Source organism: Sulfitobacter sediminis, from assembly GCF_040811725.1.
GTDB classification, from domain to species: domain Bacteria; phylum Pseudomonadota; class Alphaproteobacteria; order Rhodobacterales; family Rhodobacteraceae; genus Sulfitobacter; species Sulfitobacter sediminis.
The window spans coordinates 1-56,395 of record NZ_JBFNXX010000018.1; the positions used below are offsets into that span (position 1 = coordinate 1).

General features: G+C 64.2%; 51 protein-coding genes and 1 tRNA gene (1 of these 52 cut by a window edge). 22 read left to right on the forward strand and 30 right to left on the reverse strand.

What is annotated here, in order from left to right; all coding sequences use genetic code 11:
* Nucleotides 1-200 (forward strand): hypothetical protein (locus AB2B41_RS18555; RefSeq protein WP_367879318.1); only part of this gene is annotated, 200 nt, incomplete at its 5' end.
* A gap of 177 nt (nt 201-377) precedes the next feature.
* Here the strand turns inward: AB2B41_RS18555 and lepA are convergent.
* Nucleotides 378-2,177 carry a translation elongation factor 4 gene (gene lepA / locus AB2B41_RS18560; protein ID WP_367879319.1) on the reverse strand — a complete coding sequence of 600 codons (1,800 nt, stop codon included), beginning with the start codon at nt 2,175-2,177 and terminating at the stop codon, nt 378-380.
* 68 nt (nt 2,178-2,245) lie between these two features.
* Between lepA and AB2B41_RS18565 the strand changes: the two genes are divergently transcribed.
* The 3 genes from AB2B41_RS18565 (at nt 2,246) to AB2B41_RS18575 (ending at nt 6,151) form a co-directional block, all read left to right on the forward strand.
* Nucleotides 2,246-3,706 (forward strand): hypothetical protein, encoded by a 1,461-nt coding sequence (locus AB2B41_RS18565; RefSeq protein ID WP_367879320.1) that lies wholly within the window; start codon nt 2,246-2,248, stop codon nt 3,704-3,706.
* A 145-nt stretch (nt 3,707-3,851) separates the two neighbouring features.
* Nucleotides 3,852-5,657 carry a hypothetical protein gene (locus AB2B41_RS18570; protein WP_367879321.1) on the forward strand — a complete coding sequence of 602 codons (1,806 nt, stop codon included), beginning with the start codon at nt 3,852-3,854 and terminating at the stop codon, nt 5,655-5,657.
* A 131-nt stretch (nt 5,658-5,788) separates the two neighbouring features.
* A complete protein-coding gene (locus tag AB2B41_RS18575) occupies nt 5,789-6,151 on the forward strand; it encodes a hypothetical protein (RefSeq protein WP_367879322.1) in 363 nt (120 codons plus the stop codon).
* Between the two features lie 61 nt (nt 6,152-6,212).
* Here the strand turns inward: AB2B41_RS18575 and AB2B41_RS18580 are convergent, their stop codons facing one another.
* The 9 genes from AB2B41_RS18580 to AB2B41_RS18620 form a co-directional block, all read right to left on the reverse strand.
* The gene (locus AB2B41_RS18580; RefSeq protein ID WP_367879323.1) at nt 6,213-6,800 is read right to left on the reverse strand and encodes a GNAT family N-acetyltransferase; all 588 of its coding nucleotides are present in this window, start codon (nt 6,798-6,800) and stop codon (nt 6,213-6,215) included.
* 69 nt (nt 6,801-6,869) lie between these two features.
* A complete protein-coding gene (locus AB2B41_RS18585; RefSeq protein ID WP_367879324.1) occupies nt 6,870-7,262 on the reverse strand; it encodes a ketosteroid isomerase-related protein in 393 nt (130 codons plus the stop codon).
* Nucleotides 7,259-7,726, reverse strand: a complete 468-nt coding sequence (locus AB2B41_RS18590; protein ID WP_367879325.1) for an arsenate-mycothiol transferase ArsC — start codon at nt 7,724-7,726, stop codon at nt 7,259-7,261. The genes AB2B41_RS18585 and AB2B41_RS18590 overlap by 4 nt, the downstream gene beginning before the upstream one ends.
* A complete protein-coding gene (locus AB2B41_RS18595; protein WP_367879380.1) occupies nt 7,727-8,335 on the reverse strand; it encodes a UPF0262 family protein in 609 nt (202 codons plus the stop codon).
* Nucleotides 8,313-8,819, reverse strand: coding sequence for a P-loop nucleotide/nucleoside kinase family protein (locus tag AB2B41_RS18600; RefSeq protein WP_367879326.1), 507 nt, complete (start codon nt 8,817-8,819; stop codon nt 8,313-8,315). The genes AB2B41_RS18595 and AB2B41_RS18600 overlap by 23 nt, the downstream gene beginning before the upstream one ends.
* A gap of 9 nt (nt 8,820-8,828) precedes the next feature.
* Nucleotides 8,829-10,130 carry a histidinol dehydrogenase gene (gene hisD / locus AB2B41_RS18605; RefSeq protein ID WP_367879327.1) on the reverse strand — a complete coding sequence of 434 codons (1,302 nt, stop codon included), beginning with the start codon at nt 10,128-10,130 and terminating at the stop codon, nt 8,829-8,831.
* Between the two features lie 233 nt (nt 10,131-10,363).
* A complete protein-coding gene (locus AB2B41_RS18610; RefSeq protein WP_367879328.1) occupies nt 10,364-10,834 on the reverse strand; it encodes a DUF2948 family protein in 471 nt (156 codons plus the stop codon).
* Nucleotides 10,831-12,102: a UDP-N-acetylglucosamine 1-carboxyvinyltransferase gene (gene murA, locus AB2B41_RS18615; RefSeq protein WP_367879329.1), complete on the reverse strand. Its 1,272-nt coding sequence runs from the start codon at nt 12,100-12,102 to the stop codon at nt 10,831-10,833. Before murA ends, AB2B41_RS18610 begins: the two co-directional genes overlap by 4 nt.
* Before the next feature lies 1 nt (nt 12,103).
* The gene (locus AB2B41_RS18620) at nt 12,104-12,277 is read right to left on the reverse strand and encodes a hypothetical protein (RefSeq protein WP_367879330.1); all 174 of its coding nucleotides are present in this window, start codon (nt 12,275-12,277) and stop codon (nt 12,104-12,106) included.
* 86 nt (nt 12,278-12,363) lie between these two features.
* Between AB2B41_RS18620 and AB2B41_RS18625 the strand changes: the two genes are divergently transcribed.
* Together AB2B41_RS18625 and AB2B41_RS18630 are read left to right on the forward strand one after the other, a co-directional pair.
* Nucleotides 12,364-12,438, forward strand: a tRNA-Thr gene (locus tag AB2B41_RS18625).
* 259 nt (nt 12,439-12,697) lie between these two features.
* Nucleotides 12,698-13,762, forward strand: a complete 1,065-nt coding sequence (locus tag AB2B41_RS18630) for a sulfotransferase (protein ID WP_367879331.1) — start codon at nt 12,698-12,700, stop codon at nt 13,760-13,762.
* A gap of 6 nt (nt 13,763-13,768) precedes the next feature.
* Here AB2B41_RS18630 and AB2B41_RS18635 read toward each other — a convergent pair whose 3' ends face one another.
* The 6 genes from AB2B41_RS18635 to AB2B41_RS18660 form a co-directional block, all read right to left on the reverse strand.
* The gene (locus AB2B41_RS18635) at nt 13,769-14,968 is read right to left on the reverse strand and encodes a CaiB/BaiF CoA transferase family protein (protein ID WP_367879332.1); all 1,200 of its coding nucleotides are present in this window, start codon (nt 14,966-14,968) and stop codon (nt 13,769-13,771) included.
* Between the two features lie 2 nt (nt 14,969-14,970).
* On the reverse strand, nt 14,971-15,756 hold the full coding sequence (locus tag AB2B41_RS18640) for an enoyl-CoA hydratase/isomerase family protein (protein ID WP_367879333.1): 786 nt from the start codon (nt 15,754-15,756) through the stop codon (nt 14,971-14,973).
* On the reverse strand, nt 15,753-17,033 hold the full coding sequence (locus AB2B41_RS18645) for a TRAP transporter large permease (protein ID WP_367879334.1): 1,281 nt from the start codon (nt 17,031-17,033) through the stop codon (nt 15,753-15,755). The genes AB2B41_RS18640 and AB2B41_RS18645 overlap by 4 nt, the downstream gene beginning before the upstream one ends.
* Entirely contained in the window at nt 17,033-17,599 is a 567-nt protein-coding gene (locus AB2B41_RS18650; protein WP_367879335.1) for a TRAP transporter small permease, read from the reverse strand. Before AB2B41_RS18650 ends, AB2B41_RS18645 begins: the two co-directional genes overlap by 1 nt.
* Before the next feature lie 113 nt (nt 17,600-17,712).
* Nucleotides 17,713-18,693, reverse strand: a complete 981-nt coding sequence (locus AB2B41_RS18655; RefSeq protein ID WP_367879336.1) for a TRAP transporter substrate-binding protein — start codon at nt 18,691-18,693, stop codon at nt 17,713-17,715.
* Nucleotides 18,694-18,735: 42 nt separating this feature from the next.
* Nucleotides 18,736-19,923 (reverse strand): pyridoxal-phosphate-dependent aminotransferase family protein, encoded by a 1,188-nt coding sequence (locus AB2B41_RS18660; protein ID WP_367879337.1) that lies wholly within the window; start codon nt 19,921-19,923, stop codon nt 18,736-18,738.
* Between the two features lie 147 nt (nt 19,924-20,070).
* Between AB2B41_RS18660 and AB2B41_RS18665 the strand changes: the two genes are divergently transcribed.
* The 6 genes from AB2B41_RS18665 to AB2B41_RS18690 all read left to right on the forward strand — a co-directional run bounded on the left by AB2B41_RS18665 (nt 20,071) and on the right by AB2B41_RS18690 (nt 29,714).
* Nucleotides 20,071-22,965 carry an FAD-binding and (Fe-S)-binding domain-containing protein gene (locus tag AB2B41_RS18665; protein WP_367879338.1) on the forward strand — a complete coding sequence of 965 codons (2,895 nt, stop codon included), beginning with the start codon at nt 20,071-20,073 and terminating at the stop codon, nt 22,963-22,965.
* A gap of 30 nt (nt 22,966-22,995) precedes the next feature.
* Nucleotides 22,996-23,667, forward strand: a complete 672-nt coding sequence (locus AB2B41_RS18670; RefSeq protein ID WP_367879339.1) for a GntR family transcriptional regulator — start codon at nt 22,996-22,998, stop codon at nt 23,665-23,667.
* Nucleotides 23,668-23,771: 104 nt separating this feature from the next.
* On the forward strand, nt 23,772-24,479 hold the full coding sequence (locus tag AB2B41_RS18675; protein WP_367879340.1) for an ABC transporter ATP-binding protein: 708 nt from the start codon (nt 23,772-23,774) through the stop codon (nt 24,477-24,479).
* A gap of 6 nt (nt 24,480-24,485) precedes the next feature.
* On the forward strand, nt 24,486-26,849 hold the full coding sequence (locus tag AB2B41_RS18680) for an ABC transporter permease (protein ID WP_367879341.1): 2,364 nt from the start codon (nt 24,486-24,488) through the stop codon (nt 26,847-26,849).
* A gap of 4 nt (nt 26,850-26,853) precedes the next feature.
* Nucleotides 26,854-28,065 (forward strand): efflux RND transporter periplasmic adaptor subunit, encoded by a 1,212-nt coding sequence (locus AB2B41_RS18685; protein ID WP_367879342.1) that lies wholly within the window; start codon nt 26,854-26,856, stop codon nt 28,063-28,065.
* On the forward strand, nt 28,062-29,714 hold the full coding sequence (locus tag AB2B41_RS18690; RefSeq protein WP_367879343.1) for a PHA/PHB synthase family protein: 1,653 nt from the start codon (nt 28,062-28,064) through the stop codon (nt 29,712-29,714). Before AB2B41_RS18685 ends, AB2B41_RS18690 begins: the two co-directional genes overlap by 4 nt.
* A 15-nt stretch (nt 29,715-29,729) precedes the next feature.
* Here the strand turns inward: AB2B41_RS18690 and AB2B41_RS18695 are convergent, their stop codons facing one another.
* Complete coding sequence (locus AB2B41_RS18695; protein WP_367879344.1) at nt 29,730-30,068, reverse strand: phasin family protein; 339 nt, start codon at nt 30,066-30,068, stop codon at nt 29,730-29,732.
* 129 nt (nt 30,069-30,197) lie between these two features.
* Between AB2B41_RS18695 and AB2B41_RS18700 the strand changes: the two genes are divergently transcribed.
* Complete coding sequence (locus AB2B41_RS18700; protein WP_367879345.1) at nt 30,198-32,774, forward strand: cation-translocating P-type ATPase; 2,577 nt, start codon at nt 30,198-30,200, stop codon at nt 32,772-32,774.
* Here AB2B41_RS18700 and AB2B41_RS18705 read toward each other — a convergent pair.
* Nucleotides 32,762-33,799, reverse strand: a complete 1,038-nt coding sequence (locus AB2B41_RS18705; protein ID WP_367879346.1) for a sodium:calcium antiporter — start codon at nt 33,797-33,799, stop codon at nt 32,762-32,764. The genes AB2B41_RS18700 and AB2B41_RS18705 overlap by 13 nt on opposite strands.
* Before the next feature lie 80 nt (nt 33,800-33,879).
* Here AB2B41_RS18705 and AB2B41_RS18710 point away from each other — a divergent pair, with 80 nt between their 5' ends.
* Nucleotides 33,880-34,596, forward strand: a complete 717-nt coding sequence (locus tag AB2B41_RS18710; protein WP_367879347.1) for a VIT1/CCC1 transporter family protein — start codon at nt 33,880-33,882, stop codon at nt 34,594-34,596.
* Here AB2B41_RS18710 and AB2B41_RS18715 read toward each other — a convergent pair.
* From AB2B41_RS18715 to AB2B41_RS18755, 9 genes are all read right to left on the reverse strand, one after another.
* Nucleotides 34,546-35,046: a universal stress protein gene (locus AB2B41_RS18715; RefSeq protein ID WP_367879348.1), complete on the reverse strand. Its 501-nt coding sequence runs from the start codon at nt 35,044-35,046 to the stop codon at nt 34,546-34,548. The genes AB2B41_RS18710 and AB2B41_RS18715 overlap by 51 nt on opposite strands.
* 36 nt (nt 35,047-35,082) lie before the next feature.
* Complete coding sequence (locus AB2B41_RS18720) at nt 35,083-35,520, reverse strand: host attachment protein (protein ID WP_367879349.1); 438 nt, start codon at nt 35,518-35,520, stop codon at nt 35,083-35,085.
* Nucleotides 35,521-35,605: 85 nt separating this feature from the next.
* The gene (locus AB2B41_RS18725) at nt 35,606-36,337 is read right to left on the reverse strand and encodes a DUF5765 domain-containing protein (RefSeq protein ID WP_367879350.1); all 732 of its coding nucleotides are present in this window, start codon (nt 36,335-36,337) and stop codon (nt 35,606-35,608) included.
* A gap of 4 nt (nt 36,338-36,341) precedes the next feature.
* Nucleotides 36,342-38,153 (reverse strand): SulP family inorganic anion transporter, encoded by a 1,812-nt coding sequence (locus AB2B41_RS18730; protein ID WP_367879351.1) that lies wholly within the window; start codon nt 38,151-38,153, stop codon nt 36,342-36,344.
* Nucleotides 38,150-38,578: a protein tyrosine phosphatase family protein gene (locus AB2B41_RS18735; protein ID WP_367879352.1), complete on the reverse strand. Its 429-nt coding sequence runs from the start codon at nt 38,576-38,578 to the stop codon at nt 38,150-38,152. The genes AB2B41_RS18730 and AB2B41_RS18735 overlap by 4 nt, the downstream gene beginning before the upstream one ends.
* Before the next feature lie 12 nt (nt 38,579-38,590).
* Entirely contained in the window at nt 38,591-39,484 is an 894-nt protein-coding gene (locus tag AB2B41_RS18740; RefSeq protein WP_367879353.1) for an MBL fold metallo-hydrolase, read from the reverse strand.
* 124 nt (nt 39,485-39,608) lie between these two features.
* Nucleotides 39,609-40,760, reverse strand: coding sequence for a lytic murein transglycosylase (locus tag AB2B41_RS18745; RefSeq protein WP_367879354.1), 1,152 nt, complete (start codon nt 40,758-40,760; stop codon nt 39,609-39,611).
* 94 nt (nt 40,761-40,854) lie between these two features.
* A complete protein-coding gene (locus AB2B41_RS18750) occupies nt 40,855-41,499 on the reverse strand; it encodes an HAD family hydrolase (protein ID WP_367879355.1) in 645 nt (214 codons plus the stop codon).
* Between the two features lie 41 nt (nt 41,500-41,540).
* The gene (locus AB2B41_RS18755; RefSeq protein ID WP_367879356.1) at nt 41,541-42,005 is read right to left on the reverse strand and encodes a CreA family protein; all 465 of its coding nucleotides are present in this window, start codon (nt 42,003-42,005) and stop codon (nt 41,541-41,543) included.
* A gap of 109 nt (nt 42,006-42,114) precedes the next feature.
* Between AB2B41_RS18755 and AB2B41_RS18760 the strand changes: the two genes are divergently transcribed.
* The 4 genes from AB2B41_RS18760 to AB2B41_RS18775 all read left to right on the forward strand — a co-directional run bounded on the left by AB2B41_RS18760 (nt 42,115) and on the right by AB2B41_RS18775 (nt 47,107).
* Nucleotides 42,115-43,350 carry a putative DNA modification/repair radical SAM protein gene (locus tag AB2B41_RS18760; protein ID WP_367879357.1) on the forward strand — a complete coding sequence of 412 codons (1,236 nt, stop codon included), beginning with the start codon at nt 42,115-42,117 and terminating at the stop codon, nt 43,348-43,350.
* Nucleotides 43,350-44,813, forward strand: a complete 1,464-nt coding sequence (locus tag AB2B41_RS18765) for a UdgX family uracil-DNA binding protein (protein ID WP_367879358.1) — start codon at nt 43,350-43,352, stop codon at nt 44,811-44,813. The genes AB2B41_RS18760 and AB2B41_RS18765 overlap by 1 nt, the downstream gene beginning before the upstream one ends.
* Nucleotides 44,814-45,034: 221 nt before the next feature.
* The gene (locus AB2B41_RS18770; RefSeq protein WP_367879359.1) at nt 45,035-46,435 is read left to right on the forward strand and encodes a selenium-binding protein SBP56-related protein; all 1,401 of its coding nucleotides are present in this window, start codon (nt 45,035-45,037) and stop codon (nt 46,433-46,435) included.
* Between the two features lie 12 nt (nt 46,436-46,447).
* Complete coding sequence (locus AB2B41_RS18775) at nt 46,448-47,107, forward strand: hypothetical protein (RefSeq protein ID WP_420014312.1); 660 nt, start codon at nt 46,448-46,450, stop codon at nt 47,105-47,107.
* Between the two features lie 3 nt (nt 47,108-47,110).
* On the opposite strand, the gene AB2B41_RS18780 is transcribed toward AB2B41_RS18775, so the two are convergent.
* Nucleotides 47,111-48,724 carry a hydantoinase B/oxoprolinase family protein gene (locus tag AB2B41_RS18780; RefSeq protein ID WP_367879361.1) on the reverse strand — a complete coding sequence of 538 codons (1,614 nt, stop codon included), beginning with the start codon at nt 48,722-48,724 and terminating at the stop codon, nt 47,111-47,113.
* A gap of 3 nt (nt 48,725-48,727) precedes the next feature.
* A complete protein-coding gene (locus AB2B41_RS18785) occupies nt 48,728-50,806 on the reverse strand; it encodes a hydantoinase/oxoprolinase family protein (RefSeq protein ID WP_367879362.1) in 2,079 nt (692 codons plus the stop codon).
* A 288-nt stretch (nt 50,807-51,094) separates the two neighbouring features.
* On the opposite strand from AB2B41_RS18785, the gene AB2B41_RS18790 reads away from it, so the two are divergent.
* Genes AB2B41_RS18790 through AB2B41_RS18805 form a run of 4 tightly spaced genes read left to right on the forward strand, consistent with a single transcriptional unit; the run spans nt 51,095 to nt 56,017 of the window.
* The gene (locus tag AB2B41_RS18790; protein ID WP_367879363.1) at nt 51,095-52,669 is read left to right on the forward strand and encodes a class I adenylate-forming enzyme family protein; all 1,575 of its coding nucleotides are present in this window, start codon (nt 51,095-51,097) and stop codon (nt 52,667-52,669) included.
* Nucleotides 52,670-52,680: 11 nt separating this feature from the next.
* Nucleotides 52,681-54,225, forward strand: a complete 1,545-nt coding sequence (locus tag AB2B41_RS18795) for an acetolactate synthase large subunit (RefSeq protein ID WP_420014313.1) — start codon at nt 52,681-52,683, stop codon at nt 54,223-54,225.
* A gap of 2 nt (nt 54,226-54,227) precedes the next feature.
* Entirely contained in the window at nt 54,228-55,193 is a 966-nt protein-coding gene (locus AB2B41_RS18800; RefSeq protein WP_367879365.1) for a Gfo/Idh/MocA family protein, read from the forward strand.
* Between the two features lie 53 nt (nt 55,194-55,246).
* Nucleotides 55,247-56,017: an SDR family oxidoreductase gene (locus AB2B41_RS18805; RefSeq protein WP_367879366.1), complete on the forward strand. Its 771-nt coding sequence runs from the start codon at nt 55,247-55,249 to the stop codon at nt 56,015-56,017.
* A gap of 47 nt (nt 56,018-56,064) precedes the next feature.
* Here AB2B41_RS18805 and AB2B41_RS18810 read toward each other — a convergent pair whose 3' ends face one another.
* On the reverse strand, nt 56,065-56,395 hold the 3' portion of the coding sequence (locus AB2B41_RS18810) for a UGSC family (seleno)protein (RefSeq protein WP_367879367.1). It continues 191 nt past the right edge of the window; only the last 331 of its 522 coding nucleotides appear in the window; its start codon lies beyond the right edge, outside the window — the gene reads right to left on this strand; the stop codon is at nt 56,065-56,067.

The window sequence follows — 56,395 nt, forward strand, 5'->3', positions numbered from 1 at the left end:
CGTCCTCCTTTGTGGATCATCGCAGACCCACCTTGGCACATAGATGCCGTCGGGGGGCGGTCACATCATCAAAGCCGGTCCGAACGCCAAAAGCAGATACAAATTATCAAAAATTGATATTGCGCTTATCAAAAGAGTTCAAGAAGCAGAACCTTGTTGAGCCAAGACAGTGTAATCGCATCAAAGAAATTACCGTCTAGATCACCTATCCATCTTCATGGCCTTAGGCACTTCATTCTGCACCGGGGTGGGTCCGCGCGCCGCTGCGCGGCACTCTCACTCAACTGTCATTCAAGATGGCTACCCCCGGGGCTCCGCCCGTTCGCGCCACAAAAGGTCCACTGGACCTTGTGCCGGGCCAAGGCCCGGACAGGCGCTCACCCATCCATCTTCAGCGCCGAAATAAACGCCTCCTGCGGGATATCCACCTTCCCGAACTGGCGCATCTTCTTCTTGCCCGCCTTCTGCTTCTCCAGCAGCTTCTTTTTCCGCGTGGCATCCCCGCCGTAGCACTTGGCCGTCACGTCCTTGCGCATCGCGGACAAAGTCTCCCGGGCGATGACCTTGCCGCCGATGGCCGCCTGGATCGGGATTTTGAACATGTGGCGGGGGATGAGGTCTTTCAGCTTCTCCACCATGGCGCGGCCGCGGGTTTCGGCGCGGTCGCGATGGACCATGGTGGAGAGTGCATCGACGGGTTCGTCGTTGACGAGGATCTGCATCTTGACGAGGTTGTCCTGCCGGTAGCCGATCATCTGGTAGTCGAAGCTGGCGTAGCCCTTGGTCACCGATTTCAGGCGGTCGTAGAAGTCGAAGACGACCTCGTTTAGCGGCAGGTCGTAGACGACCATGGCGCGGCTCCCCGCATAGGTGAGGTCTTGCTGGATACCGCGGCGGTCCTGGCAGAGTTTCAGCACGTCGCCGAGGTAGTCGTCGGGCACGAGGATCGTGGCCTTGATGCGCGGCTCTTCGAGGTGGTCGACATGGGTCAGGTCGGGCATGTCGGCGGGGTTGTGAAGCTCCCGCATGGTGCCGTCCTTCATGTGGATGTGGTAGATGACCGAGGGCGCGGTGGTGATGAGGTCGATGTCATACTCGCGCACGATCCGGTCGCGGATGACCTCGAGGTGGAGCAGGCCCAGGAAGCCGCAGCGGAAGCCGAAGCCGAGGGCGGCGGAGGTTTCCATTTCGAAGGAGAAGGAGGCGTCGTTGAGGGCGAGTTTCTCGATGGCGTCGCGGAGGTCTTCGAATTCGGCGGAGTCCACCGGGAAGAGGCCGCAGAAGACCACGGGCTGGGAGGGTTTGAAGCCGGGGAGCGCCTTGTCGCAGACCTTTTTCTCGTGGGTGATGGTGTCGCCGACGCGGGTGTCGCGGACCTGTTTGATGGAGGCGGTGAGGAAGCCGATTTCGCCGGGGCCGAGGGCGTCGATTTCCACCATGCCGGGGCGGAAGACGCCGATGCGGTCGACGTGGTGGACCGAGCCGTTCTGCATCATGCGGATGCGGTCGCCCTTTTTCAGCACGCCGTCCATGATGCGGACGAGGACGATGACGCCGAGGTAGCTATCGTACCATGAATCGACGAGCATCGCCTTGAGCGGCGCATCCAGCGTGCCCTTGGGGGCGGGGAGGCGGTGGACGATGGCCTCAAGCGTGTCCTCGATGCCGACGCCGGTCTTGGCAGAGACGCGGATCGCCTCGGAGGCGTCGATGCCGATGACGTCCTCGATCTGTTCGGCCACGCGGTCGCAGTCGGCCGCCGGAAGGTCGATCTTGTTGAGGACGGGGACGATCTCGTGATCGGCCTCGATGGCGTGGTAGACGTTGGCGAGCGTCTGGGCCTCGACCCCCTGGGTGGAGTCCACGACCAGCAGGGAGCCCTCGACGGCGCGCATGGAGCGGGAGACCTCGTAGGCGAAGTCCACGTGGCCGGGGGTGTCGATGAGGTTGAGGACGTAGTCCTCGCCGTTCCGCGCCGTGTAGTTGATCCGCACGGTCTGGGCCTTGATGGTGATCCCGCGTTCTCGCTCGATGTCCATGCTGTCGAGCATCTGTTCCTTCATCTCGCGTTCGGAGACGGTGTTCGTCGACTGGATCAGCCGGTCGGCGAGCGTGGATTTCCCGTGGTCGATATGGGCGACGATCGAGAAATTGCGGATATGTGAGAGCGGTGTCATGGTGGTGGATATGAGGCGGAATGCGGGGGTGGTCAAGGTGGGTTCGATGGGGTGCCTGGAGGTGGGTTTTGGAGGATAGTCAGAACGGCACCAAAGGTGAGCTTATCATCGACTACCAGTCTTGGCCGGAAGAAAAGGAATGGCTTGCAAACGCTACACCGGCAATGCGGAGCACGCTGGCTTATCGATGCGCTTTAAGAACCTTGGGTCTAACAGTACGTCTAGAAAAGATCGAACGTGAAACCTACGTCTTAACGTGCTTCAACTCAGTCATCATTGCTGCACTAAGAGGCGAAGATCATGAAACTCCCGCAAGACATTTTGATAAAAAGCTTGAGTATCTGGCGAGAAAATCAAAATCTGCCTCGTCCGCCAGAATGGCTGCGATAGCGGCGCTGCTTTGCTCATCGACATCGATCTCTGATCAGTCATGTTCACTTGGTACTTCAGGGCTGGCCGTATCTGTCTGGCTTCCCGATAGAGGTCTACTATCGGAACGGAACAACACTGATAGGTCAAATCTTGAGTCTAATAAAACCTTGGGCGGACTATGGGGAGAAGTCGTACTCTCAGAAGATTTCCGTGATCGCGAAAGTGACTTCCGCCGTTTCTTGTCTTCCGATGTAGATTGGGCTTTTTTCGAGTCTTGGTATCAGGGCATGTGGGAGGGCACATGGACGGACTGGGACCTTGCGCATGAGGTGGCAAAGATTGATGCTGAGGTTTGGGAGGAAGGGCTGAGCGCGGTCGCGGCGAAGATCAGAGAGACCGAAGCTGAACTGCTGGCGCAACGCGTACCGCAGGCGGAACAAATCAATTTTGACCCTGAGAGTCTGCGTTTCTCGGTTGAACCGATTTCCGTAGCCAAGCCGGACCTGCTCAGCGCGACCCTCCAGCAGGTTGAGGATGCGCTCGAAGATGTACTGGAAAACCCGACTAATGGTCTCAGTGAGCGCTCACGGGAAGTCCGCGTGATCCGCCGAACCTTGATGAAGTACGGCAACAATCCTCAGCAGGTTGAGATGAGTTTTGTCTCTGCCCACGCAGGGATCACACGGCAGTTGGTCAGTGGTGATCTATCCGCAAGCGAAGAAAACATAGGACTTCAATCAGCTTTGGAAGAGGCGGCTATCGGGATTCGAGCCACCCATCGAGAGGTGGCCAATAACCGCAGAATTCTCAACGAGAGAAAGTTTGTCGAACTTTCTGAGGATCAGCGTCAGTTGCTGGAAGAAGCCCTGCCAATGATGGAAGCGATTTCCGACGAGGATCTAGCAGATGACTGGCGGCATGACATTCCAGAGTTGCTCAACACGTCGATGGGACCGCTTCCATCCGGCGCGCCGGCGTTGCCCGGTGCGGATGCTGCGACGAGGGTTTTCAGCCGCGCCGCAAAAATCAGTATCCTGATGCGCACTTCAAACATTGTTCATGCGATTGACGGAAGCGCGGGATACAAGGCCGTGCGAATTGTGACCACTATCGGGGCACTCGTTGGCTTGGGGCTTTCATTACTTGTTCTGATTTGAGAGTTGGAAGGTTTCGACACCGCGGGCTGAAACCCCGCCCTACCCTTCCCCGAACCGTCCCTCCCCTCCCCCATTCCCGCCACAGTTGCACGAATCCCCAAACCTGTTACGCTAGGTCAACACTGACCACCGAAAGCCGCTCATCATGGCTGCGTTCTTTCGCCCGCTGCGCCGGTTTGGCGTCTTCTTCCTGATCCTTCTGACGATCCTGCTGATCGCGCGGCAAGCGCTGGGGTTCCTGGCGAACGGGTCCACGTACCTTGAGACGGAGATCGTCTTTGGGGTGCGGACCATCGACACGGTGCTGTTGATCCTGTCGCTGACGGTGACGGTGGTGGTCAGCCTCTTTCTCTATGCGATGGTGATCTACCTTGTGGCGCTGGCGCTCAGGGCGCTGATGCGGGCGCCCATCGTGGCCGAGACGCAGCCGATCAACAAGCTCTTCGGGCTGGTGGCGGTGGCGCTGTTCTTTGGCAACCTCTTGGAGACGGTGCTGAACAAGGTGCTGGACCTGATCATCGTGCTTTTCGCCAATCTGTCCTTCGACGTGGTGGGCCACTTTCGCAATGCGCTGGGTTGTATCGACAGCAACGCGGGGTTCCGGCCCGAGGGGTTCGATTACACCTGCATCACGGGGATGTTCAGCGATACCGCGCAGACGCTGCGGCGCATGGCCTTTGAGATATTCGGCAGCGGCGGGCTGGGCGGCATCGACCCGGTGGCGCTGGTGGGGGCGGTGGCGGTGTTCTACCTCGTCACGATTGCCACCAGCCGGGTGCGGTCGGACCTTGCCCCGAAGGAGCAGTTCTGGCTGGCCTACGGGGCGGTGGCGTTCTTTGCCACGTATCTGACGCTGAGCGCGATTCTGGCGGTGCCGCTGTTGAGCGAGGAGACCAGTATCGAGCCGCGCCCTGCAGAGGACCTGCGCGTGGTGCTGGAAGAGATGGTGCCCGCGCAGATGAAAGAGGCCGAGGAAGACACGGGCGGGGCGGAAAAGCTGACCGATCTGCTGACCGACGAGCAGCTGAAGCTGACCGAAGAGATCGACCTGGTGCCGGGCGACCGGGAGATCAGGCTGAGCGAGGTGGCCAACACCATCCGGCGCACGGCGCGCGAACTGGACGGGCGTGTCCTGTCGGTGCGGCTGGCCCAGCTGCGGCTGGCCAGCGACGCCAGCCAGACGGTGAATGCGCAGCTCAAGGCGGCGGTGCTGGTCTACGAGGCGGAAGTGGGCGTGCGCCGGGGGCATCGCGAGGCGAACCGGCATTTCGTCGATCTGACCAACTGGTTCCAGCGGGTGCTGACCGATACGTCCCGGATGCTGGGGAGTTGCGAGGCCCTCGCGACACCGATCGAGCGCGGCTACCAGGGAACGCGGGACGGTGTTTTGCAGATCGTGACGCGTGGCCATGACGGCACCCCGGAGGGGGCGCTGGACATGCTGGAGAACGTGAGCGGATTCCTGGAGGACGAGCTTTTCGGGGCGCGGGACCCGCTCAACAACGCGCAGGCGACCTGCGAGAGCCCGTCCACCACGCGGTACACGCCGCCGAACCGGCGGGAGTATGGCTCGTTCCTCGGGGTTGTGGGGCTGGCGGCGAGCTGGCTGTTGAGTACCGAGTCGATGGAGGTGACGCTGATCACCGGGCTGATCGGGTTCGGGCTGTTGGGCGCGCTGGTGGCGCAGTTCGTCAAATCGGGCGGGCGGCAGGAGTTCGACATGGCGCGGATCGCGACGGTGGTGTTTTCGGGCTTCTGCGCGGCGATTGTCGTTTACGTGGGGGCCTATGGCGGGTTGGCGATTGCCTCGACGGACGGGAGCGATCCGAACCCTTACGTGGTTTTCGGGGCCTGTCTGGTGGGGGCTGTGTTCAGCGCGGAGATCTGGGAGCGGGCGAAAAAGTGGTTCCTGGGCGGCGGGAACGGCGATGGTGGCGATGGCGGGGGCTGACCCCTGCCCTGCGACAATCGAACGCCATTCGTGATTTGCCCCTTTTCGGCGATTGCGGCATAGTGCGTGCCAAGGCGGAAACGGGCCAGATAAGGGACAAATCCCACCGGCCCAGAGGCAAGGCAGTTGTCATGGTAAGACCGGGTTTGGTTCTTGTGGCCCTTCTGGGGCTGGCGGCCTGCGGCGGCGGGACGCGGTATTCTTTGTTGAATGCTGGCTTTGGGGCGCCGGCGGTGCTTTATGCCACGGGGCCCATCCAGAAGGCCTGTCTGGCGCAGGGGCGCAAGGCGGCCTCGAGGGCGAGGTGTGGCTGCATTCAGGCGGTGGCGGACATGGAGCTGTCGTCGTCCTACCAGCGGCGGGGGGCTTCCTATTTCCGCAATCCGGCCAAGTTGCAGGAAGTGCGTCAGTCGGATGCGGCCAGCAACGAGCGGTTCTGGACGGCATGGAAGGCCTACGGGGAGCGGGCGGAGCAATTGTGCGCGGCGTCGTGAGCGGGGCGCGATCTTTTTGAAAAGATCGGGCCGGAATTTTTGAAAATTCCGGTGGTGCGGGCTAGAGGTCGCGGAGCCAGAATTGCAGGGGTTTGGCGGTCTGTTTCGCCTCCCCGATGTCTTTCCATCTGAATTCAGCGATCACGCCCTTGAGCAGGGCGTAGCCGCGAGCGCGCCAGAAAGGGTCGAGCGGGCGGTAGCCTGCGGGTCGGGTGGGGTGGTCGCCCGGGCGGATCACGGCGCAGAAGGCGCATTTGGTGAAGCCGAGGCTGCGGGCGTGGGCCTCGCGCGCGTCGAAGAAGGCATGGCCCGCGCCCCGGCCCCGGTAGTCGGGCAGAAGCACGCTTTCGGCGCAGTAGAAGATGTCATCGAGATCGAGGCCGGTGCCTGCGAAGGGGGCGGCGAAGTCGTCCACGTGATCGGAGAGCGGGGTGCCGGTGCTGGCACCGACGAGACGGTCGCCGTGATACGCGCCGACGACGATGGCGCTGTCGCTGTCGCGGTAGGACTGGAGGTAGCGTTCCTCGTAGGCGAGGTCTCCGTCGTAGAGGTAGGGCCAGTCGCGGAAGACGGCGATGCGCAGGGCGGCGACCTTGGGGAGGGCGTCTGCGAGGGCTGTGCCGGTCAGGGGGCGGATGTCGAGGCTCATGATCGGGCGGGTGCGCGGCTGGCGACGGGGGATGAGTTGTAGGGGAAAGATGAAGCGGGGGGTGGTACGTCAGGACACCTGAGCGGTCCAGCCGGAGAGGCTGTAGTAGGTGGTGACGCGGGTGATCTGGCCGTCTGCGATGGAAAAGAAGGAGCCAGCGGGCAGTTTGTAGGTCTGGCCGTGGGCGGGTGGCAGGGTCCCGTCGGTTTCCAGGTAGGTGCCGTTGACGGTGTATTCGGCGGCGGCGCGGGTTCCATCCTCGTTCACGAAGATCACCATGTCGGTGAGCGTCTCGTCGTAGCAGCGGGACATGTGGGCGCAGAATTCGGCGAAGGCCGTGCGGCCGACGCGGATGGTGCCTTCGTTCACGTGGTGTTCGACGTCCGGCGCGAGGCAGGCGAGCATATCTTCCGTGTTATGCGCGTTGAAGGCGTCGAAGTAGCGTTGGATGAGGTCTTTCACGTGGTCTGCTCCTCAAGCGGGGGGCCGAAGCGTTCGATGAGGCGGCTCACGATCTGGTCGCGGGCAGCGCGGAATTGCGTGAGCTTGGCCTCGCGCGTCTCGCCGAGGCCGGTGGGGTCGAGGATGGGCCAGTATTCCACCTCGAGGTGGAAAAAGCGGGTGAGTTCCAGCGCTCGGCGCTGGGAGGCGGGGGAGAGAGCGATGACGAGGTCGAAGGAGCTGAGGTCGTCGCCCCATTGTTCCATTTCGTCAAAGGAGCGGGAACGGTGGCGGGACAATTCCACGTCCATTTCCTTGCAGACGGCGATGGAAAAGCCGTCGATCTCGAGGTCGTTCTTGACGCCGACGGACTGGACGTAGGTGCCGGTGCCGTAGAATTTCTTCATGATCCCCTCGGCCATGGGCGAGCGCACCGCGTTGTGGTCGCAGCAGAAGAGAACGGACTGGGGAAGCTCCTGTCCCATTTAGCCGCCGAAGTGCAGCACGCAGATCAGGGTAAAGAGACGGCGGGCGGTGTCGATGTCGATCTCGGCCTTGCCTTCGAGCCGTTCCTGAAGCACGCGGGAGCCCTCGTTGTGGATGCCGCGGCGGGCCATGTCGATGGTCTCGATCTGGGAGGGAGGCAGTTTCTTGACCGCCTCGAAGTAGCTTTCGCAGATCTGGAAGTAGTCCTTGACCACCTGCCGGAAGGGGCCGAGGGAGAGGTGGAATTCAGCCGCCTTTTCGGCATTTTCGGTTTCCACGTCGAAGACGAGGCGTTTGTCACGGATCGACAGTCCCAGATGGTAGGGACCCGGAGGCACCGGGCGGTCGTCGCGCTGGGGGATGACGAAGGTGTTGTCTTCGAGGAGGTCGAACATGGCCACCTTGCGCTCCTGCTCGATCTCGGGCGTAGGGGGCGGCAGGTTAGCGTCGTCGAGGTTGATCTGGGTGATGCGGGACATGGGCGCATCCTTCTGGTCTTGAGCTACGGCGCATGGATACGCGAGGCCCCGGGGGATGGCAAATGTTTCACCGCGTCCGTCGCGTGGCGCATCGCGCCGGTCGCTCTCAGGTGCCGTGATCCGCGGCATCGGGACCGTAACGGACAATCGTGAACCCTTCGTCGGCGCGGGGCGGGACGAAATAATCGGCGATCTGGTCGAACTCTGCCTCGGAGACGGCGAAGGCGTGGGTGCCTGCGGCGTTGCGGGCGCGCAGGCGGGCCTTGCAGACCGTGTCTGGCACATCGAGATAATGGAGCCGGTGCGCGACACCCGCGGCGTCGATCAGGCCGCGCATCCATGCGCGGCGGGTGGGCGTGTTGGCCTGGAAGTCGAGGACGACGGAAAGGCCCGCGCGCAGGAGAGACAGGATGTGCGGTGCCATCGCCTGTTCGAGCAGGGCGGAGAAGCGGGCGTAATCGCGGAGCGTGGACATCTCCTCGCCGTAGAGGGTGGCGAGCCATTCATCTTCTGCGATGACGACCGTTCGGGGCGCTTTGGCGAGACGCGCGGACAAGGTCGATTTGCCTGAGGCGACCTTGCCACAGAGAAGGTGAAGCGTTGCCGGGGACATGGGTCGGTCCTAGCGGTTGAGCTTGTCGAGACGCGCGGTGACGCTGAGGCCGTGGGCCTCCAGGCTTTCGGAAGCGGCGAGGGTTTCGGCGGCGGGGCCGATGGCGCGGAGCGCTTCGGGCGTCATGCGGGCGAGCGTGGTGCGTTTCATGAAGTCGAGGACCGAGAGGCCCGAGGAGAAACGCGCGGACCGGGCAGTGGGCAGGACGTGGTTGGGGCCGCCGACATAGTCGCCGATGGCCTCGGGCGTCCATTGGCCAAGGAAGATAGCGCCAGCGTGGGTGATCTGTGCGCTCAGCGCCTCGGGGTCGGCGACGCAGAGTTCCAAGTGCTCCGACGCGATGCGGTTGGAGAGTTCGGCAGCGGTGGCAAGGTTGGGGACGGTGATGATCGCGCCGAAGTCGCGCCAGCTGGCCCCGGCAATGGCGCGGCGGGCGAGGGTTTCGAGGCGTTTGTCGACGGCCTTTGACACCGCTTGCCCGAATGCGGGGTCGGTGGTGATGAGGATCGACTGGGCGGATTCGTCGTGCTCGGCCTGGCTGAGCAGGTCGAGGGCGATCCAGTCTGGGTCGTTGTCGCCGTCTGCGATGACGAGAATTTCGGAAGGGCCTGCGATCATGTCGATGCCGACCTTGCCGAAGACGCGGCGTTTGGCGGCGGCGACGAAGGCGTTGCCGGGGCCGGTGATCTTGTCCACGGGTTGGATCGTTTCGGTGCCGTAGGCGAGGGCCGCGACGGCCTGCGCGCCGCCGATGCGGTAGACCTCGTCGACGCCGGAGAGATGCGCCGCGAGCAGCACCAGCGGGTTGAGGACGCCGTCGGGCGTGGGCACGACCATGGCGAGCCGTTCGACGCCCGCCACCTTGGCGGGGATCGCGTTCATCAGGACCGAGGAGGGGTAGCTGGCGAGGCCGCCGGGGACGTAGAGGCCCGCCGCCGAAACCGGGGTCCAGCGCCAGCCGAGGGTCGCGCCCGCCGCGTCGGTCCATTGGGCGTCCTCGGGAAGCTGGCGTGCGTGGTATGCGCGGATGCGCTCTGCCGCCTGCTCCAGCGCTGCGCGCTCTTCGGCAGAGACCTCTCGGGTCGCTTGTGCGATCTCATCGGTGGTGATGCGCAGGGTGGCGGGGGTCAGCGTGACGCGGTCGAATTTCGCGGTGAGCTCGATAAGGGCCGCGTCGCCACGTCTGCGCACGTCGGCAATGATCGCGGCAACCGTGTCATCGACATCGGGGCTGTCCTCGCGCTTGGCAGAAAGCAGCGCAGCGAAGCGGGTTTCGAAGTCGGGGGCTGTGGCGTCGAGGGTCACGGGCATTTGCGGGGTCGCTCCAAAAGAGATGAATGCCTCCGGCGGGGACTTTATCTGGCCAGAAAGAGTTGCAGGGCAGATAGCGGGGATTGACCGGGGTCTCAAGGGTAGGGGCGTGGTCGGATTTTCCTGCCTCCGGCGGGGAATTGATCTGGCAAGAAAGTGGGGGATGCGGAAAGTGCGGAATGGGCAGCCGTGACGCGGCGGTCAGGCGGTCGATACCGGCGCTGCGGATGGGATCATGCGCCGTGGTCGGGGCGTTTGCCGGAGGGTGCGCGGTAGGGTTTGGTTACGTCGCGCAGCGAGACCTCGATGGCCTCGACGCTGAGGCGTATGGCACCGTCGCCCGCAAGGGTCAGGTTGATGTGGCCCGAGGGGGCGTCGGTTTCCTCGAACGAGAGGCTGAGGAGCGACAGGATCGTGTCGGGATCGCCCTTGGGCACGCCCTGGCTGGCCACGGCCTGCACGGTGTCGAAAATCAGCAGGGAGCGAACGCGTTCCGGGGCGTGGCGGTCTTTGCCCCTGTCCTCCCAGCGGACGCGGTTCACGAGGATCGCGAAGCGGCGGGATTTGCGCTGCCATTGCATTTCGGAGGCCGGGAAGACGGCGTCCTGGCAGAGCGAGGAGATTACCTGCAGGTCCTCGGCATCGAGCGCGCCGAGGTTCAGCGGGGCCTCGCGGCCGTCCTCGAAGCGGGCGTCCTCGGTCATGTCTCCTTGATCCGCTCGATATCGGCACCGACGCCGGAGAGCTTGGCCACCACGTGTTCGTAGCCGCGGTCGAGGTGGTAGACGCGGGCGACGCGGGTTTCGCCCTCCGCCGCGAGTCCGGCGAGGATGAGCGAGACCGAGGCGCGCAGGTCGGTGGCCATCACCGGCGCGCCCTTGAGTTTCTTAACCCCGGTGACGGTGGCGGTGCCGCCGTGGACGTCGATGTCGGCCCCCATGCGGATGAGTTCGGGGGCGTGCATGAAGCGGTTCTCGAATATTCTCTCTTCCAGCACCGACGTGCCATCGGCGGTACAGAGGAGCGCCATCATCTGCGCCTGCAGGTCGGTGGGGAACCCGGGGAAGGGTTCGGTCGTCACGTTCACGGCGCGGATGCGGCCGTTCTTGCGCGTGACCTTGAGACCACGGTCGGTTTCCGCGACGCTGACGCCCGCGGCATCCAGCTTTTCGCAGAAGGCGGAGACAAGGTCGATGCGGCCGCCCAGCAGTTCCACCTCGCCGCCGCAGATGGCGGGGGCGAGCATATAGGTGCCGAGTTCGATCCGGTCGGTGACGACGCGGTGTGTGGCCCCGTGCAGGCTGTCGACGCCCTCTATGGTGATGGTGGAGGTGCCGTCGCCCTCGATCTCAGCCCCCATGGCGCGCAGGCAGGTGGCGAGATCGACGATCTCTGGTTCGCGGGCGGCGTTGTTGATGACGGTGGTGCCTTTCGCAAGCGTGGAAGCCATCATGATGTTCTCGGTGGCCCCCACGGAGGCGAAGGGGAAATCGATGACCGCGCCTTTCAGCTTACCACCCTGCGCTCTGGCATGAAGGTAGCCGTCCCTGAGCTCGATCTCGGCGCCCATCTTGGCGAGCCCGTCGGTATGGATGTCCATGGGCCGCGCGCCGATGGCGCAGCCGCCGGGCAGCGAAACCTCGGCGTGGCCCTCGCGCGCGAGGAGCGGCCCGAGAACGAGGTTGGAAGCGCGCATCTTGCGCACGATGTCGTAATCCGCCCGGGTGCTGATCGGCCCGTGGCTGGCCATTGCGAGGACCTTGCCGTCCTGAAGCGATGTGACCTCGGCCCCCAGCGATTGCAGCAGCTGGGTCATGGTGCGGATGTCCGAGAGGCGCGGTGCGCCGGTCAGCGTCAGCGGTTCCTCGCTCAGGAGCGTGGCGGGCATCAGCGTGAGGCAGGCGTTCTTGGCCCCCGCGATCGGGATTTCGCCGTGGAGCGTCTTGCCGCCCCTGACCAGAATCGAATCCATTCTACCTGCTTTCCTCGGTCGGGCCTTCGCTGGCCTTTGTGGTCTTGCTTTCGGCTGCCCTCGCGCGGGCCTGTGCCTTGCGCCGGGCCATGTTGGCCTTGAGCGCGGCCTTAAGCCGTTCCTCGCGCAGTTCCGCCTGAGATTTGGGTGTCGAAGCCCCGCCGCCCTTTGCCATGGCGCCTGTCTAGCGCAGGGTTGCGGAAGGGTCCAGATTGGGGTTGCAGTGATTTTGGTTTGCCGCTAATGACCGCGCTCATCGGCGCTGCTGTAGCTCAGAGGTAGAGCACTCCCTTGGTAAGGGAGAGGTCGAGAGTTCAATTCTCTCCAGCAGCACCATTTGCTTCCCCTCGCCCTCTCAAGAAATCGCGCCGCCTTGGAGGAATCCCTGATTCTCCAACCAGGCTTTCACCTTGATGCCCATTTGATCTCGGCCGCCGGACCGGACGGGACCGAAAGCTTTCGTCGCCGCGTCGGGGACAGGCCGCTTTTGGTGGATTTTCCGGAACCGGCGTGCGCATTCTGCGCGGGAAGCGGTGGGCGATATGCTACGCATTGCGCAACGGGAACCAAGGTACGGGGGAATCTTTTGTCGGAGGTGTTCGTTCTTTCTGCCGGGCGGTCGGGGTCGACGCTGCTGACGCGGATGTTGCAACAGAACGATGCGCTCTGTTCCGTTTCGGAATTCTGGACCTCGTTCCTGATGCAGGGGTTCGGCGATCCCGTGGTAAGCGGTGCGCGGTTTTGGGAGCTGCTGTCGGTCTCGCCGACCTGGTTCGGGAATTTTGTCGCCAAGGCGCGGGCGGCGGAGGCGATGCCGTCGGAAATCATCTATGATGAAGCGCGCGGACGGTACCGGCTGGAGGAGTGTCCGCCGCTTCTGACCATGACCCTGCCCGCGCTGACCGACGATCCGGACAGCCTGTTCGATCTGCTGGCGGACGAGGTGCCGCGCTGGGGCCTTGCCCGGGTCAGTGCCCATGCCGCACGGCTCTTTTCCTTTCTGCGCGGGCATTTTCACAGGCGTCTCTGGGTGGAGCGCTCTGGGCTGAGCTATTGGTACGCGCCAGACATGATCAGCGCCTATCCCGATGCACGCTTTGTACATCTTGTGCGGAACGGGCGAGAGGTGCTGCTGTCGATGATGGGGATGCGGTTCTTTGATCCGATCGTGCGGTTCGACTGGCTGACCGGCAGGCTGGAACATCCGGATAGGCCTGTGCGACGGCGGATATTCTTCAAACACCGCAATGTCGCGCGGGCGCTGATGCTGCGCTTTGCGGATGCGGAGCGTGTCGTGACGGGCCAGCATGGCCGCGCGCGGCCTTACAGTCTGCCGGACCGGCTGGACCACGGGCGGCAGGCACATATCTACGCGCGGTTCTGGGCCGGGTCGGCCGACCTGGCGTTGCAGGCCATGGAGAGCTTGCCGCCGGAGCGGCTGCATGTCCTGAGATACGAGGATATGGTCGATGATCCGCGCGGAACGCTTGGCGATCTGATGGCATTCATGCTGCCGGGCGAGGATCACGTCGACTGGATCGAACGGGTGGCGCATATGCCGCGCGTGCAGAAAGGGCGCTGGGACGACCTTGATCCGGAGGTGGCGCGACAGGTCGACGAGATCATCGCGCCGGTGAACGTGCGGCTAGGGTATGGGTGATCTGCCTTACGGGGCTGCGATGGCGGCGCCGTTCTGGATGAGCGTCTCGATCTGCTGATCGGCATAGCCTGCCTCGCGCAGGATGTCGCGGGTGTGCTGGCCCAGCTGCGGCGCCGCGCGCGTCACCCTGGCGGGGGTGGCGGAGTATTTTACCGGGTGGCCGATGGCCTTGACCGGGCCTGCGGTGGGGTGGTCGACCTCGACGATCATCTCGCGGGCCAGCGCCTGTGGGTCGCGGTGCATTTCGGGGATCGTCAGCACCGGGCCAGCGGGGACCTTGGCGTCTTCCATGCGGGACAGCCAGTTGTCGGTCGTGTCGGTCTTCAGCACCTTTTCGAGGATCGGGACGAGGTCAGGCAGGTTTGCCATGCGGTCGGCGTTGGAGGCGAAACGGGGGTCGTCGTTCAACTCTTCGGCGTGGATCGCCGTCAGGAAGCGCAGCCAGTTGGTCTGGTTCGCGGCGCCGACGTTGATCCAGCCGTCGGCGGTGGCGAAACACTGGTAGGGGGCGTTAAGCGGGTGAGCGGAACCCAGGGGCTGCGGCGTGTCGCCGGTGGCGAAGGCGAAGGCGGATTGCCAGTAGGTCTGGACGATGGCGGCCTCGAAGAGCGATGTATCGACCTTCTGGCCCTGCGCGGTTTTCAGCACATTGCTGTAGGCCGCCGAGATACCCATGGCCGCTAGGATGCCCGCGTTGATGTCCGAGATGGGGGCGGCGACCTTGACCGGCGGGCGGCCCGGGCCTTCGCCGGTGATGGACATGAGGCCCGACATGCCCTGGGCGATGAGGTCAAAGCCGCCGCGTTCGGCGTAGGGGCCGGTCCGGCCAAAGCCGGAGATTTCGCAGTAGATCAGTCTGGGGTTGATCTTGAGCAGGTCATCGAAGCCGAGGCCGAGGCGTTCCATCGTGCCCTTGCGGTAGTTCTCGACCACCACGTCGGCCTCGGCCAGCAGCTTGCGCAGCACCTCAAGTGCGGCGGGGTCCTTGAGGTTGAGGGCGATGCCGCGCTTGTTGCGGTTCATCATCATGTAGGCCGCCGCCTCGCCATTGATCTGAGGCGGGACCATGCGGCGGGTGTCGTCGCCGGTGGGCTTTTCCACCTTGATGACGTCCGCACCCATGTCGGCCAGCATCATGCCGCAGACGGGGCCCGCCATGATATGCGCCAGTTCAATGACCTTGACGCCTGCGAGGGGGCCGGACATGGCTATTTGCCCTTCCACTGGGGTTTCTGCTTGGACAGGAACGCCTCCATGCCGTTGCGGAAATCCTCGCTCATGTAGCAGAGCGTGATGAGGTCGTCGTCGTCGACAGATATGGCTTTCTGGTTGCGGCGCATCGCTTCCTTGGTGGCGCGCAACGTGAGCGGGGCCATCTGGCCGACGGTCGCGGCGAGGTCGGCGGCGCGGGTCATCAGCGCGTCTTCGTCCGGCAGCAGTTCCGAGACGAGGCCCACGGAGAGCGCTTCGTCGGCGAGCATGAGGCGGGCGGTGAAGATCAGCTCGCGCACGCGGCCGGGGCCGATGAGGCCGGAAAGGCGCGCGAGGTTGCCAGCGGCGAGGCAGTTGCCGAGGGTGCGGGCGATGGGAAAGCCGAATTTGAGGCTTTGCGAGGCGATGCGCAGGTCGCAGACGGCGGCGATGGAGGCACCGCCGCCTGTGCAGGCCCCGTTGATCGCGGCGATGGTGGGCAGCGGGCAGCATTCGACCGCCCCCAGCACCGCCTCGATCTGCGCCTCGTAATCAAGCGCATCCTGCGGTGTCTCGAAGGCGCGGAACTGGCTCATGTCGGTGCCTGCGGCAAAGGCCTTGCCCCCTGCCCCCGAGATCACGATGGCCTTGATGCTGCCGTCCGTGGGGACGGTGCGGCAGGTCTCGGCCAGTTCCTTGTACATGCCAAAGGTCAGGGCGTTACGCGCGGCGGGGCGGTTGAAGGTCAGCCAGAGCGTGCCGTCACGCGTTTCCTGCAGGAGTTCGGGGGCAGTGTCGGTCATCTGTAGAAATACTCCACCAGGAACATGGGGACGGCAGGCACATAGGTGCAGAGCATCAGTACGATCAGCAGCACCAGCACGAACCAGATGTTGACCTTGGACACGGACCAGATGTTGGCGCGCGCCACCGAACAGGCGGTGATCAGGACCGAGGCCACGGGTGGTGTCTGTTGCCCGATGGCGAGGTTGAGGGTGACGACAAGGCCGAAGTGCACGGGGTCGATGCCAGCGGCGGTGATCAGCGGGATCACGATGGGGATCACGAGGATGATCGCTGCGGCGGAGTGCAGGAAAAAGCCGATGATCAGGAAGAAGACGTTCAGGATCAGGAGAATCATCCACTGCTGCGTGGTGATCGACAGGATGCTTTCGGCCAATTGCTGCGGAATCTGCGCGCGGGTCAGGAAGCCGCCCATCAGCACCGATGCGGCGACCAGCAGCATCACGACAGCGGTCTGGATGCCGCCGTCAAGCAGCGCGCGGCGCAGGTGCGCCACGTCGAGGTTGCGGTACCAGGCCGAGACCAGCAGGGCCGCCAGCACGGCAAGGCCCGCCGCTTCGGTCGCGGTGACGTAGCCGCCGAAGATGCCGCCGAGGATGATCACCGGCAGGGTGAAAGCGGGCAGCGCGTCGATGAAGGTTTCGCGCAGGTTGCGCATATTGAAGGCTTCCTCGACCGGGAAGTTGTAGCGCTTGGCGAAGATATAGGCGACCAGCATCAGGCCCCCCGCGCCAATGAGCCCCGGCACAATGCCCGCGACGAAAAGCTGTTCAACGGATGTGTTGGCCGAGGCCGCGTAGAGGATCATCGGGATCGAGGGCGGGATGATGATTGCCAGCGACGCCGAGGACGAGGTGACGGCCGCGGAGAATTCCTTGGAATAGCCGCGTTTCTTCATCTGCGGGATCAGGATTGAGCCCATGGCGGCCACGTCCGCCACGGCAGAGCCCGAGATCTCGGCGAAAAACAGCGACACGCCGATGTTCACCATGGCAAGGCCGCCCCGGATAAAGCCGATGATCGCGGTGACGAAGTTGATCAGCCGGTCGGTCACACCGCCCGCGTTCATGATGGCGCCGGCCAGCACGAACATGGGGATCGCAATCAGCGAGAACTTGGTCGACCCGTCGTACATATCGAGCGCGATGGTCACGAGGCTGTCCGCACCTTCGGTCAGGAGAAGGCCCAGCACGCCGCACATGGCGAGGGCCACGGCGATGGGAATGTTGATGCAGATCATGACCAGCATCGCGATGAAAATCGAAGCCATCAGCATCAGACGCGGTCCTTGTTCTTTTCAAGCTCGGTTTCGACCTCTTCCTCGATCTCGGCATGTTCGAGAGAGATGCCCGAGGCCGTGAGACGCCAGTAGTTCGGCAGGCTGAGGACCTGGCAGAGCATGAAGAGGATCGCCCCGATGGGTATGACGGATTGGGTGAACTGCACTGGCACCCAGGTAAGGGAGATCAGGTTGTCGCCCTCAAGCACCTCGAGCACCTGGAAACCGGCGCGGGCCATGAGGAAGAAAAACAGCAGAACAATCGCCTCGCCCACCAGCAGCGCGGCGAGGCGCAGTTTCGGGGGCATGGCCAGCAGCACCGTGTCGAAACCGATGTGGCGACGGTGGAGTGCGGCAAGCGCCGAGCCGTAGTAGGTGATCCACGCGAGCAGGATCGCGGCGACCTCGTCGTACCAGGAAAAACTTTGCCCCGCGAGGCGGGCGATCACCGCGACGGTGACGACGGCGGTGAGGATCACCATCAGAAGGATCGTGATCCACTGCAACACGGCGCTGAGAAAGGCGACGATGCGCGGCAGGACGCCTGTAATGAACTGCTCCATGGGGGGCCTGTCAGGGTTGAGGAATGGGGCTGCCGCGATCTGAGGCGACCACGGCAGGTTGGCATGTCTGCGGGAAAGGCGGGCGGCGGCAGGGCCGCCGCCCAGGGCCGGGATCAGCTGCCGCTGGCGAGACCCAGAACGGCGTCGATCATTTCCTGACCGCCTTCCACTTCGGCGGCGAAGGCCTCGTAGATCGGCTTGGAGGCTTCGACGAAGGCATCCTTGTCGGCCTCGTTCACCTCGACGCCTGCGGCCTTGATCACGTCAAGCAGCTCGGTTTCGAGCCGCGCGGCTTCCTCGTAGGTGAAATCCTGCTGCTTGGCGGCACACTCCCGCAGGCCCGCCTGAACGTCCTCGGGCAGGGCCGAGAAATGCTTTTGCGAGGCAAGGATGTAGGCCGGCGTGTAGACGTGGCCGGTGATCGACAGGTACTTCTGCACTTCCTGGAACTTGGCCGAGGCGATCTGGGCATAGGGGTTTTCCTGCCCGTCCATCACGCCGGTCTGAAGTGCTGTGAACACGTCCGAAAAGGCCATGGGCGTGGGGTTCGCGCCGTATTCCTGGAACATCTTGACGCGCCAGACACCGTTGGGCGTGCGCAGCTTGATACCGTCGAGGTCCGCAGGCACGTTGATCGGGCGCACGTTGTTGGTGATGTGGCGGAAGCCGTTCTCGGCCAGACCGACGATGTGATAACCTTCGGCCTCGGCGGCCGACTGGAACTTGTCCATCATGGCATCCTGCACGCGGCGCATGTGGTCGCGGTCACGGATGATGTAGGGCATCTCGAAAATGCCGAAGATGTCGCTGACCGAGGACATCACCGAGGACGGCAGCGCGAAATCCACCTGGCCAAGCTTGAGCTTTTGCAGAAGCTCCTTGTCCTTGCCCAGCTGGGACGAGCCGAAGGTCTGAACCTCGACCTTGCCGTCCATGGACGTGTTCACGCATTCGGCAAAGTTGTTCACGCTCGCCTCGAAGAGCGAGCCGGGGTTGCCGACGTGACCGAATTTCAGGGTCATGTCCGCCGCATAGGCGGTTCCGGCCATGCCGATGGCGGCCGTGGCCGCGATCAGTTTCGCGAATAGTTTCATTGGTAGTTCCTCCCGTTAAAAGACTGGCCGTTTCGGCCTTGGTTATTCTGCTGCGATATGCATCGCCTGCGTCGTGTCGAGCACCTCCATCGCTGCCGCGACACCGCCAGCATTGTGTGGAACACCGGCCTTTGTCAGACCCATCTCCACGCCTGCAAGCGTCGCGATCAGCATCAGATCGTTGAAATCGCCAAGATGCCCGATGCGAAAGACGCGGTCGGCGACCTTGGAGAGCCCGTTGCCGAGCGAAATGTCGAAATGTTCCAGCGTCGTGGCACGGAACTGGTCCGCGCTGTGGCCCTCGGGCATGAGGACGGCGGTCAACACGCCGCTTTCCTGTCCCTGCGTGGCGCAAAGCACCTCGAGACCCCAGGCACGGACGGCGGCGCGCGCCGCCTTGCCGTGACGGGCGTGGCGGGCAAAGACGTTGTCGAGCCCTTCCTCGTGCAGCATGTCGATGGCCTCGTTCAGGCCGTAAAGCAGATTGGTGCCGGGGGTATAGGGGAAATAGCCGGTCTTGTTCGGCCCCAGCATCTCGGCCCAGTCCCAGTAGGAGCGCTGGAGTGTCGCCGACTTGTGCGCGGCCAGCGCCTTTTCACTGATCGCGTTGAAGGACAGGCCCGGCGGCAGCATCAGGCCCTTTTGCGAGCCGGAGACGGTGACATCGACGCCCCATTCGTCGTGGCGATAGTCGAGCGAGGCAAGGCCCGAGATCGTGTCGACCATGAAGAGCGCCGGGTGGCCCGCCGCGTCGATGGCCTTGCGAATGGCCGCGATGGGCGAGACGGAGCCGGTGGAGGTTTCGTTATGGACAACGCAGACCGCCTTGATCTCGTGCCCCTTGTCGGCGGCGAGATGCGCCTCGATGGCGTCAGGATCGGCCCCGCCGCGCCAGTCGCCTTCGATGAACTCGGGCTTGAGCCCCAGCTTGTCGGCGATCTTTTTCCAGAGCGTCGCGAAATGCCCCGTCTCGAACATCAGCACGCGGTCGCCGGGCGAGAGCGTGTTCACCAGCGCCGCCTCCCATCCGCCGGTGCCGGAGGACGGGTAGATGATGACCGGCTGTTCGGTCTTGAAGATGGTCTTGATGCCGCTCAGCGCGCGCTGGCCCACCTTGGCGAACTCCGGGCCGCGATGGTCGATGGTCTGGCGCGAGATCGCGTGAAGGATGCGTTCGGGGACGGCACTGGGTCCCGGTATCTGCAAGAAGTGACGGCCGGCACGGCGCATGGATGGTCTTCCTCCCCTTGGAGCCGACACTGCCGCCTTTTGACTGGCGGTTGGGTTCGGGCATTTCCAGTTGTGCATAATAAATTTTGAATTCATAATTGAGTCAACAGGTATCTGACCCCCGGCCAAGGGGGACTGGGAGGAACTTTGCTGGATCTTGCAGAGCGGCTGTCCGCGCGGGTGGAAGGTGACGTGATGCTCGACGCGTTTTCGCGCGGGCGCTATGCGACGGATGCCTCTTTCTACCAGATGATGCCCTTGGGCGTGCTCTGCCCCAAGTCCGAAGATGATATCCTTGCTGCGATCGACATCGCGCGCGAGCAGCGCATCCCGATCCTGCCGCGCGGGGGTGGCACCTCGCAATGCGGGCAGACGGTGAACGAGGCGCTGGTGCTGGATAACACCCAGTACTTCAACGATATTCTTGAACTGGACGTCGAGAATATGCGCTGCGTGGTGCGTCCGGGCATCGTTCTGGACGAGTTGAACCGCGCGCTGGCACCGCACGGGCTGTGGTTCCCCGTCGATGTCTCGACCGCCTCGCGGGCGACCATCGGGGGGATGACGGGCAACAATTCCTGCGGTGGCAAGTCGATCCACTTCGGGATGATGCGGGATAACGTGCTGAGCATCGAAGCGATCCTGGCCGATGGCAGCAAGCATCACTTCGGCGTCGGGCGGAACGACCAGAACGCGGCCTATGCGGGCTTGCAGGACGACCTGTTGCGCCTTGGCGCGCGCGAGGCGGACGAGATCGCCGCGCGGTTCCCGAACGTGATGCGCCGCGTGGGCGGGTACAACATCGACGCGCTGGTGCCCGGGGTGGCACCGCAGAACCTCGCGCATCTGCTGGTGGGTTCCGAAGGGACGCTGGCCTATTCCACGGCGATCGAGCTGAAGCTCTGGCCGCTCATTTCCGGCAAGGCGCTGGGGGTTTGCCATTTCCCGACGTTCTACCAGGCGATGGATGCGGCCCAGCATCTGGTCAAGCTGAAGCCGCAGGGGGTGGAACTGGTCGACGACACGATGATCGCGCTGGCGCGCGACATCCCGCAGTTCCGCAAGACGGTGGAGGAATTCGTCACGGGGGCGCCGGAGGCGCTGCTGCTGGTGGAGTTCATCGAAGGGGATGCGGCCGCGAATGCCGCGAAGCTGCGTCGGCTTGAAGAAATGATGGGCGATCTGGGGTTCTCGTGGAAGGGCACCGGCAAGAAATGGGGCGGTGTGACGCCGGTCACGGATGCGGGGCTGCAGGGCCGGATTGCGGAGCTGCGCAAGTCGGGGCTGAACATCATGATGTCGATGAAGGACGAGGGGAAACCTGTCTCCTTTGTCGAGGACTGCGCGGTGGAGCTGCCCGATCTGGCGGAATACACCGCCGGGCTGACCGAGATATTCGAGCGGCACGGGACCAAGGGGACGTGGTACGCGCATGCCTCGGTCGGGTGTCTGCACGTGCGTCCGGTGCTGAACCTCAAGCTGGATCAGGACGTCAGGACGATGCGCGAGATCGCGGAGCAGTGTTTCGATCTGGTTGCCCGCTACAAGGGATCGCATTCGGGCGAACACGGCGACGGGATCGTGCGGTCGGAGTTTCACGAAAAGATGTTCGGGCCGCGGATGGTCGCCAACTTTGAAGAGGTAAAGCGGCGGCTGGACCCGGATGGGCTCTTCAATCCCGGCAAGATCACAAATCCGCCGAAGATGGATGACCGGAGCCTGTTTCGCTATACGCCCACGTATGGCGTCAAGGACTTCGAGACCGCGCTTGACTGGTCCGCCTTTCCCGGCAGTGCAGGCGGGTTCCAGGGTGCCGTGGAGATGTGCAACAACAATGGGGCCTGCCGCAAGCTGAAGGGCGGGGTCATGTGCCCTTCGTTCCGGGTGACGCGCCGGGAACAGGACCTGACGCGGGGGCGGGCGAATACGTTGCGGCTTGCGATCTCGGGGCAGTTGGGGCCGGATGCCTTTACCTCGGACGAGATGGCGGAGACGATGAAGCTCTGTGTCTCGTGCAAGGGCTGCAAGCACGAGTGCCCCACCGGCGTCGACATGGCGCGGATGAAGATCGAGGTGCAGGCGGCGCGGGCGAAAAAGCACGGGATCAGCGTGCATGACCGGCTGGTGGGCTACCTGCCGCGCTATGCGGTCTGGGCGTCGAAGGTGCCGTTCCTGATGAACCTGCGCAACCGGGTGCCGCTGCTGGCCCGACTGATGGAGCGGCCCACGGGATTCACCGCCAAACGCGCCCTGCCCCGCTGGCATGCGCGACCCTTCCGCGATGACGAGGTGAAGGCCAGGGGCGACGTGCGGGCGGTGCTTTTTGCCGACAGTTTCAACCGGTATTTCGAGCCGGAGAACCTGCGCGCGGCGGTGCGGGTGTTGCAGGCGGCGGGCGTGTCGGTAGAGGTGGTTAAGCCTTTGCGAGGGGTGCGGCCGCTGTGTTGCGGGCGGACCTTCCTGTCGGCGGGGCTGGTCGATGAGGCGCGGGCCGAAGCCGAACGGCTGGTCGAGGCGCTGACGCCTTACGCCGAGAAGGGCATCCCGATCATCGGGCTGGAGCCGAGTTGCCTGCTGACGCTGCGCGACGAGATCCCGGCGCTCTTGCCGGGGGCTGCGACGGCCAAGGTCGCGGAGCATGCGCTGATGTTCGAGGAGTACATCGCGCGGCAAAAGGACAACCCGGCCTTCAAGCTGAAGCTGAAATCGCCTGCGCCCAAGGTTCTTTTGCACGGGCATTGCCACCAGAAGGCGATGCAGGTGATGTCGGCGGTGGAACAGACGCTGGCGATGCTGTCCGACACAAAGATCGAGAAGATCGAAAGCTCCTGTTGCGGAATGGCGGGGGCCTTTGGCTATGGCGTGGACACCCACGAGATTTCGCTGAAGATGGGAGAGATGGGCGTGCTGCCCGCCGCGCGGGCGGCGGATGCTGATACGATCATCGTGGCGGATGGCACCTCGTGCCGTCACCAGATCGAAGAGAATACGCCCCGCGCGCCGATCCATGTGGCGCGGCTTTTGGAAATGGCTTTGGAGTAGAGCGTCATGTTGGGATCACCGGAATCGGCCATGATCGAGCGACGCTCGCTGCACCTTGAGATCGTGGAGCGCGTGCGCCCGCTGATCGTGGAAAGCGAGCTGGTGCCGGGGTCGAAGGTGCCGGAAAAGGCGCTGTGCGAGCAGTTCAACGTATCGCGCACGCCGATGCGGGAGGCGCTGAAGGTGCTGGCCGCCGAGGGGCTGGTGCGGTTGGAGCCGAACCGGGGGGCCTGGGTCACGTCCGTGACGGTGGATGAGGTGAACGAGGTGTTTCCGGTGCTGACGGTGCTTGAGGCGCTGTCGGGGGAGCTTGCCTGTGCGCATATCACGGACGGGGAAATCCGGGCTGTGCGCAAGCTGCATGACCGGATGATGAAGAGTTATGCGGACCGGGACCTGGCGCTTTACTTCAAGATCAACCAGCAAATCCATCACGCGATCCTGCTGGCCGCGCGGAACGATACGCTGACGAAGTCCTCCGAGGCGCTGTCGGCGCGGATGCAGCGGGCGCGTTATGCCGCGAACATGTCAGAGGATCGCTGGGCCGAGGCGGTGCGCGAGCATGAGCAGATCATAGCCCATCTCGAAGCGCGGGACGCAAAGCGGCTGGGTACGGTGCTGGCGGATCACATGCGCAACAAGCAGGCCTCGGTGCTGCGCTGGCTGCATGCGGATGAGGCTGAGGACAGCGCGACAGGCTGAAGACCCCATGGCGCGCGCGGGAGCGGGAATGTGCCGGAATTGAGGTCGATCAATGCCGCGCCTGCAGCATTGCCTAGAGTTGCGCCGAACGGGAGTGCGCGCGTATGGGCGAGGTTATCTTCAGAACCGAGGGAATCACCAAGGTCTATGACACCGGGGAGGTGAAGGTCTATGCGCTCGCCGGGGTGGACCTTGAGCTTTACAAGGGAGAGCTGACGGTTCTTCTGGGTCCTTCGGGCAGCGGGAAATCGACGCTGCTGAACATTCTCGGCGGACTCGATCACGCGACGGAGGGGCGCGTGTGGTTCGGCGATACGGAATTGACGAACATGTCGAACCGGGGGCTGACGCGGTATCGGCGCGATCACGTGGGGTTCGTCTTTCAGTTCTACAACCTTGTCCCCAGCCTGACCGCGCGGGAGAACGTGCAGCTTGTCACGGACGTCTCGCCCGATCCGATGCCAGCGGAAGAGGCGCTGGGCCTTGTGGGGCTGGGCAAGCGGATGGATCACTTCCCTTCCGAGATGTCGGGGGGCGAGCAGCAGCGGGTGGCGATCGCGCGGGCGATTGCGAAACGGCCGCAGATATTGCTGTGTGACGAGCCGACGGGCGCGCTTGACAGCACGACAGGGGTGCAGGTGCTGGAGGTCCTGCGCGACATCAACGAACGCTTCGGCACGACGACGGTGGTGATCACCCATAACGCATCCATTCAGCGGATGGCGCATCGGGTGATCTTTTTCCAGGATGGCAAGATCAGCGAAGTGAAGGTGAACGATAACCGCATCGCCCCTTCGGAAATCGCGTGGTGAGGGACGATGCAGGCGATTGACCGCAAACTCCTGCGAGACTTCAAGCGGCTTTGGCTGCAGGCGCTGGCGATTGCCATGGTGCTGGCCTGTGGCGTGTCGATCCTGCTGACGGCCATTGGCATGTACGACGCGATGTCCGTAACCCGCGCGGCCTATTACGAGCGAAACCGCTTTGCCGATGTCTTTGCCTCGGCCAACCGCGCGCCGCTGTCGCTGATGGCCGAGATCGAACAGATTGAAGGCGTGCTGAGCGCGGAGGCGCGGATCAGGGGTGAGGCGATCCTCGATATTCCCGGACGGATCCGGACGGCAGTGGGGCAAATCCTGTCCCTGCCGGAGGGTGGCATGCCGGTCCTGAACGTGCCGCTTTTGGTGAGCGGGCGGTTTCCCGGTCCGGGGGCGGTCGATGAGATCGTCGTCAACGCGCCTTTTGCCGAAGAAAACGGTTTTGTGCCGGGAGACAGCTTCAGCGCAAACCTGCGCGGGCAGAAGCGCGAACTAACCATCGTCGGCACCGCGCTGTCGCCCGAGTTCGTCTATACCATCGGTCCCGGTGCCATGATGCCGGACAACGAATCCTTTGGCATCCTGTGGATGACGGAACGCGCGGCGGCGGCGGCCTTTGACATGACGGGGGCCTTCAACGAGGTGTCTCTGGCGCTGGCGACGGGCGCACAGCCCGAACCTGTGATCGACGCGCTGGACGATCTGCTGGAACTTTACGGCGGCCTTGGGGCCTATGACCGGAGCGAGCAGGTCTCGGACGCGTTTCTCGATGCCGAGCTGAAGCAGCTGAGAGGCATGGCGATGATCCTGCCGCCCATCTTCTTTGCGATCTCGGCCTTTCTGGTCAGCATGGTGATGAGCCGGATCATCGCGCTGGAACGCAGCGAGATCGGGCTGTTGAAGGCCATCGGCTATTCGGACGTGGAAATCTGCCTGCATTACCTGATGCTGGCGGGGCTGGTCGCGGTAGTCGGGGTGATCATCGGTTGGGGCGCGGGTACGGTTTTGGCGAGGACGATGGCCTGGCAATACGCGCGTTTCTTCGACTTTCCCTACGTGATCTTCCAGGTGTCCTACTGGGTCTATGCCGCGGCTGGGCTGGCGGGGCTGGCGACCACCAGCATCGGGGCCTCGCAGGCGGCGCTGCGGGCGGCGCGGCTGGCCCCGGCGGTGGCGATGCAGCCCCCTGCCCCGCCGAATTTCAAGCGGACGTTCATCGACCGGGCGATGGCGCGGGTGCAACTGCGGCAGAGCACGACGATGATCCTGCGCAGCCTTTTGCGCTGGCCGCTGCGCAGCCTGCTGACCTCGCTCGGGCTGGCGCTGGCGGTGGCCTCTGTCATTGCGTCGATCTTCATCAACGACGCATTGGACGAGATCGTCGATCTTGCCTTCTACCAGACCAACCGGCAGGACGCGATGCTGGTCTTTGCCGAGGAAGTGCCTGAGACGGCGCTGGAAGATATCCGCCGCCTGCCGGGGGTTTTGCAGGCAGAGAGCCAGCAATTCCACGTCGCCATGCTGCGCAACGGGCACCTTGAAAAGCGCATTTCGGTCGATGCGCGGCGGCCCGGCAGCGACCTTGCCCGCGTGCTCGACACCAATGGGCAGCCCGTGATGCCGCCGCCCGGTGGGCTTTTGCTGTCGACGCGGCTGGCCGATCAGCTGGACCTGACCGAGGGCGGTACGGTCGAGGTGGAGTTCCTGACCGGCAAGCGGGAGACCCATGATCTGCGTGTCACCGGAGTGGTTGAGCAGTACCTGGGACTGGGGGCCTATGTCGATTACGATTACCTGAACGCGCTTTTCCGGCAGGCGCCGCGCCTGACCATCGCGAATGTGACGCTCGACGAAAGCCAGATCGACGCACTGCATGCCGAGATCAAGGAGATCCCGAAGCTGACCGGCCTCATCGAGATGACCGAGAACCGGCGGTCCTTTGAGGATACGATCGAGGAGAACATCCTGGTGATGAACACGATCTACATCGTGATCGCGGTGCTGATCACCGTAGGCGTCAGCTATAACGCCGCGCGCATTCAACTGTCGGAACGCGCGCGCGAACTGGCGAGCCTGCGCATCCTCGGCTTTGGCCGGGCGGAGGTGTCCTATATTCTGGTTGGAGAAATCATGCTGATCGCGCTGGTCGCGCAGCCCTTTGGCTGGCTCTTTGGCAGCTGGATCGCGGCGGCGATGACGGATGCCTTTACCAGCGATCTCTACGCGATCCCGCTTGTATTGAAACCGCACACCTTTGCCACCGGCAGCCTGGTGGTGCTGGCCGCGGCCTTTGCCTCGGCCATGGTGGTGCGCAGGCGGTTGGACCGGCTTGATCTGGTGGCCGTTATGAAGACGAGGGAGTGAAACGATGGCCTATTCGAAACGCACGGTGATGTTGATGGCCCTTGGCGTGGCCATTGTGGGCGGGCTGGGATTCGTCAGTTTCCGCCCCGACCCGGTGCCGGTCGATATCGCCGTCGTCACGCGGGGGCCGCTGGAGATCACCATCAACGCCGATGGCAAGACGCAGGTGAAGGACCTTTACGAGGTTGCCGCGCCCATTGCGGGCACCGCGCTGCGGTCGCCGGTCGAGGTGGGTGATCCCGTGGTCAAGGACGAAACGGTGGTCGCGATTGTGCAGCCTGCATCCTCGGGCCTGCTGGATGCCCGGATGCGGCTGCAGGCGGAGGCGGCGCTGCAGGAGGCGCTGGCGGCGCGGCACGTGGCGCAGGCGGATCTGCGGCAGGCGCAGGAGACCGAGAGCTTTGCCCGCTCGCAGTTCGAGCGGACACAGCAGCTGGTCGCGCGCAGCGTGGCCTCGATCACGCGGCTGGAGGACGACACCCAGCGGCTCGCCGCTGCCGAGGCGGCGGTCGAGGCGGCCCAGGCGCGGATCGAGATGGCCGACGGCGTGGTCGAGCGCGCGCGGGCGAGCCTCCTTGATCCGCAGGAGACCGACCGGCAGGGGGAGATGTGCTGCGTCGAACTGACCGCCCCCGCCGACGGCGTGATCCTGTCGGTCGAGGCGATGAGCCAGCGGCCCGTGACCATCGGCTCGCCACTGGTCAGCATCGGCGATCCTGACGATCTTGAGCTTGTTGCCGACATCCTGTCGAACGACGCGGTGCGACTTGGACCCGGTTCTCTGGCCTACGTGGACCGCTGGGGGGGCGATCAGACGCTTGAGGCACGTCTCGACCGTATCGACCCGAAAGCGCGCACGAAGGTTTCTGCGCTGGGAATCGAGGAACAGCGGGTGGACGCCTATTTCACGCTGACCAGCCCGCCGGAGGCGCGGACGAACCTCGGCGACGGTTTCTCGGTGTTCCTGCGCATCGTGGAGTGGCGCGCGGAGGACGCGGTGCAGGTGCCCCTGAGCGCAGTGTTTCGGGACGGCACGGGCTGGGCGGTCTTTGTCGAGGTCGACGGCGTGGCCGAGAAGCGCGGCGTCTCGCTCGGGCGACGGAATGGTCAGATGACCGAAGTGCTGGATGGGCTGCGCGTGGGCGAGCATGTCGTCACCCACCCCAGCGACACGATTGCGACGGGCGTTGCGCTTGTCCAGAGGTCGGCACTGTGAGCCGGGCGGAGCGGCCAGAGACGCGGACCGATGCGGGATGGCACGCGATGCTGGGGGAGTTCACCGGCGGGCTGTCGCCGGCGGCGCTGATTACGGCTTATGTGGACTGGTACATTCACCTTCTGGCTTCGCCCGACAAGCAGTCGGAGCTGGCGGGGCTGGCGGTGGAAAACCTGAGCGAGATCGACCCGGCAGAGGACCCGCGCTTTGCCGATCCGGCTTGGGCCGGGTTTCCCTACAACGTGATGGCGCAGGGATTTCTGGGTGCCCAGCGCTGGTGGGACGCGGCGACGACGGGGCTGCGCGGGGTCGATCCGAAGCACGAGAACATCGTGCATTTCGCGGCGCGCCAATGGCTCGACATGCTGTCGCCCGCGAATTTCGCGCTGACCAATCCGCAGGTGATGGCCCGCACCCGCGCCGAGCGGGGCGAGAACCTGATCCGGGGCGCGCGTTACTGGATCGAGGATTTCAACCGGCTGCTGTCACGCCAGCCGCGCCAGTCGGGACATTACAAGGTGGGCGAGGACCTTGCCACGACACCCGGCGACGTGGTCATGCGCAACAGGCTGGTGGAGCTGATCCGGTATCGCCCGACCACCGAGAGAGTGCGGCCCGAACCGATCCTGATCGTGCCTGCGTGGATCATGAAGTTCTACATCCTCGATCTCACCGAGGAGCGGTCGCTGGTGGCCTACCTGCGCGATCAGGGGTTCGAGGTCTACATCCTGTCGTGGAAAAATCCGGGCGAGGAAGACGCCGAGCTGTCAATGCAGGACTACGTCGATCTGGGCGTGCGCGCGGCGGTGGATCACATCGCGCCGGGCAAAGGCGACCGGCTGCATGCAGTTGGCTATTGCCTTGGTGGCACTCTGTTGGCAATTGCCGCCGCCGCCATGGCGCGGGACGAGGACGCGCGGCTGGCGACAATGAGCCTGCTGGCCTCGCAGGTGGACTTCTCGGAACCGGGGGAATTGGGGCTGTTCATCAACGAAAGCCAGGTGAGTTTCCTTGAGGACATGATGCAGACGCGCGGCTATCTGGAGGCGGACCAGATGGCGGGGGCGTTCCGGTTGTTGCGGTCGAACGACCTGATCTGGAGCCGGGTGATCCGGCACTACCTGCTGGGCGAGCGGACGCAGGACAATCCGCTGATGGCATGGAATGCCGATGCGACCCATATGCCCGCGCGGATGCATTCGGAATACCTGCGCAGCCTGTTTCTGGGCAACGATCTGGCCAAGGGTCGCTTTGAGGTCGACGGGGCCTCGGTCGCGCTGACGGACATCCGCTGCCCGATCTATTCAGTGGGGACCGAGACGGACCATGTGTCACCCTGGAAATCTGTCTTTCGGCTTGGATTGCTCACGGATACGGATGTGACCTTCACCCTGACGAACGGCGGGCACAATACCGGTATCCTGTCAGAGCCGGGACGCGGCGACTGGCATTTCCGCACGGGCCACAAGACAGAGGCGCAACGCCATGTGACCGCGCAGAAATGGTTCGAGCGGACGAAACCGCAGGACGGATCGTGGTGGCCGCATTGGGCCAAGTGGCTTGCGGCGCAAAGCGGCGCGCCGGTAGCAGTGCCGGTGCGACCGAGAAAGAGCCTCGGCTCTGCGCCGGGAACCTATGTCTTCGGCTGACCGGAGCAGCGTGCGCTATTTGTCCGTCTTGCCCTGGAAGGCCTTGGTGCTCATTTCGACCAGCTTGCCGGTTTCGGCCTGGTACTGGTCCATCGCCTTCTGGATGAATTGCGCCTGAATGTGCTGCAGATCGGCCATGTTCTTGCAATTCAGCATCTCGTGCTGTGTCTTCACGTCCTGCTTGATGCGCTCGGCGACAAAGCTGGCAACCTCGGCCTGCATTTCACCGATGGCTTCGAGCCAGGCGGTGCTCATGCCCATGAGATTGGTAAACCCCGCCTCCTGCAACTGGGTGACGGCGTCCATCGGTGTCTCGGCCTTGGACGGGCCGGTCGTTTCGTTGCTCTTGGACATGTGCGATCCTCCGGTTTCCTGACGTTCCGCGCGCAGTCTAGCGCGGCACGACGGGGTGAACCTTGATATCGCTCAATACGAGATGGGAGCGGGCGGCGGATACTCACCGCAGGGATATGGAGCTTTGGTTTGGCTGATCCGATACATGATGGCGGGTTGACCCGGAGCGAGGTTGAGGCCGCCCGCGCGCGCGCCGGCTGGAACGAATTGCCGGAGGCCGAAACGACCGGCCCGCTCCGGGTGCTGCTGCGGCAATTTTCGAGCTTTCTGGTGCTTATTCTTATCGTCGCGGCGTTGGTTGCCGTGGCGCTGGGAGAGTGGATCGACGCGGCGACCATCGGCCTTGTCGTCGTGCTGAACGCGGCGCTTGGTTTTGTACAGGAATGGAAGGCCGAGACGGCACTGGCAAGCCTGCGCAAGCTCTTGTCGCCTCAGGCGATGGTGCTGCGCGACGGCCAGGAAAAGCTGGTCCCCGCGCGCGAGATCGTGCCGGGCGATATCCTGATCCTGACCTCCGGCGCCAAGATCGCCGCCGATGCGGCATTGCTCCGCGCCTCGGACCTGCGGATCGACGAGAGCATCCTGACCGGAGAATCGATGCCCGTGGCCAAGTCGCTTGACGAAGGACGTGACAGGGTTTTCGCGGGCACCGCCGTCAGTTCAGGACGCGCGGAGGCGCGGGTGACGGCGATAGCGGGCGAGACGGAGTTCGGCAAGATCGCGCATCTGACCGGCTCCGTGGGGGTCAAGACCACGCATCTGCAACGCAAGCTGGGGCAGCTTGCGCGCCAGCTGGGGTTGGCGGCTTTGCTGGTGGCGGCAGGCGTGACCGCGCTTGGCCTGATCGTGGGGCGCGATCTGACCGAGATGGTGATGACCGGGCTGTCGCTGTCGGTGGCCATGGTGCCCGAAGGGTTGCCGGCGGTGGTGACGATCACCTTGGCGCTGGGGGCCACGGCGATGGTGCGGCAGAACGCGCTGGCGCGGCGTCTGCAGGCGGTCGAGACGCTGGGGGCGGCTTCGGTCATCTGCACGGACAAGACCGGGACGCTGACCGAGAACAAGATGACCGCCACGAAGGTCTGGACGCTGGACCGGCAGTACGACGTGACCGGCACCGGCTATGACCCTGCGGGGCATATCGAGGCGGAGGGCGCGCGGCTCCGGTTCGGGGACGATCCGGTGCTTGGGGCGCTTCTGCAGACGGGGCTCCATTGCAGCCACGCGCGGCTGGTGCCCGCGGGCAAGACCTGGACGATGATCGGCGCGCCGACGGAAGGGGCGCTGGTGACGCTGGCCTACAAGGGGTGGTGCGACCTGCCGAAAGAGCGGGGGGTGCTGGCCGAGATCCCCTTCAGCAGTGCGCGCAAGCGGATGAGCGTCCTTTACCAGTCGCCGGACGGGGTGCAGGTGCTGACCAAGGGCGCGCCCGAGCAGATCGTCGAGATTTGCACGCAGGTGTTGGGGCAGGACGGCGCAAAGCCCCTGGGCGCGGCTGAACGCGATGCGATCACCCGTGCCTACGAAGAAATGGCGGCGGACGGCCAGCGGGTGATCGCGCTGGCGAGCCGCGCCGCCCCGGATCACCATATCGCCGAAGAGGAACTGACCTTTCTCGGGCTTGTCGGGCTGATCGACCCGCCCCGCGCCGAGGTGCGGGAGGCCATCGCCTCGGCCCAGTCGGCGGGCATCCGGGTGGTGATGATCACCGGGGACAGCCCGATCACCGCCGCGGCCATCGCACGGCAAACAGGCCTGAAGGTGAAGCGGCAGATCAGCGGTCAGGAACTGGATGAGATGGACGACGGTGCGCTTCGGGAGGCCCTTGGCGACGGCGTGCTCTTTGCCCGGACCAAGCCGGAACAGAAGATGCGGATCGTGGCGGCGTTGCAGGCGCAGGACCAGATCGTTGCGATGACCGGCGACGGCGTGAACGACGCGCCCGCCCTGAAACAGGCCGACATCGGGGTGTCGATGGGGGTCCGCGGCACGGACGTGGCGCGGGACGCCTCGGACCTCGTGCTGCTCGACGACAACTTTGCCACCATCGTGCGCGCCATTGGCGAGGGCCGCCGCCAGTTTGCGAATGTGCGCAAGTTCGTGCGTTACCTTTTGTCCTCGAACGCGGGAGAGGTGATTGCGCTGGTGGTCAATATCGCGATCGGCGGGCCGCTGGTTTTCCTTGCCACACAGATCCTCTGGATGAACCTTGTCACGGACGGGGTGACGGCGGTCGCCCTGGGGCTGGAGAAGGGCGAGCCAGACCAGATGGCGGAGCCCCCCCGGCGCAAGGACAGCCGCATCCTCGGCCCTGCCGGGATCGGGACCATCGTCGTCCTGGGCATGTACACGGGCCTGTCGAGCCTCTGGATATTCTTCCAACTGCTCGATTTTGGCGTCGAACTCGCGCGGACCACGGCCTTTACCGCGATGGTCGTTTTCGAAAAGGTCAGCGTCTTTGCCTTCCGCTCCTTGAGGCACAGCAACTTCCGGATCGGATGGTTCAGCAATCCCTTTCTCCTGTTGGCGTTGATCGTGACCCTGGGGGCGCAGGTGGCGGCGATCTACTGGCCGCCCTTGCAGGCGCTCTTGCGCACGGTGCCGATTGGATGGGCCGAATGGCAGCTGATCGCAGCCTTCGCCCTGCCGATCCTCGTGGTCCCGGAACTGGCCAAGATCGCCCTGCGCCGCGATCAGCGGACGTAGTAATAGGCAAGGAGGCTCCCGGCGAAGGTGATGAGCACCAGCACGGAATCGAGCCCGATGGTCCCGACCTTTGGCTTGCGGCGCACGATCAGGCCGATGAGGTAGATCGCCGTGACCGCGATGCCGAAGCTGAGCGCGAGTGTCACGGTCTTGGAGGTTTCCTGCAGGATGGGTCCGGCACGAAACAGGATGTCAGCCGGGAACACCAGCACCAGCATGATCAGGTTGCTGCCAAAGATGTTGGAGATCGCCATCGTATAGGCCCCGATGCGCACGGCTGTGATGCTGGTCGTAAGCTCCGGCAGGGAGGTCGCCCCGGCGAGCAGCGTCACCCCGATAAAGCTGGTGCCGAGGCCGGATTGCGTGGCGATGCGTTCGGCAAAGAGCACCAGCAGCAGGCCGAAGATCAGGATCGCGAGGCAGGCGGCAATGGACTGCCAGATCAGCGCGGCATTGCTGCGCGCGCCGAGGCCCGTGGGCGCAGGAAAGGGCAGCGGGTCGGGGTCGGGCAGATCGACCGGTACCCAGTCGCTTGAGTCGTCGTAGCGGCGCAGCATCCAGATGGCACCCGCGTAGGTCACCGCAATGAAGACGCTGCCGAGGCCGACGCCGCCGAAGACAAAGGTTTCGCCGAGGTTGCAGATGATCAGCGCGATGGCCAGCAGGAGCACCAGCAGCGTCGCCTCGAGCGCGTGGTTGGCCTTGCGCGGATAGTTGGTGATGGCCCCTCGCGCCCAGAAATCCGACATGGCAAGGATCGCGGTTTGCAGGGCGATCCCGCCGAAAAGGTTGTTGAGCACCAGGTCGCGCGCCTGTTGCAGCGCGGCGGTCAGGGTTGTCGCCACTTCGGGCAGCGAGGTGGCCAGCGACAGGACCAGAAGGCCTACCAGCGACTTGGCGAGATGATAGCGGTCGGCGAGCGTATCCATGAGATAGGCCAGACGCGCCCCCGCGAACCACACCACGGCGGCGCAAAGCGCGAAAAGCAGCACGGATTGCGACAGGGTTGTGACCGGAATGTCCATGGCCCTGCGTATCAAACACTCGCCTTGGCGCGGTTGATCTGGCTCAATGCGGACGGGCCAGCCAGCGGGCAGCCTTGGGCATGGCAAAAGAACACGGTCACAGCCCCGAGGAAGTCGCCGAGAGGCTCTCTGCCGATACGCAGGGAACGTACCTCAAGGATATGGTCTATGGCGGGATCGACGGGGCGGTGACGACTTTTGCCATCGTCGCGGGCGTCGAGGGTGCGGGGCTGTCGCACGGGATCATCGTCGCACTCGGCATTGCCAACATCCTTGCCGACGGCTTTTCGATGGCGGCGGGGAATTATTCGGGCACCAAGGCGGAACTTGACGACCGCAGGCGGATCGTCCGGGTCGAGGAAAACCACATCGAACACCACCGCGATGGCGAGCTTGAAGAACTCAGGCAGATCCTCGCCCTGCGCGGCCTGTCCGGCGAGGTGCTGGAAGAGGCAGTCCGGGAAATCTCGAACGACAAGGAGAAATGGATCAGCCTGATGCTGACCTTCGAGTACGGGCTGACGCTGGAAGAACCGCACCCGATGCGCGCGGCGCTGGCAACCTTCGGCGCGTTCCTCGTGGCCGGATCGGTGCCGCTTTTGCCCTTTATCCTCAACGTGCCTCAGGCCTTCCAGGTCTCCATCGTCGCGACGCTGGTGACGTTCTTTCTGATCGGCACGGGCAAGAGCCGCTGGTCGCTGGCAAAATGGTGGTGGTCGGGGGGCGAGACGCTCTTGATCGGCACCCTAGCGGCCATCATCGCCTATGTCGTGGGAGGGCTTTTTCACGCCGGGTAGGGTGTGGGGCACGGAAAGGCAGGCGCATTTGGCCTCGTGATTGATGCGCTGCGTCGTGCTGCCTAGCACGAGGCTGGTCAAGCTGCCCAAACCGCGGCGCCCGGTTACGATCAGGTCCGCCTCGATCCGGTCCGCATGGGCGAGAATTTCACCGGCCGCGTCGCCATAGGGCATATGCGTCTCGACATTCTTGCAGCCCACTTCGTGCGCAATGGCAAGACCCGCGTCGAGGATGCGCTGGCCCGCCGCCTCAAGCTCTTCGAGCGTGCGGCGCGGGACCGTGTCGTCGGTGTTGTCGCTGGGTTCGTCATCCATGTCGTCGCGCTCTGCCCTCAGGACATGCACGAGCGTCACATTACCTGCATAGACCTTGGCCAGATCGCAACCGATCCGCGCGGCCATCTTGGCCTTTTCCGAACCGTCGAGGCCGACGATGATTTGTCTGAACATCCCTGCCCCTTTCTGAAGTCACACGGAACCAAAGCGTCAGACCGCGATGATCTCTCCCACGTGCGCCTCGACCGATTTGGCGGGCTGCGCCATGAGGTCCTTGTCGATCTCACCGGCTATCACCGGGGCCAGCGCCTCCTCGACCTCGTCGCGCAGAAGGCCCAGCATGTGCGGCCCGGCGACCAGGATCAGCCGGTCGAATTCCTGCGCGAGAAATGCCTTGGTTACGGCCTTTCCCACGACCTTGGCAAAGTGCCTGTCGGCCTTGCGCTGAGGGTCCGCCTGTTCGACGGCCGACACCCCCGGCCCACCGATGCTGTGGCCCATCCCCGCGCGATCGCGAGGCTGTTCGGGCAGGTCTGCTTCCCATTGATGCGCTTCGAGCGGTACCAGACCCTTGCCAGGACCGCGATTTTCCAGAACCTTCGCGTGCCGGGCGTTGGCAAGAAGGGCCCAGGTGACTACCGGTTTCATCGTCGTCTCCTCTCTCTGTCGTGCGATGCTAGGCCGGACCGGAAAGGGTGGCGTTGACGAAGATCAATCCGGCCCACGCGGGCGGTTATCCGCTGGTCACACGCATACCCCACCAGGTCCGCGCCGTGACGCTTCCGCGTGCCCTGATGCTCAGGCTGACCACCAGGATCGCGATCGAGAAAAGACACCAGACGGCGGGCATCTCGTTGGGGTTGTCGGTCAGGGTCCATGCGAGAAAGGGGCCGGTTACCGCATGCAGGAGCACGAAACGCCAGGCGCCGTAGACAAGTGGCAGGACGAAGACCGCCAGCATGTAGGTGGGAAAGCCGGACCCGAAACCCAGCGCGCGTTCAAGGGGCACCATCAGGCCGTTGTAGGGAATGTTCCAGGCGATGTGCCAGCTTCCCGAAACGGTACAAAGCGCCTCTGCACAAAGCGGTGTGCCGGGCAGGCATTTCCCAAAAGCGGGCACCGGCAGCAGCTGCGCGAGCATCACGGCACCGGCAGCAAGTGAAAGCATGATCACCCAACGGCGCGCCCGCGCCCGGATCGGGGCGGGCACAAGCTCCATCGCGAAGAGGTTGATGACCAGAGGCTGGAAGACGATATGCAGGTAGGAAAGCAGCGTGACGGCCTGGTTCGCCGTCGTGCCGCATTGGTCCAGCACGCCGTAACCGGCCAGTTGCAGCCCCTCCATCACGGTGAAATAGCCCAGCGTCAGCGGAATTGCGGGCGGCTCCTTGCGGGAAAGGGCGATGCCGGTCGCCACCACCCCCGCCGCGACCATCGCGGCAGAGGCTTCGGCGCTCCAGCACATCGGCTCAGGCCCCCGCGAAGCGCGCGGCGCGCGTCAGTGTCTTGCCGGTCTCGCCTTCGGACAAACCGGGCACCTCGCTGGCCAGCGTCTCGAAGGCGTCGAACTGGGACAGGAACACGGCGCCGGTCAGGTGCTGGAGGAAGTCATCCCGCTCAAGGCGGTCCATCACCGGGCCCTTCACCTCGGAGAGCGACAGGGTGATGCCCATTTCCTTGAGCCTTTCGTTGATCGCCTCGAGCGTTTCGAGGGCGCTGAGGTCGATCTCGTTCACCGCCGAGCACATGAGGACCACGTGTTTGAGCGCCTTGTCGTCGATGACGCGGTCGTAGATGTAGTCTTCTAGAAAGCGCGCGTTGGCGAAATAGAGGCTCTGGTCGATGCGCAGGCTGAGGATCGACGGGTCGGTCAGCACGCGGTGGCGGTGGATGTTGCGGAAGTGCTCGGTGCCGCGGACAAGGCCCACCTCGGCCACGTGAGGGCGCGCGGTGTCGTAGAGGAAGAGCAGGATCGAGAGGAGAACGCCTGCGGTCACACCGATCTCGACGCCCAGCAGCAGGGTAAGGAGCATGGTGGCGGCCACCGCGCCGAAGTCGCGCTTGGAGTAGGTCCAGCTGTTGCGCAGGGTGGTGAAATCGACGAGCGACAGGACGGCGACGATGATCGTAGCGGCGAGCGTGGCCTTGGGCAGGAAGTAGATGAGCGGCGTGAGGAACATCGCGGCGATGGCAAGGCCCACGGCGGTGAAGGCGCCTGCGGCAGGCGTTTCGGCACCTGCGTCGAAGTTCACGACCGAGCGCGAGAAGCCGCCGGTGACGGGGAAGCCGCCGGTCAGTGACGCGCCGAGGTTGGCGGCGCCGAGGCCGATAAGCTCCTGATCGGGATCGATGCGCTGGCGCTTCTTGGCCGCAAGGGTCTGGGCGACGGAGATCGATTCCACGAAACCGATGATCGAGATCAGGAGCGCGGGCATGAAGAGTGCCGCGATCAGGTCGGTGGAGAGATCGGGCATGGTGAAGGGCGGCAGGCTTTGCGGGACGGCGCCGACAATCCGCACGCCGCCTTCGTCGAGACGCAGGCCCCAGACCAGCAGCGCGGTGACGACGACAGCGAGGACCGGTCCGGCCTTGGTTGCGAAATCCGCGCCGCGCTTGGGCAGGCCGAGGCGGAGGAGGAGGGGTTTGAGGCCGCTGCGCACCCAGAAGAGGAAGGCGGTGGCGGTGACGCCGATGGCGATGGTGACGGGGTTTGCGTCGGTGAGGTGCGTGGCGAGGCTGAGGAGAAGTTCCACCAGCGTGTGTCCTTCGGCGCTGATGCCGAGGATGTGGCTGAGCTGGCTGGCGGCGATGAGCAGGCCCGAGGCGGTGATGAAGCCGGAGATGACGGGATGCGAGAGGAAGTTCGCGACGAAGCCCATGCGCAGAAGGCCCATGACGACGAGGATTGCGCCGGACAGGCCCGCAAGGGTGAGGGCGGCGGCGGCATAGCCCACGTCCATTGTCGCGGTGACATTGTTGATGGCGGCGGCTGTCATCAGGGAGACCACCGCAACGGGTCCCACGGCAAGCGCGCGGGAGGTGCCGAAGACGCTGTAGAGCATGATCGGGACGATGGAGGCATAGAGCCCCGCTTCGGGCGGCAGGCCCGCGAGCAGCGCATAGGCAAGCGACTGCGGGATCAGCATGATGGTGACGATGACGGCGGCAATCAGGTCGTTGGTCGCCGTCTCACCGGAATAGGTCCGCAACCAGCCGAGGGCCGGCACGTAGCGTGCCAGCCCCTGGGATTTCTTCTTGCGGGGGACGGGAGGCGTGTTCAATTTGCAGCCCCTGCCCCGAGGATGTTTTGCAGAACCGGTGCGAGGTCGTAGCCTGCCGCCCCCGTGGCATCGAGGATGTCATCGAGCGGCATCTTGTCGGCCTGCGCCAGCGACCAGAGCACTGCCGAGCGGGTGCCGGTCCGGCAAAAGGCGAGGATCGGCTTGGGTGCCTCAGTCAGCGCCTTTTGCACGGCGGCGATATCGTCCTTGCTCGCGGCATAGCCCGAGATCGGCACGTGCAGCGTGGTCAGGCCCAGCGCCCTGGCCTCTGTAGCGATGTCGGCAAAGGCGGGTTGATCTGGCGCCTCACCGTCGGGGCGGTTGCAGATGATCGTGCGAAAGCCCTGTTCGCTGAGGGCTTTCACATCGGCTTCGGTGATTTGCGGCGAAACGAAGTAGTCGCCGGTGATCTTGCGGATATCCATCGCGTCCTCCGTTCAAAGCGCGTTGACCGGGAGTTTCAGCATCGGCTTGCCGTCCTTGTCCGTCGGCACCTCGCCCGCCCGCATGTTCACCTGCAGGGAGGGCAGGATCAGCTTGGGCACGGCGAGGGTCGCGTCACGCTCGGTGCGGAACTTGATGAACTCCTCGCGCGAGGTGCCTTTGCCGACGTGGATGTTTTCAGCCTTTTCCTGGCCCACGGTGGTTTCCCACTGGATGTCCCGGCCACCGGGACCGTAGTCGTGGCACATGAAGAGGCGCATGTCGTCGGGCAGCGTCAGGACCTTCTGGATGCTGTCGTAAAGCTCACCCGCGTCACCGCCGGGAAAGTCGGCACGGGCCGAACCGCCGTCGGGCATGAAGAGCGTGTCACCCACGAAGGCCGCGTCGCCGATCACGTGGACCATGCAGGCGGGCGTGTGGCCCGGCGTGTGGATCGCGAAGGCAGGCATGCCGCCGATCTGGTAGGTGTCGCGGTCCTTGAACAGGCGGTCGAACTGCGAGCCGTCGCGCTGGAATTCGGTGCCTTCGTTGAAAACCTTGCCGAAGGTGTCCTGCACCACGGTGATCTTGTCGCCGATACCGATCTTGCCGCCCAGCTTTTCCTGGATGTAGGGCGCGGCGGACAGGTGGTCGGCATGGACGTGGGTTTCGATCAGCCATTCAAGCTTGAGGCCCTCGGAGCGGATGTAGTCGATGATCTCGTCGGCGTGCTCGTAGGTGATGCGCCCGGCGGAGTAGTCGATGTCCATGACCGAATCGATCACGGCACAGGAATCGGAGCCGGGGTCCTTGACCACGTAACTTATCGTATTGGTTTGCGGGTCGAAAAACGCCTTCACCTCGGGGTGGACGTTCATGTTCACGGGATACTGCATGGTGTTCTCCATCTGCGAATTTGAGCGCAACTTACGGCCAACGGCATGCGCCATCAGTGACAAGATCACCTTCGCCCGAAAGCGGGCGCGGTTGATTGAGATGGATCAAGGGAGCGGGGCCGCGCGGCCCCGCTTTCTAGCCCAGCGAGCGGAGAAGTTCCGGCGAGGGATCGCCCGTGGCGGGGACGCCGATACTGGACTGGTAGGCCGCAATGGCCTTGCGGCTGTTGGGGCCGATGACACCATCAGCACCGTCGGTGTCGAAGCCGCGCGCGGTCAGGCGCTGTTGCAGGCGGATGCGGTCGTCCTTGGTCAGCCCGTATTTGTCGGGCGGGAAGCTGGCGCGGATCGGGCCGCCGCCTGCAATACGGTCCGCAAGGTGGCCCACGCCAATCGCGTAGCTGTCGGAGTTGTTGTAGCGCTTGATGACGCGGAAATTGCGGGTCACGGCAAACCGCGGACCGCCCGGTTGCGGCTGGATGATGTCACCCGCGGGTGCGCCATTGCCGACCTCTCCGCCCCATCTGACGCCGCGCGCCCAGCCGTTGTTGGCAAGGTAGGCGGCGGTAGAGGCCAGCGAGTCGGCGGGATTGTCGGACCAGATATCGCGGCGACCGTCGCCGTTGAAATCGACGGCGAAGGCTTGGTAGCTGGTGGGGATGAACTGGGTGTGGCCCATGGCACCGGCCCAGGAGCCCCTGAGATTGCCGGGGGTCGTGTCGCCGGTTTGCAGGATTTTCAGTGCGGCAACGAGTTGCTTTTCGAAGAACGCGCCGCGCCGCCCGTCGAAAGCCAGCGTCGAGGTGGCAGAGACAACCGGGACATTGCCACGCCGTTCGCCGTAGAAGCTTTCCAGCCCCCAGACGGCAGTGACGATCTCGGCCGGGACGCCATAGCGGGCCTCGACCGCCGAAAGCGTGGAGCGGTGGCGGGCAAAGGCCGCGCGGCCCTTGGAGACGCGTTCGTCAGAGGCGGCAATGGCGAGGTAATCCTCGAGCGTGCGGGTGAATTCGGTCTGGTTGCGGTCACGGGTGACGACGCCGGGCAGGTAGCCGGTGCCCCGGAAACCGGCGCTGAGCGTGCCGCTTGATATCCCCTGCCCTGCCGCGCGGTCGCGGAAGCTGGCGACCCAGGCATCGTATGAGGGGTTGGGCGTTGGACGCAGATCGGGCGGCAGGCCACCAGCGTCGCTGGCGCCCGTTGGACCCAGCGCGTTGCTACCGCCACCGCAGGCGGTCAGGCCAAGGGCGCCAAGGCCCAGAAGGGCGGTTCTGCGGGTAAGGTTCATCTGCTCAGCCTCCCGGATTGTTTTCGGGCAGTCTAGCGCAGGAAAAACCCCGCGCAAAGCGGGGTCTTTGAGGGCAAAAGCCAATCGGCGGAAATCAGGCGGCGCGTTTCAGCGTCAGTTCGCTCATGTCAGGTGTCTCGCCGAGATCATGGGCAAGGGCGTTCTCGTGCGGGTACGCGTGGCAGGCGATCCCGGCGGCGCGGGCCGCTTCGATCCCAGGCAGGTAGTCCTCGATGGCAACCGCCTCCGAGGCATCGATCTCCAGTTGCTTGAGCGCATGCAGGTAGAGCGCCGGGTCAGGTTTGGCCGCACAGCCGTCTGCCGCAGTGGTGACAAAGTCGAACCCAAGCGCCTCGGCACCGCCGAGGTTGTCGAGAAGCGCGTCGACGATTGCGCGGTCTGTGCCGGTGACGAAACCGAGCTTGAGGCCGTGCCTGCGGGCTTCTTCCATCGCCTGCGCGATCTGCACCCTGATCTCGAGCCCGCCACGGCGGAGCATTTGCCGGAAAATCTCGGTCTTGTGGGCATGAAGCGCGGCACTGTCCACACGCTCTTCGGCACGCTCTGCGAAAGCCTCGATCCGGCGTTTTCCGCCCGGGATCGCCAGCATCCTTCGGTACTCATCCCGCGACAAGTACCAGTCAAGCCCCGCGTCGTGAAAGGCATCGTTGAAGGCGCTGCGTTGCAGCTCAGAGGTATCGACGAGGACGTCGATCGAACCGATGAGAAGGGCGTTCATGAAAGTTCTCCGTGTTGGACCGCCTTTGGCGTGGTTTCTGATTAGTTGGCTGGGGAATAGAGAGGGACGGTCGACATCGACATCTTGGCCGAACCATTCTGCACGTCGCGGGCGTGGCTGATGTAGATCAGTGCGTTATTCGCCTCATCGAAGATGCGTTTGACGCGCAGGGTCTTGAAAAGAATCGAGCGGCGTTCGCTGAAGACATCCTCGCCCTCGTCACCGCGCGCGATATCGCCGATCTCGATAGTGCCGGTCTGGCGGCAGGAGATGGAGGAGTTGGACGGGTCCTCGAACCAGTTGCCTTTTTGAAGCCGGTCGATGATGCCGCGCTCGAAATAGGCGATATGGCAGGTGACACCCTTGACCTCGGGGTCTGCCAGCGCCTCGACAATGATGTCGTTACCAAGCCAGTCCACGTCGACGGAGCCGACTTCTTCGGCGGCGGCGGACGACAGAAATCCTGAAAATACGAGCGAAGAGGGCATCAGAAAATACTTGAACATGGCCAATAACGCACACGCCCCCGCCCGGGTTCCCAAAAAAAGCGACAATCTGTCACGGGGGGAAATCTGTCGTATTGCACGGCATGAAATCAGAACATATCAAGAACATATGAGCAGAATGAGTCTACAGGAAAAGCTGGCGCTGCTGAGCGATGCGGCCAAATACGATGCCTCTTGCGCGTCGTCGGGCACGTCGAAACGGCATAGCCGCGATGGCAAGGGCCTCGGCAGCACCGAGGGGTCGGGCATTTGCCATGCCTATGCGCCGGACGGGCGCTGCATCAGCCTGCTGAAAATCCTGATGACGAACTTCTGCATCTACGATTGCGCCTATTGCATCAACCGGGTGTCGTCGAATGTGCAGCGTGCGCGCTTTTCGGTCGAGGAGGTGGTGCATCTGACGACCGAATTCTACCGGCGCAATTATATCGAGGGGCTGTTCCTGTCCTCGGGCATCATCAAGAGCCCGGATGACACGATGGCGGACATGGTGCGGATTGCCCGGAAACTGCGGGAGGAACATCATTTCCGGGGGTACATTCATCTCAAGACCATTCCAGACGCCGCGCCGGAGTTGATCGAGGAAGCGGGGCTGCTGGCGGATCGGCTGTCGATGAACATCGAATTGCCGACGGATACCGGGCTGAAAGCCTATGCGCCCGAGAAGAACCCCGATGAGATTCGCAAGGCCATGGGCAATGTGCGGCTGCGCAAGGAAGAGTTGAAGAAACCGACATACACGGGCCGCAAGGCACCCAAGTTTGCTCCGGCGGGGCAGTCCACGCAGCTGATCGTGGGGGCGGATGGGGCGAATGACCGGACGATCCTGCAAAGCTCCACGCGGCTTTATTCATCCTACAAGCTGAAGCGGGTCTATTACTCGGCCTTCTCGCCCATTCCGGACAGCACCGCGAAACTGCCGCTGATCAAGCCGCCGCTGATGCGGGAGCATCGGCTCTATCAGGCGGATTGGCTTTTGCGGTTTTATGGCTTTGAAGCGGAGGAGATCGCGCCGGATCAGGGGTCGGGCATGCTCGATCTGGAGGTCGATCCCAAGCTGGCCTGGGCGCTGGCGAACCGGCATGCCTTTCCGGTGGATGTGAACCGGGCAGGCAAGGACATGCTGCTGCGGGTGCCGGGGTTCGGGACGAAATCGGTGGGGCGCATTCTGAGCGCGCGGCGCAACGGGGCGTTGGGGTACGATGATCTGCGCCGGATCGGGGCGTCTGTGCGCAAGGCGAAACCGTTCATCGTGGCGCGGGATTGGCGGCCCGGATCGCTGACCGACGCTGCGAACCTGCGCGCGCGCTTCGCGCCACCGCCCGAGCAGTTGCAACTGATCTGATGCAGACCGTCACCCTGCCCCGGCTTGGTACCTTCGAGGCATGGCGCAAAGCGGCGCGCGGGTTGGTGGCGGCGGGCGTGCGCGGTGACGAGGTGACTTGGCAGATGGAAGGCGATGCGGCGTCGCTTTTCGGCGGGGTGACAGCCCCGCTGCCGGGACGGGCAGCGCGACAGGTCACGGTCCCGAAGGATTTTCCCCCGTTGGCCAAGCTGCTTTGCGCAAGCCGCGCGGCGGGAGCGTTCGACCTGGCCTATCGGTTGCTGTTGCGGGTGTCGGAGCGGCCCGGACTGCTGCGCAACCGGGCGGACGCGGATGTCGCGAAGGCCGAGGAGCTTGCCAAGAACATCCGGCGCGACATGCACAAGATGAAGGCCTTCGTGCGCTTTCGCGAGGTCACGCCCGAGGCTGCGGCGCGACGGCAGTTCGTGTCATGGTTCGAGCCCGATCACCGGATCGAGGAGTTGATCGCGGGGTTCTTTGCGCGGCGTTTCGGCGACATGGACTGGGTGATCGTGACGCCAGAGGTCACGACGCGGTTCGAGGACGGCAGTATCACGCAGGAAGCCGTTGCGAGCGAGCGGCCCGATCTGACGGACGAGACCGAGGCGCTTTGGCGGACGTACTATGCCAATATCTTCAATCCCGCCCGGCTCAAGATCAAATCGATGCAGGCGGAGATGCCCAAGAAGTACTGGAAGAACCTGCCGGAGGCGGAGCTGATCCCCGGTCTCATCGCCAAGGCCGAGGCGCGGGTGGCCGAGATGCGCGAGGCTGCACCCAGCCTGCCGCCGCTGCGGGCGGCGCGGGTGCTGGAGCGGTTGCATGACACCGAAGCGCCGCAGTTTTGCGGCGGGATGGAGGGGCTAAGCGCGGCGTTGAAGGGCTGCGCGCGTTGTCCGCTGGCGGGGCCCGCGACGCAAGCAGTGCCGGGGGAAGGACCCGAGCGTGCGGCGCTGATGATTGTGGGGGAGCAACCCGGAGATCAGGAGGATCTGGCCGGGCGTCCGTTTGTCGGGCCGGCAGGGCAACTTTTCGACCGGCTGGCAGCAGAAGCGGGACTGGACCGGCAGGCCGCTTATGTGACGAACGCGGTCAAGCATTTCAAATTCGAGGTGCGCGGCAAGCGGCGTATCCATCAGAGTCCTTCCGCCAGCGAGGTGAGCCATTGCCGCTGGTGGCTGGAGCAGGAGATCGCACTGGTTCAGCCCCGGCTTATTCTCGCACTCGGGGCCAGCGCTGCGCTGGCGCTGACGGGCGATGGCAAAGGGATCACCCGGCGGCGCGGGCGGGTTGAGACCGGCCTGCATGGTGGGCCGGTGTTCCTGAGCCTGCATCCTGCCGCCCTGTTGCGCCAGCCCGACGAGCGCCTGGCAAGACGGCAGGAAGACCTGTTTCGACACGACCTGTCTCAGGTTACGGAGATGTTGGGCGGAGAAGATAAGCCCATGCGCGCAGGACGATAGCGACCGGTTCCGTCGCTGGCATCATTTGTCTGACATTTACCCTAACGGGAATCGTTTTTTCTGTTAGGCTCCTCGAACAGGTGTCGTTTGAGGAGTGTTCCGCTCCTTGCGATGAGAACGAGTACGGCGGATTTCGCCACGATATCCGGAAGGTTAACGCCTTGCCGCACCGACAATGACCCGGAAACCGGGCTTTTTCATTATCAACATGGGAGGAAATTATGAACCTCAGACCGGACCCGACATTCCATGCCTCGCCCAAGCTGGCGATGCAGGCCCCCGTCGAGAATTATGCCTTTACCGTCATGCTCAGCCCCGATGGCAAGCAGGGCGACGGGCTTGCCGTGGTCGACCTGAACCCGAAGTCCGACAAATACGGACAGATCGTTCATCAGGTCATCATGCCCAACACGGGCGACGAGTTTCATCATTTCGGCTGGAACGCCTGTTCCTCGGCGCTGTCGCCGCTTGCGGGGCATGCGTTTCTTGAGCGGCGCTATCTGATCGTGCCGGGCATCCGGTCGAGCCGCATCTACATCATCGACGTGAAAGAGCCGCTGAAGGCGAAGATTCACAAGATCATCGAGCCGGAAGAGGTCTTTGCCAAAACCGGCTATTCGCGCCCCCACACGATTCATTGCGGGCCGGAAGGCATCTATGTGTCCACACTGGGCGGTGGCGGGCCCGATGGCACCGATGGACCTCCTGGCATCTTCATCATGGACTGCGAGACCTTCGAGATCATCGGCCAGTACGAAATGGACCGGGGCGAGCAGGACAAGCACTATGATTTCTGGTGGAACCTGCCGCAAGATTACATGGTCAGCTCCGAATGGGCGCTGCCGCCGCAGTTCGAGAACGGGATCGTGGCCGAGGATCTGCTGAGCAACAAGTACGGGCACAAGATCCACTTCTGGGATCTCAGGGCGCGCAAGAACATCCAGACAATCGATCTTGGTGAGAACCATCAGATGGCGCTGGAAATCCGGCCTGCGCATGACCCCAAGAAATCCTACGGGTTCTGCGGCGTGGTGGTGGATACGACGAACCTGCAGGGCTCGATCTTTACCTGGTGGCGGGTGGATGACGGCAAGTGGCAGGCCAAGAAGACGATCACCATCGATCCGCGCCCCGAGAAGGCCGAGAACCTGCCGCCGCTGTTGCAGGGGTTCGAGGCAGTACCGCCCTTGGTCACGGACATCGACCTGAGCCTCGATGACAAATACCTTTACGTCGCCTGCTGGGGACTGGGGGAGATGCATCAGTATGATGTGTCCGACCCGATGAACCCGAAGCTCGCTGGCAAGGTCGAGATCGGGGGGATCGCCCGGAATACCGACCACCCGAACGGCAAGCCCTTTGCCTACGGTCCGCAGATGGTGGAGATCAGCCGGGATGGCAAGCGGGTCTATTGGACCAACTCGCTTTATTCGACGTGGGACGATCAGTTCTATCCCGACAGCGAGGGCGGCCAGATGGTCATGGCCGATGTGGGCAAGGACGGCGGTCTGACGCTGAACAAGGACTTCTACATCGACTTTCCCAAGGGCTACCGCAGTCACCAGATCCGGCTGGAAGGGGGCGATTGTTCGACGGACAGCTTCTGTTACCCGTCGGTCTAGGCAATGCAGGACATGTCAACGATGGCGGCCCTTTGGGGGGCCGTCATTTTTTCGGGGCTCTATCACGGTGTGAACCCCGGTATGGGCTGGCCGCTGGCGGTCTCGGCCGCGCTGATGGAGCAGCGGCGGGTGGCGCTGGTGCGGGCGCTGGGGATGCTGGCGCTGGGGCATTTCGCGGCGATGGTGGCGATCCTGCTGCCGTTTTCTCTCATGGTCGTGCTGGTCGAGTGGGAGACCGAAATCCGCGTCGGTGCTGGACTGATCGTGATCGCCATGGGGGTCTACCTGCTGATCAACCGGCGGCATCCCAGGATGCTGGCGCGGGTGCATCCCGCGAGGCTGGCGCTGTGGTCGTTCCTTGCCGCGATGGCCCATGGGGCGGGTCTGATGCTGGTGCCGATTTTCCTGGGGATTTGCGCGATTGCGCCGGAGGATACGGGGCATCTGGCGGCGCAGTCGCTGATGGGGTCGAATGTCGGCACGGCCTTTGCAGTGGCGCTGGCGCACACGGTGGCGATGACGCTGGCGGGCGGGGCCATTGCCGTGGGGGTCTATGTCTGGCTGGGGCTGAAGTTCCTGTCGCGCAGCTGGTTCAACCTCGATCTGGTCTGGGCGTTGAGCCTTGTGGCCGTGGGTGTCTTTGGCGTTGTCTCGGCCCTTTGGGGCCACTGAAGTTCACTCTACCTCCAGATACCCGCGCCGCGCGTCCCGCTCCTTCAGCTCTGGCGCACGTTTCTCGGGCGGACCGAAACCACCGCCGCCCGGTGCCTTGAGGATGAGCCGCCGCCCGGCGGGTACGAATTGCCACCCCTTCGGTTTCATCTGAGTCCCGTCGTCCAGCGACACGCTGCCCGCCGCGCCGTTCGCGCCACCGTCGCGGCCGCGTGGCGGGGTGGTGACGCGGTCGAACATGGCGGAGAATTCGAACTCATGCCCCTCCTGCGGTGCAATCTCGATGATCTGGCCAAGCCCGCCGCGATACTGGCCGGCACCGCCCGAACCGGGCCGTAGCTCCTTGCGCCAGACGACAATGGGGCCGGTGTGCTCGGTCGCCTCGATGGGCATGGTCATCACACCCGAGGGAAAGGCGGTGGCCGACAATCCGTCGAGCGTCGGACGCGCGCCCGTGCCGCCGGAGTTGAACATCAGCACCTCGGCGCGGCGGCCTTTCTGCCCCTCCACGGGCCGGGCAGAGATATGAATGTTCCAGAGCGACCCCGCCCCTTCGGCCTGTATCTGCCCGGGCAGGGCCTGCGCCAGGGCCCCCAGCACGACGTCAGGCACCATGTGGCCGATCACGTGCCGCAGGCTGACGGGCGCGGGGCGTTCGGCGTTCAGCACGTTGACGGGCGAGGTCACCTCGAAGAGGGCGAGCGAGGCAGCGTTGTTCGGCACATCGGGGGCCACGACACATTTGACCGCGTAGCAGGCGTAGGCCTTGGCATAGATCATCGGGCAGTTGATGCCCCAGCGGCTGACCGGTGAGGAGCCGTCGAAGTCCACCAGCACGCGTTTTTCTTCGATGGTCACCTTGGCGGCCAGATTGATCGGGTCGTCGTAGCCATCGGTCAGCATCTCGTGCGACCAGCTGCCCTTGGGCAGGTCTGCCAGCCGTTCGATCACCGCGTCATGGGTGCGGGTGAGGATGAAATCGCCCAGCTTTTGCAGGTCGGGCTGGTCCAGTTCCGCGAGCATTTCCAGCAACCGGTCGCGGCCCACGTCGTTGCAGGCGGCCAGCGAATAGAAGTCGCCCACCAGTTGCTCGGGCTGGCGGACGTTGGCGCGCAACACGCGGATGAGGTCGCGGTTGACCTGCCCGCGTTCGGCGAATTTCATGATGGGGATCTGGATGCCTTCCTCGTAGACCGATTTGCCATCCGCACCGAAACCGCGCCCACCCACGTCGACCACATGGGCGGTGCAGGCGAAGAAACCGATGAGCGTGTCGTTCTTGAAGACGGGCGTGCACATCGTGATGTCGTGCAGGTGCCCGGTGCCGAGCCAGGGGTCGTTGGTGACATAGGTGTCGCCCGGAAACATCTCTTGGCGAGGGATGGCGGCGATGAAATTGCCGACGGCCTCGGCCATGGTGTTGACGTGCCCCGGTGTGCCGGTGACGGCCTGGGCGAGCATCTTGCCTTCGGCATTGTAGACCCCGGCGGAGAGGTCCCCCGCCTCGCGCACGCTGGTGGAAAAGGCGGTGCGGATGAGTGTCGTCGCCTGTTCCTCGACCACCGAGATCAGGCGGTTCCACATCACTTGCAGGCGGATGTCGTCGATCTGGCTCATGGATCAGGCTCCTTTGCGGATCAGCAGGATGGTGCCATCGGGCTGGATGACCGCGTCGAAGGGCGAGGTGATGACGGTGGAGGTTTCTTCCTCGACGATGATCGCGGGGCCGGTGACACAGGTGCCGGGGGGGAGGGTGTCGCGGGCGTGGATCGCGGTTTTTAGGGGGGTGCCGCTGGCAGGGTCGAAGACCGCACGCTGACTGGCGGGTTTGGCGGTTGTGCCGTCGGCGATCAGATGTACGCGGTCGGGCGCGGGGCGGATGTCCTGTGCCTTGACGGACCAGGTGACGATTTCGATCTCCGGCCCCTCAACGGCGCGGCCGAAGAACTGCGCGTAGCGGGTGCGGAAGGCTTCGGTGATCATCCCGGCGTCATCGGCGGTGAAGGGACGGTCCGGCAGGGGCACGGGGATTTCCCAGCCTTGTCCCGCGTAGCGCATGAAGGCCGTGACCTCGCGGGTGATCTGGCCGGTGGTACCGCTGCGCACGAAGCTTTCGGCGGTGGATTTGAGGGCGTCGAGTTCGGCGTTGAGCAGGTCAGCATCGAAGGCCGAAAGGGGCATGACATGCGAGGACAGCGCCTCGTAGCCGAAGGGTGCTTTGAGGAACCCGATGGCCGAGCCCACACCCGCACCTTGCGGAACGAGGCAGCGGTCGATCCCCAGTTTCTCGCAGAGCCGCGCGGCATGCAGGGGCGCGGCACCGCCGAAGGCGATCATCACGTTGTCCCCGATGTTCTTGCCGTTCTCGACCGCGTGGACGCGGGCGGCGTTGGCCATGTTCTCGTCCACCACTTCGACGATGCCGAAGGCCGCGCTTTGGGTGTCGAGGCTGAGCTTGTCGCCCACCTCCTGCGCAATCGCCGTGCGCGCCGCTTCGCCCGACAGTTTGATCTTGCCGCCCGCGAAGTTTTCAGCGTCAAGCTTGCCCAGAACAAGGTCCGCGTCGGTGATTGCAGGACGCGTGCCGCCGCGCTGGTAGCAGGCGGGGCCGGGTTCGGAGCCAGCAGATTCCGGGCCGGTCTGGATGCGCCCCATGGCATCGACCCAGGCGAGCGAGCCGCCGCCTGCGCCGATCTCGATCATCTCGATCACCGGGATCGACACGGGCATGCCGGAGCCCTTGGCGAAACGGTAGGTCCGTGCGACCTCGAAGGTGCGGGCGGTCTGGGGCTGGTAGTCGTCGATTAGGCAGATCTTCGCCGTGGTGCCGCCCATGTCGTAGCTGACGACGTTAACGAGCCCGAAACGCGCGGCGATGTCGGCGGCAAAGATCGCGCCCCCTGCGGGGCCGGATTCCACGAGGCGGACGGGGAAGGCCGAAGCAGTCTCGACCGAGATCAGGCCGCCGCCGGAGTGGATCATGAAGACGGGGCATGTGGCCCCCAGGTCCTTGAGACGGTCCTGAAGCCTTGTGAGGTAGCTGGCCATCTGCGGGCGGACGTAGGCATTGGCGCAGACGGTGTTGAACCGTTCGAACTCGCGCATCTGGGGCGAGACTTCGGAGGAGATCGAGATGGGCAGGTCGAGCGTTTCGGCAAGTATCTCGCGCGCCCGCTCCTCATGCGTGCCATTCATGTAGGAATGGATGAAGCCGATGGCGATGGCCCCGAAGTCCTCGGCCTTGTTCTGCCGGGCGATGGCGCGCAACGCGTCCTCGTCCAGTGGGGCCAGCTCGCGCCCTTGGGCGTCGATGCGGCCACCGACGGGAAAGCGGTCCTCGCGCGGGATCAGCGGCGGTGGCAGTTCGATGTTGAGATCGTATTGGGCAAAGCGGTTCTCGGTCCGCATCTCGATCACGTCGCGAAAGCCCTTCGTGGTGACGAAGGCCGTGCGCGCGCCACGCCGTTCGATCAGCGCGTTGGTGGCGAGTGTCGTGCCGTGGATGACGATGTCGATCTCGGCAGGTTCGATGCCTGCCTCTTGGGTGACCTGAGCGATACCGTCGAGGATGGCCTGTTCGGGGGCGGCATAGGTCGTCAGCAGTTTGGTGGAATGGAGGGTTCCACGTACGTCGAGCACGATGTCTGTGAAGGTGCCGCCGATGTCGGCCCCCAGCCGGATGTCCTGTGATTGGCTCATGGTGTTTCCTTGTCCCGCAGGCGGGGGCCGTCGCCCGCAGCCCTTGCCATGGCATCACGTTTTCATTTCGCGCCTCGGGGTACAAGAGACAGAAGCGTTGACGCCGGCCGCAAATGGACCATCTGACTTCGCTGTGCCTTCCCCTTTGGAAGAGCGTTTTCGCACAGTGAAACAAGCACCTAAAACGCCCGCAACCCTTGGCTCCGCCCGCTGTTTTGATAAGAGAAGGCGCAGAAGTTTGACCCCGATGCAGGCGTTGCCTGCGTCCCGCAACCGAGGCGTGAACCTGTGATCCCCATCAACCCGCCCTCCCCCGAAACGCCCCCTTCCGAGACCATCGTCGACCGGGTCCGGGCCAACGCCAAGGCGCATCCTGAGAAGGTGGCGATGGTTTGTGAAGGCGTGCGGCTGACTTGGGGAGAATTCGACGCGCGGATCAATCGGGCGGCCAATCTTTTGCTGGGGATCGGACTCCAGAAGGGCGACAACATCGCGGTGCTGTCGCCGAATTCGATCCCCTTTGCGGTGCTTTTCATGGGCATCCTGCGCGCGGGCGGTTGCGTGACGCCGCTGTCGTCCATGGCCTCGCCCGAGGCCACGCGCAAGATGCTGGAGGATTGCGGGGCCAAGGCGATTTTTCTGGCGGAACAGCACCTCGGGCTGGTCTCGGATTTCATCACAGAGCTACCACTACGGCGCTATGCCATCGACTTTGTCCATCCCGATTTCGAGGATTTCGAGGCGGCACTTGCCGACGCCCCAGAGACCGATCCGATGATCCCCATCGAGATGAGCGATGCCTTCAACCTGATCTATTCCTCGGGCACGACAGGCACGCCCAAGGGCATCCTGCACAATCACTGGATGCGCGCCGCGCAGATGGACCGCGTATCGCCCAACGGCTACGACGACAATGCGCGAACGCTGCTGTCCACCCCGCTTTATTCCAACACGACGATCGTGTCGTTCCTGCCGACGCTCTTTGGCGGCTCGACCGTCTACCTGATGCCGAAGTTCGACGCGCGGGGATACCTGGAAATTGTCGAAAGGGAGCGGATCACCCACACGATGCTGGTGCCGGTGCAGTACAAGCGGATCATGGACGTGCCGGATTTCGACAGCTTCGATCTGTCCTCGATGCGGGTGAAATTCTCGACCTCTGCGCCGTTGCGTGCGGATGTGAAGCGCGATGTGCTGGCGCGGTTTCCCGGGAAGCTCATCGAATACTACGGGCTCACCGAGGGCGGCGGAGTGTCGGTGCTGGTGGCGGACGAGAACCCCGGCAAGCTGCATACGGTGGGCAAGCCCGCGCCGGGCAATGAAATCCGGCTGATCGATGCGGAGGGCAACGAAGTACCGAAGGGCGCGGTGGGAGAGATTTGCGGGCGCGGGCCCACGATGATGGCCGGGTATTTCGGGCGCGACGATCTGACGGCGGAGTACATCTGGCGCGATGCGGAGGGGCGGGTGTTTTTCCGCTCGGGCGACATGGGATCGTTTGACGAGGACGGTTTCCTAGTGCTGTCGGACCGAAAGAAGGACATGATCATTTCGGGCGGGCTGAACATCTACGCCAATGATCTGGAACTGGTCCTGCTGGACGATCCCGACGTGACCGACGCCGCGGTGATCGGTGTGCCGTCAGAGGCCTGGGGCGAGACGCCGCTGGGCCTTGTCGTCTTGCGCGACGGGGCAGCGCGGAAGGCGGAGGACATCCTGGAAAGCGCCAACGGGAAGCTGGGCAAGAGCCAGCGTCTGTCGTCAGTCGAAGTACGGGACCATCTGCCGCGCAGCACCATCGGAAAGATCCTCAAGAAAGACCTGCGCGCGCCCTATTGGGAAAAGGAAAGGGAGAGAACGTGAAAGACACCGACATGAATGGCGCCGAGAGCCTTGTGCATACGCTGCTGGCGAGCGGCGTGGAGGTTTGTTTCACCAACCCCGGTACTTCCGAGATGCATTTCGTCGCGGCACTGGACCACATCCCCGGCATGCGCTCGGTTCTGGCTCTACAGGAAGGCGTGGCATCGGGGGCGGCCGATGGGTACTACCGGATGGCGGGCAAGCCTGCCTCGACGCTGCTGCACCTTGGGCCGGGTCTGGCGAACGGGCTGTCGAACCTGCACAACGCCAAGAAAGCCGGATCGGGGGTCGTGAACATCGTGGGCGAACATGCCTCGACCCATATCGAACTCGATGCGCCGCTGACCTCGGACATCGAGGGGATCGCACGGCCCGTCTCGCACTGGGTCCATACCTCGCATGCCGCCGATACCGTGGGCAAGGATGCCGCCGCGGCCGTGCAGGCGGCGATGGTCGCCCCGGGGCAGATCGCGACGCTGATCCTGCCGAGCGATACGGCCTGGAACCCCGGTGGTGTCGCGCATGATGCCTTGGAGACACCGGCACCAGTGCCTTTCGAAGAGGCAAACCTTGCCCGCGCTGCCGAGATGCTGGACGGGCCGGAGAGCCTGCTGATGATGGGCGGCGGTGCGCTGACCGAGGAGAACCTGGAGATCGCCGGACGGATCGCGGCGCAAACCGGCTGCAAGCTGATCTCGGAATGGTCGAACGCGCGGCTGGAACGCGGCGCGGGGCGGGTTGAGATCGGACGTGTGCCCTACCCCATCGACATCGCCCTTAAGGTGCTGGAGCCCTACAAGCGGATCGTGCTGGTGGGTGCCCGCGCGCCGATCGGGTTCTTCGCCTATCCGGGCAAGCCCGCCATCCTGACGCGCGAGGGCGCGGAAATCCTGACGCTGGCGACCGCGGGTGCCGACCTTGGCGGCGCGCTGGATGCACTGTCACAGGCGACGGGTTCGACAGACACGCCGCCTGCACATGTGGTTGAGCCCGCCCTGCCCGAGCGCCCCACCGGGCCTATAGACCTTGACGGTCTTGCGGCGGTCATTGCCCGCGCAATCCCGGAGGACGGGATCATCGTGGACGAATCCGTGACCACGGGGCGCGCGTTCTTTCCGGTGACCAAGGGCGCACCGAAACATTCGTGGCTCAACAACTGCGGCGGTTCCATCGGCTACGGCATGCCGGTGGCCATAGGGGCTGCCGTCGCCTGCCCCGACCGCAAGGTGCTGGGGCTGATCGGCGACGGATCGGCCATGTACACGGTGCAGGCGCTCTGGACGATGGCGCGGGAGGACCTCGACATCACGATCCTGATCTTCGCCAACCGCAGCTACCGCATCCTGCGCGGAGAGCTGACCAACGTCGGCGTGGGCAACCCGGGCCCCCGCGCCATCGACATGCTGTCGCTGGACCGGCCTGACCTGAACTGGGTGCAAATGGCGCAGTCGATGGGGGTCGAGGCCTGTCAGGTCGCCACCTGCGAAGAGCTTGAGGCGGCGATGGAAACGGGGCTTTCCACGCGCTCTCCCTATCTCATTCAAGTGGACCTCTGAACATGACAATCGATACGGCGATCATCGGCCTTGGCATCATGGGACGGCGGATGCTGGAGCATATGGAGCGGCATCCGGCTTACACTGTGGCAGCGATTTGGGACCCGGATCAGGTTGCCTGTGCGGAGGCATTGAAGCTGGCCCCCGAGGCCACGGTGACAGAGAGTGCGGAGGCGGCGATTGCCGCTGCGGACCTCGTCTACCTCGCCTGCCCGCCCGTCCCGCGCAAAGCCTATGCTTTGGCGGCGGCTGAGGTGGGCAAGGCGATCTTTCTCGAAAAGCCGCTTGGCGTGGACATCGCGGAAAGCCGCGAGATGGTCTCGGCCATCGCGCGGACGGGCGTTCCCGCTGCGGTCAACTTCACCCAAGCCGCCGGGGCGGCACTGACCGACGTGCACCGGGCGGCGCAGGCGGGGGAATTGGGCGACCTGATGGGGGCCGATATCGTCGTGACCTATGCCCATTGGCCGCGCGCCTGGCAGGTGGCAGCGGACTGGCTGCGGTTCCGGGCCGAAGGCGGGATGACCCGCGAGGTGATCTCGCATTTCCTCTTCTTCTCGGAACGCATTCTCGGGCCGCTCGAATTGGTCTGGGGCCGTGCGGATTATCCCGACGACCCGGCGCTTTGCGAAACCCATGTGGCGGCGCGACTGGTCAATGCCACGGGCGCACCGGTGACGATCATGGGCAGCGTCGGCGGGGCGCAGCCCGACCGGCAGGAACTGACGATCAAGGGGGCGCAGGCCAGCAGGCGCATCAGCGACTTCTACCGCGATGCGGTCTCGGACGGCGGGCCGTTCGAGGCTGTGGGGGAAGAGCCCAAGGACCCGCGTGCGGTGAGCCTTAAGGCGCAGCTGGACGATCTGGCGCTGCTGGTTGCGGGCAAGCCAAACCGCCTTGCCACGCTGGAAGAAGCGCTGCGGGTTCAGGTGCTGGTCGAAGGGATATTGTCCGGCCGGACCACTTGACCCAAGGTTCTGGAGACGCGCGGCGGGCAATAAATGTAGGGAGGACTAATACCATGGGAACACTCGACGGAAAGGTCGCCTGGGTCACCGGCGCGGGCGGCGGGATTGGCGAGGCCTCGGCCAAGGCGCTGGCAGAGAGCGGAGCGCATGTTGTGCTCTCGGGCCGCAGGCTGGACGAGATCGAGCGCGTCGCGGGTGGGATCAACGCGGCTGGCGGCAAGGCCGAAGCGGCGCAGCTGGACGTGATCGACGCGAAGGGCACGCAGGCCATTGCGGACGATCTGATCCAGCGGCTGGGCGGCATCCATATCTTCATGGCCAACGCCGGGATCAACGTGCCGAACCGCGCCACCGATGCGATCACGCCCGAGGATTTCGCGCGGGTGGTCGATATCAACCTCAACGGGGTGATGAACGGCATCCTCGCCGTGCTGCCGCAGATGCGCGAACGAGGGGAAGGCACGCTGATCCTGACGTCCTCATGGGCCGGGCGGCACCCGTCGCGGCTGACCGGGCCGGCCTATAGTGCGTCGAAACACGCGGTCGTGGCGCTGAGCCATTCGATCAACCAGTCGGAGGGTGTGAACGGTATCCGCTGTACCGCGCTGATGCCGGGAGAGGTGGCGACGCCGATCATGAAATCCCGGCCCAAGCCGCCCTCGGCAGAGGACATGGCCAAGATGCTCAAGGCCGAAGATCTGGGGGCGATGGTCCGCTATATCGCCGAAGCGCCACCGCATGTCTGCATCAACGAGGTGCTGATCAGCCCGACGTGGAACCGCAGCTTTACCGGGGTCAAGGAATTGGGCGGCATTAATCTCTGAAAGATCATGCCGCGCACCTTAGAGGCGCGCGGCATCTTCTTGAGCGTTCAGTCCTTTGTCAGCGCCGCGATGATCTGATCCACCGCGCCGCGCGCTTTCTCGCGCATCTCGTCGTCGGTCGCATCCTGGATAGGATGCGGCACCAGAACGAAACAGGCGTCCTTCATGCCAAGCGCCAGCCGCTGCGTCTCGGCGGCTTCCTTGAAGCCGCTCGATGCGACGGCCACTGATGGGATCCCCTGGGTTTCAAACCAGACGGTGTCGTGCATACTGCACGTCGTGCAGGACCCTCAGTCAGCCAGGCCTTCGACCACCAGATCGCAGGCGTCGCGTATCTCATGGCGCAGGGCGTCGGGACAGGGCTTGGTATAGGTCGGC

Excerpts from the sequence above, each read along its gene's own strand:
- lepA (WP_367879319.1), bottom strand. The coding sequence starts at position 2,177 with ATGACACCGCTCTCACATATCCGCAATTTCTCGATCGTCGCCCATATC.
- AB2B41_RS18570 (WP_367879321.1), top strand. The coding sequence starts at position 3,852 with ATGGCTGCGTTCTTTCGCCCGCTGCGCCGGTTTGGCGTCTTCTTCCTG.
- AB2B41_RS18575 (WP_367879322.1), top strand. The coding sequence starts at position 5,789 with ATGGTAAGACCGGGTTTGGTTCTTGTGGCCCTTCTGGGGCTGGCGGCC.
- AB2B41_RS18580 (WP_367879323.1), bottom strand. The coding sequence starts at position 6,800 with ATGAGCCTCGACATCCGCCCCCTGACCGGCACAGCCCTCGCAGACGCC.
- AB2B41_RS18590 (WP_367879325.1), bottom strand. The coding sequence starts at position 7,726 with ATGGGACAGGAGCTTCCCCAGTCCGTTCTCTTCTGCTGCGACCACAAC.
- AB2B41_RS18595 (WP_367879380.1), bottom strand. The coding sequence starts at position 8,335 with ATGCCGCGGATCACGGCACCTGAGAGCGACCGGCGCGATGCGCCACGC.
- AB2B41_RS18600 (WP_367879326.1), bottom strand. The coding sequence starts at position 8,819 with ATGTCCCCGGCAACGCTTCACCTTCTCTGTGGCAAGGTCGCCTCAGGC.
- hisD (WP_367879327.1), bottom strand. The coding sequence starts at position 10,130 with ATGCCCGTGACCCTCGACGCCACAGCCCCCGACTTCGAAACCCGCTTC.
- AB2B41_RS18610 (WP_367879328.1), bottom strand. The coding sequence starts at position 10,834 with ATGACCGAGGACGCCCGCTTCGAGGACGGCCGCGAGGCCCCGCTGAAC.
- murA (WP_367879329.1), bottom strand. The coding sequence starts at position 12,102 with ATGGATTCGATTCTGGTCAGGGGCGGCAAGACGCTCCACGGCGAAATC.
- AB2B41_RS18620 (WP_367879330.1), bottom strand. The coding sequence starts at position 12,277 with ATGGCAAAGGGCGGCGGGGCTTCGACACCCAAATCTCAGGCGGAACTG.
- AB2B41_RS18635 (WP_367879332.1), bottom strand. The coding sequence starts at position 14,968 with ATGTCCGGCCCCCTCGCAGGCGTCAAGGTCATTGAACTGGCGCATATC.
- AB2B41_RS18640 (WP_367879333.1), bottom strand. The coding sequence starts at position 15,756 with ATGACCGACACTGCCCCCGAACTCCTGCAGGAAACGCGTGACGGCACG.
- AB2B41_RS18645 (WP_367879334.1), bottom strand. The coding sequence starts at position 17,033 with ATGCTGATGGCTTCGATTTTCATCGCGATGCTGGTCATGATCTGCATC.
- AB2B41_RS18650 (WP_367879335.1), bottom strand. The coding sequence starts at position 17,599 with ATGGAGCAGTTCATTACAGGCGTCCTGCCGCGCATCGTCGCCTTTCTC.
- AB2B41_RS18655 (WP_367879336.1), bottom strand. The coding sequence starts at position 18,693 with ATGAAACTATTCGCGAAACTGATCGCGGCCACGGCCGCCATCGGCATG.
- AB2B41_RS18660 (WP_367879337.1), bottom strand. The coding sequence starts at position 19,923 with ATGCGCCGTGCCGGCCGTCACTTCTTGCAGATACCGGGACCCAGTGCC.
- AB2B41_RS18670 (WP_367879339.1), top strand. The coding sequence starts at position 22,996 with ATGATCGAGCGACGCTCGCTGCACCTTGAGATCGTGGAGCGCGTGCGC.
- AB2B41_RS18675 (WP_367879340.1), top strand. The coding sequence starts at position 23,772 with ATGGGCGAGGTTATCTTCAGAACCGAGGGAATCACCAAGGTCTATGAC.
- AB2B41_RS18680 (WP_367879341.1), top strand. The coding sequence starts at position 24,486 with ATGCAGGCGATTGACCGCAAACTCCTGCGAGACTTCAAGCGGCTTTGG.
- AB2B41_RS18685 (WP_367879342.1), top strand. The coding sequence starts at position 26,854 with ATGGCCTATTCGAAACGCACGGTGATGTTGATGGCCCTTGGCGTGGCC.
- AB2B41_RS18695 (WP_367879344.1), bottom strand. The coding sequence starts at position 30,068 with ATGTCCAAGAGCAACGAAACGACCGGCCCGTCCAAGGCCGAGACACCG.
- AB2B41_RS18705 (WP_367879346.1), bottom strand. The coding sequence starts at position 33,799 with ATGGACATTCCGGTCACAACCCTGTCGCAATCCGTGCTGCTTTTCGCG.
- AB2B41_RS18710 (WP_367879347.1), top strand. The coding sequence starts at position 33,880 with ATGGCAAAAGAACACGGTCACAGCCCCGAGGAAGTCGCCGAGAGGCTC.
- AB2B41_RS18715 (WP_367879348.1), bottom strand. The coding sequence starts at position 35,046 with ATGTTCAGACAAATCATCGTCGGCCTCGACGGTTCGGAAAAGGCCAAG.
- AB2B41_RS18720 (WP_367879349.1), bottom strand. The coding sequence starts at position 35,520 with ATGAAACCGGTAGTCACCTGGGCCCTTCTTGCCAACGCCCGGCACGCG.
- AB2B41_RS18725 (WP_367879350.1), bottom strand. The coding sequence starts at position 36,337 with ATGTGCTGGAGCGCCGAAGCCTCTGCCGCGATGGTCGCGGCGGGGGTG.
- AB2B41_RS18735 (WP_367879352.1), bottom strand. The coding sequence starts at position 38,578 with ATGGATATCCGCAAGATCACCGGCGACTACTTCGTTTCGCCGCAAATC.
- AB2B41_RS18740 (WP_367879353.1), bottom strand. The coding sequence starts at position 39,484 with ATGGAGAACACCATGCAGTATCCCGTGAACATGAACGTCCACCCCGAG.
- AB2B41_RS18745 (WP_367879354.1), bottom strand. The coding sequence starts at position 40,760 with ATGAACCTTACCCGCAGAACCGCCCTTCTGGGCCTTGGCGCCCTTGGC.
- AB2B41_RS18750 (WP_367879355.1), bottom strand. The coding sequence starts at position 41,499 with ATGAACGCCCTTCTCATCGGTTCGATCGACGTCCTCGTCGATACCTCT.
- AB2B41_RS18755 (WP_367879356.1), bottom strand. The coding sequence starts at position 42,005 with ATGTTCAAGTATTTTCTGATGCCCTCTTCGCTCGTATTTTCAGGATTT.
- AB2B41_RS18760 (WP_367879357.1), top strand. The coding sequence starts at position 42,115 with ATGAGCAGAATGAGTCTACAGGAAAAGCTGGCGCTGCTGAGCGATGCG.
- AB2B41_RS18765 (WP_367879358.1), top strand. The coding sequence starts at position 43,350 with ATGCAGACCGTCACCCTGCCCCGGCTTGGTACCTTCGAGGCATGGCGC.
- AB2B41_RS18770 (WP_367879359.1), top strand. The coding sequence starts at position 45,035 with ATGAACCTCAGACCGGACCCGACATTCCATGCCTCGCCCAAGCTGGCG.
- AB2B41_RS18775 (WP_420014312.1), top strand. The coding sequence starts at position 46,448 with ATGTCAACGATGGCGGCCCTTTGGGGGGCCGTCATTTTTTCGGGGCTC.
- AB2B41_RS18780 (WP_367879361.1), bottom strand. The coding sequence starts at position 48,724 with ATGAGCCAGATCGACGACATCCGCCTGCAAGTGATGTGGAACCGCCTG.
- AB2B41_RS18785 (WP_367879362.1), bottom strand. The coding sequence starts at position 50,806 with ATGAGCCAATCACAGGACATCCGGCTGGGGGCCGACATCGGCGGCACC.
- AB2B41_RS18795 (WP_420014313.1), top strand. The coding sequence starts at position 52,681 with ATGAATGGCGCCGAGAGCCTTGTGCATACGCTGCTGGCGAGCGGCGTG.
- AB2B41_RS18800 (WP_367879365.1), top strand. The coding sequence starts at position 54,228 with ATGACAATCGATACGGCGATCATCGGCCTTGGCATCATGGGACGGCGG.
- AB2B41_RS18805 (WP_367879366.1), top strand. The coding sequence starts at position 55,247 with ATGGGAACACTCGACGGAAAGGTCGCCTGGGTCACCGGCGCGGGCGGC.